The following is a 41236-nucleotide window of genomic DNA, read 5'->3' as shown; positions in this document are numbered from 1 at the left end:
TATACTCTTTATCTGTAACCCATTTTTCACGTTCAAAAAATGATCTGAATTCTTCGAGAGAAAGAAGGCAGGCTTGTGTTTCGTGCCAAGTTTCTGCGAGAGATGAATATTCGATCAGGGCCATTTGATACCCATGAAAATGAGATCATTTAATCGCAGTAGATTGTATTTTTGCTTTTCAGCAGCCGGAACGCAAGGTGCGTATGTGAATTTTCCGCGCCAGCCTCTGGCATGGCCTGCCGAGGCGGCTTACATTGTAGTTAAGCGGGGCTGCGGGGTTCGTTAGGAGACTTTTCCCCGGGGCCTTATCGATCCTAAGGGAGCTGTACCTGACCTTGCCCGTGGGCTTGGACAAACGGCGCCCACCTACGCTGTAGGTTTCCCGGGATCGACCTCCGACGGCTTTTGCGGCTCCGCCCATGATTTTTTCGCCTTCCCGTCCCGGTTCCCAGGTCCCTGGGGGATCTGTTCCAGCCTCAGGGCCGGACGAGTCGTCCAGACGGGAGGCGAAGGCGGCCCTGCGTAGCGCGGCGCTCGCCCGGCGCGCCGAAATGGGCGAGGACGCCCGCTCGCACGCTTCCCAGCGCGCCGCGCTCACTGCCATGTCCCTGCTGCAGGATGTGCGCGGCCGCGTGGTCTCCCTGTTCGCCCCCTTCCGCGATGAAATCGACACCGCCCCGCTCGCGGCCTTGCTGTGGGATGCGGGGGCGGTTGTTACCCTTCCGGTGGTGCTGGGCCGGGACGCGCCCCTGCTGTTCCGTCGCTGGCGGGCCGGCGACGTGCTCGATCTTGTCGGCGCCTACCGCATCCCCACCCCTTCGCCCGATGCCCCCGAGCTGGTGCCGCGCGATCTCATCGTGCCGCTTGCCGCCTTCGATGCGCGTGGATTCCGCATCGGCTATGGCGCCGGCCATTACGACCGCACCCTTTCCGGATTGCGCGCGCGGGGGCCGGTGCGGGCCTTCGGCTATGCGTTTTCGTGCCAGGAAGTGCCCCTGGTGCCCGAAGAGCCCCATGACGAGAGGGTGGAGGGGATGATAACGGAGGCAGGAGCGTTTCTCTGCGGCGGTTGATATGCGTATTTTGTTTCTGGGCGATGTGGTGGGCCGGCCCGGCCGCGATGCCGTGACCTCCCGCCTGCCGGGCTTGATCGCCCAATGGCAGTTGGACCTGGTGGTGGTGAACGGCGAGAACGCCGCCGGCGGCTTCGGCATCACCGAATCCATTTATGAGGACTTCCGGGCCGCCGGGGCCGATGCGGTGACGCTGGGCAACCACGCCTTCGACCAGCGCGAGGCGATGGTGTTCATCGAGCGCGTCGATGGTTTGGTGCGGCCCGCCAATTATCCCGCCGGCACCCCCGGGCGCGGGGCCATCCTCGTGGAAGCCAAGAATGGCGCGCGGGTGCTGGTGGCCAACATCATGGGCCGCACCTTCATGGATCCTCTCGACGATCCATTCGCCGCGCTCGACCATGTGCTGGAGGGGGCCGAGCTTGGCCATATGGTGGACGCGGTGGTGGTCGACTTCCATGCCGAGACCACCAGCGAGAAGCAGGCGTTCGGCCATTATTGCGACGGACGCGCGAGCCTCGTGGTGGGGACGCATACCCACGTCCCGACTGCCGATCACCGCATCCTCTCCGGAGGTACCGCCTTTTGCACCGATATCGGCATGTGCGGCGCCTATGATGGCGTGATTGGCATGGACAAGGAGGAGCCGCTGCGGCGCTTCACCCGCAAGATCGGCTCCGGCCGGTTTGAGCCTGCCAGCGGGACCGCGAGCCTTTCCGGGCTTGCCGTCGAGACCGACGACCGCACCGGACTTGCCGTGAAGGTCGCCGGGGTGCGCCTCGGCGGGGTGCTTGAGGAGGCGCGTCCCGCCTTCTGGGAAAGCTGACCGGGTGGAATCCTCGTGGGGCTTCCTTGCCCTTCGGCCACCCGCCGACCTATAAGGCCGGCTTCATACAAAAAGGCCCGGCTCGAGCGGCGCCGCCAGATGGATGCGCGGAGTCGAGGCCAAACAGATATCGGAGGCGGTCATGGCCGGACATTCACAGTTCAAGAACATCATGCACCGCAAGGGCAAGCAGGATGCGGTGCGCTCCAAGCTGTTCTCCAAGCTGGCGCGCGAAATCACCGTGTCCGCCAAGATGGGCCTGCCTGATCCCAGCATGAACGCTCGCCTGCGTGCCGCGATCCTGGCCGCCCGCGCGGAAAACATGCCGAAGGACAATATCGAGCGCGCCATCAAGAAGGCCGGCGGCGCCGATAGCGAGAATTACGAGGAGATCCGCTACGAGGGCTACGGCCCTGGCGGCGTCGCCGTGATCGTCGAGACGCTGACCGATAACCGTAACCGCACGGCGGGCGAAGTTCGCTCCTATTTCACCAAGTCCGGCGGCAACCTTGCAGAGACCGGCGCGGTTTCCTTCATGTTCGACCGGGTGGGCCTCATCGAGTTCGATGTCGCCAGGGCCAGTGCTGATGCCATGTTGGAAGCGGCCATCGATGCGGGCGCGGACGATGTCGCGTCCTCCGAGGACGGGCACGAGGTGATCTGCGCGGTGGAAAACCTCAACGAGGTCCAGCGCCAGCTCGAGCTGAAGTTCGGCGAGCCGCGCAAGGCCGGCCTGGTTTGGCGGCCGCAGAACAACATTGCGGTGGACGACGAGACGGCCGAGAAGCTGCTGCGCTTGGTCGAGTCGCTGGAAGACAATGACGACGTCCAGAGCGTCACGGCCAATTTCGAGCTGTCCGACGCCATGGTCGCTAAAATGACCGCCTAGGATGGGCTTGGGCGGTGGTATCTTCCCTCGGAGGAAGCTAAAAGATACCTCCGTTTATGTTATCCTGGCGTCACAGAAGCCTGGGTAGTTACCCTCTATCGCGTCGAGTCCGCGCGCGTGTAAGATCAGGTGACAACGGCTTGTGTGCGTATCCGGCTGAGGTCGGATACACTCCAAAGGAGCGAGCGTGTCGGGGCGACGGCGAGTTTTGTGCCTGATGGAAACGCTGGGGGCTCACCAGCCGAATGCGTGCGCATATTTGCGCATCCTTCTGCCGCTCACGAAATCAATCGTGAAGGACGAATTCGACATCGTTTTCAGCGATATAGACAATTATCAGAGCTTCGAGGCCGATGTCGTCGTCACGCAGCGCGTCGTGCTGAAGACGCTCAAGCGCGCCGAGAGGCTGGTTTCCTTTTGCGAGCGCAAGGGTGCGCGCCTGATCTACGATCTCGACGACGATCTCCTGTCGCTGGCCGCGGACCATAGCGAGCATGCCTATTACCAGCAGCTTCGCCCCATGGTGATGTTCCTGCTGCAGCAGGCGGACGAGGTCTGGGTCTCCACGGCCGCCCTCGCAGCACGGCTTGCGCCGATTTCCGACCGAATCACGGTGATCCAGAACCATCTGGACCCACGCATCTGGCGTGCGCGTCAACCTGTCGCCGCCCCGGGGCCGATCCGGTTGCTGTTCATGGGGACGATGACCCATCAGTCTGACTTCGGCACGCTCCTGCGGCCCGCCCTGGATCAGGTCCGCGCGCGCACCGACCGGGAGATTTCGCTGACCCTGGTCGGGGTCTTGCCCTGCGATGCTGTGCGCGAGGGCTGGCGAGCGATCAAGCCTCCCGACCAGATTAGCCTGTCCTATCCCGCCTTCGCCCATTGGCTGCAACAGCAGGGACCGTTCGATATCGGCCTTGCCCCTTTGACCGAAAGCGTCTTCAACGGCTCGAAGAGCTGGCTGAAGTTCCTCGAATACTCGGGACTGGGCCTCGCCACCCTCGCCAGCTCGGTCGGAGAATATCCGCAGGCCATTGTCGATGGCGTCAACGGGCGGATCGCGGCTCCTTCGGTCGAGGCGTTCGGGGAGGCGCTGTATTCTCTGGTCTCAGACGAGGCGTTTCGTTTGGAGCTTGCGGGCAATGCGGCGCGGTCGGTCGCCGACAGCCTCGCCGTGGCGACTCATTGCGAACCCCGTCTCGACCGGCTGCGCGACTCGCGCTTCCGCGGCCTCGCGGTGGCGGCGCAATAGGAAGTTGTATTGACGTATGCGGCAACGAATGTCCGGTGGTTCGCCCAACCTTCACCTTCCTTCGGTAAGGGCGTAACCGGGGCTTGCCAGGTGGGGCGGCGGAGCGATGCGGGCCCCAATCGCATAAGGAAAAGTGTCTGTGCTTGACTTCGGAAATTCATGGAGCGCAGGCGGATCGGAGACTGGGATGAAGGGCGCTTCGTTGACGTTGGGGATCTCCCTCACGGCCCCAGCCTTTTTCGAGCCCACTCGCGTTGCTGCACCAGCCGACTTCGTCGAGCATTTCCCCTTCTGTTCCTGGCTCATCGACATCCTGCGCCCCCGGCTGATCGTCGCGGTGGGAAGCCGCACCTCCAATCCGCACCTCTCGTTCCTGGATATTGTCGCGCAACTGGGCGCGCCGGTGCGGTGCGTTGCCGTTTCGGGCTGGGACGCGAAGGCCCCCGGAGAAGCACGACCGCCGTTCGGCACCAGCTTTAATCGCGCCGATGTGCGCGTCTCCGAACTGGTGGTCGAATCGGCGGCCAAGGCATATGCCGGCTTCACCGCAGGATCCGTCGATCTGCTGTGTTTCGACGCGGTGCCGCGCGGGGAGATTGACGATACCGTCCTCGATCATTGGTTGAGCCGCCTTTCCCCATCGGCGATTCTCCTGCTGCACGGTCTGGAAGCGCCGGGCGCGGCGCCTCTTTGGCGCACCCTGCGCGTCCGCTACCCCAGCTTCGTCTTCCCCCAGGGCCAGGGCCTGGCTGTACTGGCTATGGGCGAGCGCCTTCCGGCGCCGCTTCAGCCGCTGTTCGACCCCCTCGCTGCTCCGGGCTTTGAGGCCGATGTTCAGCATGCCTTTGCCCGGCTCGGCAAAACTCTGAAGGCCGTGCTGCCTCCGCACATACAGCGAGCGTCGCGGGAAGGGGGCGATGGGCAGCAGTTGGAGCGGTTGAGCCAACAGCTGGATTCCGAACGGGAGCGCGCCGATTTCCTGGCGCTGGAAGCCTCCAGGCTGCGCAGGCAGGTGCAGGACCAGACCGCCGAACTGCATCATGTCGAGCTTCAGCTGTTCCAGAAAGAAGGCCAGCTCGTGCACCTGGCACAGCGGCACCACTCTCTGACCTGGCTTTCGCAACGCATGGGGCGGGCGATCCGGCTCGTGATGCGCCGGCAATCCGGCCGCCTGGCGAAGCTGTTTGGCATTACGACCGCCTCCTACGTCATCGCGAAGAACCGCAAGAAGATCGCCCGCTCCAACCTGTTCGACGCGGTCTATTACCTGCGCCGCTATCCCGACGTGGCCGCCGAGGGCACCGATCCGCTCACCCATTACATGCTTCACGGCGCAGCCGACGGGCGCGATCCCAACCCGGTCTTCCGCACCCGTTGGTATGAAGGGCGCTACCCCGACGTGGTCGCACTGGGTGAAAATCCGCTGCTGCATTATGTCCAACACGGCAGCAGCGAAGGACGGATGCCAAGCCCGGACTTCGATCCACGCTGGTATCTGACGACCTATCCCGATGTCGCAGCCCTCGGAATGGACCCCTTGCTGCATTTCCTGACCCACGGCCGGGGGGAAGGGCGGACCGGGGTTCCACAGGTGGAAGGCGAGGGCTTGGGGTTCCTCAAGCCGCATCGGCGGAACAAGCTGGAAATCGGCGATTTTATCGCCTCCCCCGTTCCCCGCTTCGATCCGGCCCTGCAGATCATCGACGACGTGGCGGTGATTCTCCCGGTCTATTCCGGATATGCCGAAACCCGCGCCTGCATCGAAAGCGTGCTCGCCTCGCGGCGCCAGAACCAGACCTTCGACAGGCTCATCATCGTGGACGATTGCGGTCCGGAGCCGGAACTGCGGGCCTATGTCCGCGACGTGGCGGAGTCCACGCCCGGCGTCGTGCTGCTGGTGAACGACGAGAACCAGGGCTTCGTCGTCAGCGTCAACCGGGGCATGATCGAGGCCGGCGCACGTGACGTGATTCTGCTGAACAGCGACACGCTGGTGCATGGCGACTGGGTGGACCGGATGGCCGCGCACGCCGCCGCCGATCCGCACCTTGCGACAGTGACGCCCTTCTCCAACAATGCCACCATCTGCAGCTATCCCGAGATCGGAGAGGGCCGTGGCTTGCCGGAAGGGGTCACGCTGGCCCAGATCGACGACGTTTGCGTGCGTGTCAATGCCGGACGCGCGGTGGAGGTGCCGACGGGCGTCGGTTACTGCATGTTAATCAAGCGCGCCTGTCTCGAGGACGTGGGGCTGTTCGACGAACGGGCGTTCGGCAAAGGCTACGGCGAGGAGACCGATTTCTGCTGCCGGGCGAGCATGGGTCCGTGGCGCCACGTCATCGCCGGCGATGTGTTCGTCTATCACGCCGGAAACGTGAGCTTCGGAAGCTCAAGCCAGATCCGGAAAGAGGAATCGGCGCACCTGATCCGCGCGCGCCATCCCTCCTATGAGCCGGCGGTTTCCCGCTGGGTGCGCGATGATCCGGCATTCCCGCTGCGGCTTGCGGTCGAAGCCTGCCTGATCCGCGATACCGGTCTTCCGGTGATCCTGCACGTGCTGCATCCCTGGGGCGGCGGCACCGAAAAGCAGGTGGTGGACCTGATGGTCGCGACCGCCGGGCGGGCCATTTCCCTCGCGTTGATCGTCACCCCGCCAAATGCTGGTTCAGTGGTGCCGGGAATTGCATTATTCGTCCCGAATCAGGAAGGTGGCCGGCGCATCGAAATGCGCGTCAACCGACTCGGCGATATTGCGCGGGTTCTGCGCGCCTTCGGTGTGCAACGGGTGCACGTGCACCATGCCTTGACCGCCATGGACGAACTGGCGCCCTTCCTCGCAGTCATGAACCTGCCGTACGACGTTTCGGTCCACGATTACGCCCTGATTTGCCCGCGGATCAATCTTGCACAGCGCGGGAATTATTGTGGCGAGCCGGACGAGCAGGGGTGCCTCGCCTGCCTGGCCGCCGACCCGAAGCCGTTTTCCAGTGAGATCATTTGGTGGCGCGAACGTGGTCTCGGCCTGATCAATGGAGCGGAACGGGTGATCTGCCCGTCGCGTGATGTGGCCGATCGTATCCGCCGCTATGCACCGCATGCCCATCTGATGGTGGTGCCGCACGAGCCGGCCCTGTACCGGCGCCCGGCCCCGGTGATGATGCCCCCCCTTGACGCGGACGAGCCCTTGCGGGTCGCTACGCTGGGCATTCTCGCGGAGCATAAAGGCGGTGTCTTCCTGCTCGATTGCGTCGAATATAGCCAAAAGATTGGCGCGCCGCTGGAATGGACGGTGATCGGCGAATTCCCGAACAAGCTCGACATCCGCGCCGCCGGCTTGCGCACCACGCTCGTCGCGACCGGGCGCTACACACCGGACGCTCTTCCGGCGCTGCTGGCGAAGAGCGATCCGCATCTGATCTTCTTCCCCCAGCATTGGCCGGAGACCTACAGTTTCACGCTCAGCGAGGCGTTCGCGGCAGAGCGCGCGGTGCTGGTGCCACCCCTCGGCGCCTTTACCGAACGGGTCGAGGGAACAGACGGGGCGATTGAATATCCGCTGTCCGCGACGCCGAAGGATATTGTTGAGATCCTGCTTGACCTTCGGGCGCGCCTTCTCGATCCCGCGCGAGGCCCGGCGAGTCTCGTTCCGGCAGTGCCGGGACTTGGCGAAACTTGGGAAAACAGGGACTTTTACCAGTCCGCTTATCTCACGCCCTGAATTTAGGCGGAGACTTGCCAGGGAGCCCGTCGCGGCCTAGTGCGCACACCCTGCGGGGCGACCCTGTCATGAAGGCGCCCGCGCGGGGGACGCGCGGGCTCGCTTCCTTTTCCGACCGGAACTGAATTCCGACCTTAACGGTGCGCCGACTCAGGCGACGTACCCTCTCGACCCGGAGGCGGGCCCCATCAGGCGGCGAGGCGGTCGGCGGTTTCGCGCAGTTCGAGGATGGCGGCTTCGATTTCCGTGCGCTGGCGTTCAAGCTGGGACAGCTGAGACAGGCAGCGGTCGCGCGTCAAAGCGAGATCCTGCACGTTCTGCCCTTCATGGGCGGCAACCAGGGAGCGGATCTCCGCCAGAGTGAAGCCGAGGCGCTTACCCTTCAGGATGACGGAAAGGCGCTCGCGGTCCGCCGCCGAATAAAGCCGCGCGAGGCCCTCGCGACGGGGGCTCAAAAGGCCCTTGTCCTCGTAGAAACGCAGCGCACGCAAGGTGACACCGAACTCGCGGGACAGATCGCCGATGGTGAAGACATTGGCGATGGCGAAAGTCCGTTCGGTCTGCGGAAGGCTCTCGCGAAATTCAAAACCGTTCGCGTCCATGCACACTCTCCTGAAGGTGGTCGCGATCGAGGATGGCAATTGCGCCACTCAACGACCAAGGCCTGCAAGTGATTTGGGAACCGGGGAAGGCACGACGCACTACCAAGCGGCGCTTGGTGAGCCGGCTCCCTCGCTTCATTTGCGAACATAGGCAAAGCCGGCTGTCGCAGGGAGAAGGTTGCAGGCTCCGTTAGGGAAAGTAACCGTTACGCGGCTCGGCCAATCCCTGCAAAATCGGACTTTAACGCGCTGTTTACCAAAACACGTCAAAGATTCGGGCTGTCTTCTCCCGGCGTTGCTTTTTTGCTTCGCCCCATCCCAGCCGCAGGAGGCGGGCATGGACCATCAGGAAAACGCCGCTCGGAAAATCTGGATTCGCCCGGATCTCGATAGCGATCCACAGGCGGGCCGCGCGCCTGTTTTCGACCCGGCACGCGAGATATTCGCGCCCTCGGCGATCGAGAGCTTGCGCTCCGAGGTGGAGCGGCTGCGCGAGGATCTTCGGCAGACGGCGCCCCGCGCCGCGGTACGGGAGATAGGACGGGTGCTCACGCACCTGCATGGCCAGATGGTCGAGGTCCAGGCGGTGGAGCCCGCTCGGATCGCCGCCGACCTCAATGACATCAAGCTGTGCCTCGGCATCCTTTCCGCTGGGGAGCAGCAGAAGGATGGCCTCGCGGCGGCCATCGACGGGCTCAGCCACAAGGTCGACCTGCTGAAGGCGGAAGCGGTCGAGCCGGAGGCCTTGGCCCGGCTCCAGGTCCAGACGGCGGAACTTAAGGATCTTGTGGGGCGCGCTCTGGACGAGGGCAGCGCTCTTTCGAAGATCGACGCCAACTCCCGGGCGGACCTCCTCCGCGTTGGGGAAGACGTGGTGCAGCGCATCGAGGTCACGGGGGCGGCGATGGAGCGCTCGACCCGCGATCTGATCGCAAGGCTTGACGGCGCCTCGGGCCCGGATTCGGCGAGCGAGGCGATCCAGCAGCAGCTGACCGAAGTGAAAGTCCGCCTGGCAGATTTGTCGGAACAGATGGGCGCCGCCGTCGGCTCAAGCCCGCTGGCGGAAAAAGTTTCGCTGTTGCTAGAGCGGCTTGAGCAGGGGGGCCCGCAGGCCGACGCGCTGCAGCCCCTCGCCGATGCCCTGGAGCGCCATGTTGCCGTGCTTGCGGAGCGGGTTCAGATCAGTGCCGAGCATCAGGCGCGGCTTGATGGCATCGAAGCCAATCTGCACGCGCTGACCGAGGAATTGGAGCGGTTCCGGCATGCCTCGGCAGACGTTTCGGCCGAAGCGGTGCAAGCGGTGGCCATGCGCCTGTCCGCCCGAGACGACGCCCCGGCAGTGATCGGACTGAAGCGCGGTCTTGCGGCACTGGAAGCGCGCCAACAAGAATTCGAGCGTCGCACCCAGGATTTCTTTGCCGCCGAGGCAGAGCTGGGGCTGCACGACCTCGCGGAACAAGAGATGGTGCGCCCGCCCCGCCGCGCGTCCGAGCCGACGCAGGAGCGCGAGACGCAGGAACGCAGCCCGCAGGGTGCGGGACCGCAGGATTTACGGGCGGACCCCGGCCCGCGCTTCGATCCTACCCGCCCCGTGTTCGACGGAACGCCGGACGAAGCCGACTTCGAGATGTTCGAACCGCAGGCCGTCCCCGCCACTGCGGCCGAGGGTGGCCAAGCAGAATCCCCGGCCGGTCCGTCGATGCATACGGCCCCGGTGGTGGAGCCGGTGACCCGGCCGATCCTCGCCAAGCGGTCCGCGTGCGTGGCACGTGAGGATCGCGCCATCAGCAAAGCCCGGAGCACATCACGGAAGCGGGCAGTCGTAAACGACAAGAAGCGTGGCATTCCCGCTGCCGGGCGTGCAGCCCTGATTGCCGCGGCCCTCGGTGTCGCGATTGTCGGCGCGGTGCAGGTGTCTGGACCTGCCTCGACTTTCGCACATGCGTTCGGACATGCGGTGGCGACCACTGCCGCCCAGGTTGCGGCGAGCCTTGAAGCACGGGCGGCGATGTCCGCACCGCGCGTTGCTGTTGGCCCGGCCGGCGCAGCCGTCGCCGCCGCCGCGAAGCTGGACACGCCGCCGCCGGTGAATGCGCCGCCCCTCAGCGCCCTTCCCCCGCCGATCGGCGCGCCCGCACTGCGCGCGGCAGCGCTCGGGGGCAATGCATCGGCCGCCTATGAGGTCGGCATGCGCTATACCGATGGCAAAGGCACGGACATGAACCCCGTGGCCGGCGTCAAATGGCTGTCCTATGCGGTGTCCAAGGGTTCGGTTCCGGCCGCGTTCCAGCTCGGCAGTCTCTACGAATACAACAACCGCGATTACGAGCAGGCACGCGCGCTCTACACTTGGGCGGCGGAGCGCGGGAATTTGCGCGCCATGCACAATCTCGGCGTCCTGGCCTCGGAAGGTGCCGACGGCAAGTCCGACTGGCCCGGCGCGATCCATTGGTTCCGCATGGCCGCCGACCGTGGCCTGCGCGACAGCCAGCACAATCTCGGCGTGATCTATTCCCGCGGCCTCGGCGGCGCGCCGGATCTGGGCGAGGCCTGGAAATGGTTCGCCCTTGCGGCGAACCAGGGGGATTCCGAGAGCGCACGCAAGCGGGACGACGTCGTCGGCCGCACGGATGCGGAAACCTTGCGCCGTGCCCAGGCCGCCGTTGTCGCCTTCACGCCGATCGCGGCAGATGTGGCGGCAAACGCATCCCAGAGCCCGCCGGAATGGAACCAGCCGAGCGCGGACGATGCCGCACCGCGCACCGTCTCGGCAAAATCCAGCAGCTGACGACCCCTCGGCGGCGCGCGCTGCGGGTGCGCCGCGCGATCCCCCTCGCAGTGCGCGCTTGCCTCGCGCATGCTGGCACCATGAGACAACATGCGATTCGGATCATCGGGCTCGATCCCGGCCTGCGCCGCACCGGCTGGGGGGTGATCGAGGCCGAGGGCTCGCGTCTGACCTTCATCGCCTGCGGCACCATCCTGCCGCCCGAGAGCGCGGCGATGGCGGTGCGGCTGGCGACCCTGCACCGCGAATTGTGCGCCGTCGTCGCGGCCCACGCCCCCGACGAGGCGGCAGTGGAAGAAACCTTCGTCAATATGAATCCGTCCTCTACTCTCAAGCTCGGCCAGGCGCGCGGCGTGGTGATGCTCGCGCCGGCGCAGGCGGGGCTGGAGGTGGCGGAATACGCCCCGCTGCTGGTGAAGAAGACCGTGGTGGGCGCCGGCCGCGCGGAAAAGGGGCAGATTCGCATGATGATCGGCGTGCTGCTGCCCAAGGCGACGCCACAGACCGAGGATGCGGCCGATGCGCTCGCTGTCGCGATCACCCATGCCCATCATCGCGGCGCCGCTGCGCTGCGGCGCGCGGCGCTGTAGAATGCGCATCGACCGCGGCAGATGCGGGTGCGATGCGGGGGACGATCATGGTGTGGGGGCAGCTTGCTCTGGTGGACGCGGCCCTGTTCGCCGGCGCCGCCTTCTATATCAACGTGGCGGAGCAGCCGGCGCGGGCGACACTCGATCCGGCCGCCCAATTGCGCCAGTGGAAGCCGGCGTACAAGCGGGGCTTCGCCATGCAGGCGACCTTGGCGCTTCTCGGGTTCATCCTCGGCAGCGTCGCCTTCGCCCTGTCGGGGCAATGGCGCTGGATGGCCGGCGGGGTGCTGATGCTGGCCAATTGGCCGTTCACGCTGATCGCCATCATGCCCACCAATCGGCGGCTGCTGGCGACCGAGGAGGCCCTTGCCGGCGCGGAAAGCGCGCGCCTGATCGCCAGCTGGGGGCAATTGCACATGGTGAGAACCGGGCTCGGCCTCGTCGCGACTTTCGTTTTTCTCTGGGCCTCGCTGAGCAGCCCGGGCGTTTGAAGGCCTCATCATGATCGGCAAGCTCAAGGGCGTCATCGACAGCTATGGCGAGGATCACCTGATCCTCGACGTTCATGGCGTCGGTTATCTCGTCCATGCCTCCACCCGCACCCTCCAGGGCCTGCCGCAGGCGGGGGAGGCGGCGGTGCTGTTCATCGAGACCTTCGTGCGCGAGGATATGATCCGCCTGTTCGGCTTCCAATCGGAAGCGGAACGCGAATGGTTCCGCCTGCTGCAGGCGGTGCAGGGGATCGGCAGCAAGACCGCACTCGCCATCCTTTCCACGCTGAAGCCGGCGGAACTCGCCCAGGCGATTGCGCTCGGCGACAAGGCGACGGTTGCGCGGGCGCCCGGCGTCGGCCCGCGCGTGGCGACCCGCATCGTCACGGAATTGAAGGACAAGACACCGGCCCTGTCGGGCTTCGATCCCGCCTTGGCCCAACTCGCCGGGGAGATGGCGGGCGAGCGGGTGTCGGCGCCGGTTGCGGATGCGATTTCCGCCCTCACCAACCTCGGCTACGGCCAGCCCCAGGCCGCCGCCGCCATCGCTGCGGCAGTGCGCGGGGGCGGGGAGGGCGCAAGCGCGGAAACCCTGATCCGCCTGGGCTTGCGGGAGCTGGCGAAATGATCCCCGCCCGGTGTCGTGACCTGCTAGATTTCGCCACTTCGCGATGGCACAAGGCCCCATGAACCCACGCCTCCTGACGCCGGAACAACGCACCGACGATACCGCCGACACGACGCTGCGGCCGCAGCGGCTGGCGGATTTCGTCGGCCAGGCGCAGGCGCGGGCGAACCTCGAAATCTTCATCAAGGCGGCGCGCGCCCGGCAGGAGGCGCTGGACCACGTGCTGTTCGTCGGCCCGCCCGGCCTCGGCAAGACCACGCTCGCCCAGATCATGGCGCGGGAGATGGGTGTGGGTTTCCGCTCCACCTCCGGCCCGGTGATCGCCAAGGCCGGCGACCTTGCTGCGATCCTCACCAATCTGGAAGAACGCGACGTTCTTTTCATTGACGAAATTCATCGTCTGTCCCCGGCGGTGGAGGAAATCCTCTATCCCGCCATGGAGGATTACGAACTGGATCTGGTCATCGGCGAGGGGCCGGCGGCGCGTTCGGTGAAGATCTCCCTGCCCAAATTCACCCTGGTCGGCGCGACCACCCGCTCGGGGCTCTTGACCACCCCGTTGCGCGACAGGTTCGGCATTCCCGTGCGGCTCGGCTTCTATACGGTCGAGGAACTGGAGTTCATCGTCACACGCGGCGCGCGGGTGTTCGGCATCGGCATCGCCCCCGACGGCGCGCGGGAGATCGCCCTGCGCGCCCGCGGCACGCCGCGCATCGCCGGCCGGCTGCTGCGGCGGGTGCGCGATTTCGCCCTTGTCGCCGAGGTAGAGCGCATCGATCGCGCCATCGCCGACCGTGCCCTCTCCGCCCTGGAAGTGGACGGCGCCGGCCTCGATGCCATGGACCGGCGGTATCTCAATGTGATCGCGGAATTCTATGCCGGCGGTCCGGTGGGCGTCGATACGCTGGCGGCGGCGCTCTCCGAGCCGCGCGACGCCATCGAGGAGATCGTCGAGCCGTTCCTTGTGCAGAAGGGCTTCATCCAGCGCACGCCGCGCGGCCGCATGCTGACCGCAGGTGCCTATCGTCACCTCGGGTTGCCGGAGCCGCAGCGTCCATCCTCCGCCTTGCCTCTCTTCGACGAGGAAGAGTAGGTCTTGGGCCCATTCCCGCTTGTGGCTGCGGGGGAGGGGCGGCGGGGGCTGACCGGCGCTAACCCGAGAGAGGTGGCATGAAGAACGACATCAGCGGCGAGCGCGCGACGGCACCGGGCGAACTGGAGGCCTATCCCCATCTGGCGGGGCGGCTCATTCCCGGTGGCCACGCGCTGGGCCTGCGGGTCTATTATGAGGACACCGATTTCTCCGGCATCGTCTACCACGCCAATTATCTGAGATTCATGGAACGCGGCCGCTCTGACTATATTCGCCTATTGGGCGTGGCCCAGGGCGAATTGTTCGCCGAGGCGGCTGCGGAGGCACCGGGCTTTCACTTCGTCGTGCGCTCCATGCAACTCGATTTCCTTAAACCCGCGCGCATCGACGATGTGCTGGAGGTGGTGACGCTGTCCAAGGAAGTGGCCGGCGCATCCATCATGCTCGGCCAGAGCGTGCGGCGGCACGGCGAATTGCTGGTCAGCGCCAATGTGCGGGTGGCCTTTGTCTCGCAAGGGCGCGCGCGGCGCATTCCTGATGCCCTGCGCAAGGCCACGCTGGCTGATGCCGACGTTGCGGCAGGGGGCGCTGCAGCGCAGCGCTAACGCTTCCTTAAGCATGATCGTGTGTTCTCTGTGCGTGCGTCGCGGTGTCTGCCGCGGCGCGGCGAAAATCCAGCGCGGTCAAAGTTTGGACAGAGTCCGCCGGTCAAAGGACCCGGACCCTGGGAAATGGAAGCTGCAGGCGCCCGGGTTGCAACTTATGCTGCGACGCGGTGCCAAGCCGAGGATATGAGATGATGTCTGGCGTGATAGCGCGGTGCGGCCGATGAAGCGGCTCCTCCTTGCGACGGCGGCGCTGCTGGCTCTGTCCTGCGCCACCGCTTTGGCCCAGGGGACGGGCAATGCGCCGCCCCTGGCCGCCCCGGTCGCCAGCGGCGCGCTTGATGCGCCGAGCGTGAACATCTCCCTGATCAGCCTGTTCATGCAGGCCCACATCGTGGTCAAGCTGGTGATGCTGGGCTTGGTGGCGGCCTCGGTCTGGGTGTGGGCGATCGTCGTCGACAAGACGCTGCTGTTCGGCCGCACCCGGCGCGCCATGGACACGTTCGAGCAGGCCTTCTGGTCCGGCCAGAGCCTGGAGGATCTTTACCGCTCGCTTGCTGGGCGCCCCAACCACGCCATGGCGGCGATTTTCGTCGCCGCCATGCGGGAGTGGAAGCGTACCTATGAGGGCGGCGCGCGCTCCTTCGCAGGTCTCAACCAGCGCATCGAGAAGGTGATGGACGTGACCATCGCCCGCGAGATGGAACGGCTGGAAAGCAAGCTCCTGGTACTGGCGACGGTCGGCTCTGCCGGCCCGTTCATCGGCCTGTTCGGCACGGTATGGGGCATCATGACCTCGTTCCAGTCCATCGCCGCCTCGAAGAACACGAGCCTTGCAGTTGTGGCACCGGGCATTGCCGAAGCCTTGTTCGCGACAGCGATGGGCCTCGTTGCGGCCATTCCCGCGACCATTTTTTATAACAAGTTCATCTCCCAGGCGGGCCGGCAGGCGCAGCGTCTCGAAGGCTTCGCCGACGAGTTCTCGGCGATCCTGTCGCGCCAGATCGACGAACGGGGCTGACGCGCCATGGGGATGTCGGCAGGTGGCGCGGGCGGATGGCAAGGACGGCGCTCGCGCCGACGGCGCCATGCGTCGGTGATGGCGGAAATCAACGTGACGCCCATGGTGGACGTCATGCTGGTGCTGCTGATCGTGTTCATGGTGGCGGCGCCGCTGATGACCGTCGGCGTGCCGGTGGACCTGCCGCAGACCCAGGCCAAGTCCGTGGACCAGGACAAGGACCCGCTGACCATATCGGTCAACGACAAGGGCCAGATCTTCATCCAGGACACCGAGATCAAGATCGACGACCTGGTGGCGAAGCTCCAGGCGATCGCCAAGAACGGATTTGACGAGCGCATCTTCGTGCGCGGCGACAAGAAGGTTGACTACGGCACCGTCATGCGGGTGATGGGCCGCCTTTCCGGCGCCGGCTTCAAGCGGGTCGCCCTGGTGACCGAGGTCGAACAAGGGGGTTGAGAAGGATCAGGATGCGCGTCGGATTAACCGCATCGTCCATAGCGCACGGGGCTGTCCTCGTGTTCGCCTTGGTGTCCTTCTCGGGCCCGAGACCCTTTGACACGCCTCCCACCGAGACCGTAGCGGTGGACGTGATCTCCGCCTCCGACCTGTCGCAACTCACCAAGGGCAACCAGAAGGGCCAGAAGACCGAGCCGCCCAAGGTGGTGGCCGAGAAGGTCGATACGCCCAAGCCCGCCGATAATCCCGAGTTGAAAGTCACCGAAAAGGCCGAGGTGCAGCCGAGCGCGGCGGTGCCGCCGCCGCCTCCGCCCAAGGTTGAGGAACAGAAGCCGACCCCGACGCCGCCCAAGGCCGAGAAGCCGCCCGAGCCCAAGCCCGAGCAGCCGAAGGCCGACGAGGCGCTGAAGGCCGAGCCGAAGAAGGAAGAGCAGAAGCAGGAGGCCAAGGCCCCGCCGATGCCGCCGAAGAAGCCCGATCCGCCGAAGGAAGTTCCCAAGCAGGTGGCGGACGCCAAGACGCCGACCGACCAGAAGTTCGATGTCGACAAGATCGCCGCATTGCTGGACAAGCGCACGCCCCAGCGCAACGCGGCCTCGGCAGAGCAGGTGTCCCATACCGCATCGCTCGGCGCGCCGGCCGGTGTCGCCGCGACGCTGACGCAGAACGAGTTGGATGCATTGCGCGCGCGCTTGAAGGAATGCTGGAACCCGCCGGTGGGTGCGGCCGAGGCGCAGGATATCCAGGTGCTGATTCGCGTGAACTTCAACCAGGACGGCTCGGTCATCGGTGCGCCGGCCCTGATTTCCGGGTCCGCCTCCCCCTATGGCCCGGCGTTCGCGGAAAGCGCCATCCGTGCCATCCGCCGCTGCTCGCCTTATTCCTTCCTGCCGCCCTCGAAATATGAGGCGTGGCGCACCATCGACATGACCTTCACGCCGCGCGACATGTTCCGCGGCTGAGGCGTTCCGCACCCGATCTGCCGAAACGAGAAAAGAATGACCCTGCTGAAGCGACCCGCACCGTACGAGGCCTCCGGTACCCTGCTGTCCCGCCGCGCTCTCATGACGGCGGGCGGCGGTGCCGCGGCCGCCCTGGCTCTCGGCGGCCTCGCCGCTCCGGCGCAGGCCGCGCTGAAGCTGGACATCACCTCTGGCACGCCCCAGCCGATCCCGATCGCCATCACCGATTTCATCGGCGAAGGCGAGGTGGGGCGTGGCGTCAGCCAGGTGGTGAGTGCCGATCTCAAACGCTCCGGTCTGTTCGCACCCATCGAGCCCAAGGCGTTCGTGGAGAACATCACCAATCCGGACCAGGCGCCGCGCTTCCAGGATTGGCGGGTGATCAATGCCCAAGGCCTGGTCACCGGCCGCGTCACGCGCCAGAGCGATGGACGCCTGAAGGCCGAGTTCCGCCTGTGGGACGTGTTCGCCGGCCAGCAATTGCTCGGCCAGCAGTATTTCACCCAGCCCGAGAACTGGCGCCGGGTCGCGCATATCATCGCTGATGCGATCTATGAGCGGCTCACCGGCGAGAAGGGCTATTTCGATACCCGCATCGTGTTCATCGACGAGAGCGGCTCGAAGGAGCGGCGCATCAAGCGGCTCGCAATCATGGACCAGGACGGCGCTAACGTGACCTATCTCACGCGCGGCGACGATCTGGTGCTCACGCCCCGCTTCTCGCCGACCAGCCAGGAAATCACCTACATGTCCTACGGGCGGGCGGACCCGCGGGTCTATTTGCTGAACATCGAGACCGGGCAGCGCGAGATCGTCGGCAATTTCCCCGGCATGAGCTTTTCGCCGCGCTTTTCGCCGGACGGGCAGCGGGTCATCATGAGCCTGCAGCAGGGCGGCAATTCCAACATCTTCGTCATGGACCTGCGTTCGAAGACGACCACCCGCCTCACCGATGTGGCGGCGATCGACACGGCGCCCTGCTATTCCCCGGACGGCCGCCAGATCTGCTTCGAGAGCGATCGCGGCGGCACCTCGCAGATCTACATCATGGGCGCCGACGGTTCGGGCGCACGCCGAATCTCGTTCGGCAATGCGCGCTATTCGACGCCCGTCTGGTCGCCGCGCGGCGACGTCATCGCCTTCACCCGGCAGGCGGAGGGGCGGTTCGGCATCGGCGTCATGAAGACCGATGGCTCAGGTGAGCGCGTGCTGACGGAAGGCTATCATAACGAGGGACCGACCTTCGCTCCGAACGGGCGGGTGCTGATGTTCTTCCGCGATCCCGCCGGCGCCGCCGGGCCGCAGCTCTTCACCATCGACGTCACCGGCTATAACGAGCAGCGCGTTCCCACACCGAGCTATGCCTCCGATCCGGCCTGGTCGCCGCTGCGCTCCTGAGCCGCCCTATGGCGGCCCTCGGGCCTCCAGCTGTGTTGCCATTGCGCAACACACTCAGGGAAACACATTCCATGCTTTCCTGCCGCGTTAAGGATAATGCCCTGATTTCAGGAGCTTGAGTGCGCCCGCCGAGGTGGCGGGGGTAAGCATTGGCGACTGCCTTTTGCGGCGCATATCTTCGCCTTGATGATGCCACGGGCCGGCACCACTGCTGCATCCGTCGCACGTGGGATATGGCCTGCGCGCGGTTTCGACGACCGGCTGTCGGCCGCCGCTGGACGCCAGGCAAGATTTCCCGGTGTCTCGCTGCGTCCGAAGTCGCTCATCAAACGTTAACCACGAGCGACGGTATCGGCCTTTGAACGGGTCCGCGCCGCGCTCGGAGAACGCCGGACCGGGCCTGCGGAACCTTCGCTTAATAAAGCGGCTGTTACACGAGGTCTCCGGTTCGCGTTGAGAAGGGAGTCACCGGAATGCGTTTCTTTGGTTTTGCTCGCGGCTTCCGGTTCGCCGCTCTGTTTGGGTTCGCATTGGCGCTCGCCGCCTGCGCCAACACGCCTGATCCCAATGCCGCAGGTGCGGGCGGGGCAGGTGGGCCTCCCGGTTCGCCGCAGGAATTCGTCGTGGCGGTGGGTGATCGCGTGTTCTTCGACACCGACCAGACCGACCTTTCGCCCCAGGCCCGCGCGACGCTCGATCGCCAGGCCCAGTGGCTGCAGCAGTACAGTCGCTACAGCTTCATCATCGAGGGTCATGCGGACGAGCGCGGCACCCGCGAGTACAATATCGCCCTTGGCGCCCGTCGCGCCCAGAACGTGCGCGACTATCTCGCCTCGCGCGGCATCGATCCGGCGCGGATGCGGACCATCTCCTACGGCAAGGAACGGCCGGTGGCGGTTTGCAACGACATTTCCTGCTGGTCGCAGAACCGCCGCGCGGTGACGGTGCTGAATACCGGCGGCTCCTGATCCGTCATGCGACGCTGACGCCTCCCTTCGGTGGAGCCGGTGCCTTCGGGTGCCGGCTCTTTCGTTTAACAGTCCAGGATGCGAAACCCGCTCCGGTCCATTGTCCGGGGTCACACTTTGGTCGCGATCCCTCGGCAAAGCTGCATCAGATGCGGGGCTTTATCAGATGTCCCTGACTTCAACCTCTTTCGCGATTCGGACCATGATGCGCCCGCTTTCCGGTGTCCGAGTACTTCTGTTCGTTGCCTCGATGGGCCTGGCGGCGGGTGGCGCGCAGGCGCAGAACAACCCCTTCGGCGATCTTTTCAAGCCGCCCGGCGCGGTGCAGAGCGAGCAGGCTGCCGCGAACGCACAGTCCGAAAGCGTGCTGCGCATCGACCGGCTGGAAAACCAGCTGCGCACGATGACAGGCCAGATCGAGGAACTGCAATTCCGCAACCAGCAGCTCGAGCAGCAGGTGCGCAAGTTCCAGGAAGATATCGAATATCGCCTGTCCGATGGCAAAGGGCCGAAGCCGGGCGCCGCGGGCCCGGTCCCGGCCCGTCCGGCGGCGGCGCCGATTGGCGCCCCGGCGGTGATCGCCCCGGGGGCGGCGTCTCCCGGCAAGCGTTCCGATGCCTTCGATCCCAATGAGGATCCGGTCGCGCCCGGCGCGCCGCAGCCGCTGGGCTCGCCGGCGAGTGCATCGGCGGGCCTCTCGCGGCCGAATATCCCGCTGGACATCGGGCCTGCCGGCGCTCCGGCGGTCGCGCGCTCCGGTGCCGGCCCGTCCGGCCCGCAGACTGCGTCGCTCGCCCCCACGGGAAGCGCCCGCGAGATGTTCGACCTCGGTTATGGCCAGATCCAGCGCCAGGATTATGCGGCGGCGGAGCAGACCTTCCGCCAGTTCCTGCAGGTTTATCCCTCCGACCGGCTGACGCCGGACGCGGTCTATCTGCTGGGCGAAAGCCAGTTCCAGCGCCAGTCGTACAAGGACTCGGCCGAGCTGTTCCTGCAGGTGTCGACCAAATATCCCAACGCCACGCGCGCGCCCGAGGCGTTGCTGCGCCTGGGCCAGTCGCTCGCTGCGCTGAACGAGCGCGAAGCCGCCTGTGCCACGTTCGGTGAGATCGACCGCAAATATCCTCGCGCCGCCTCCTCGGTGCGCCAGGCGGTGGAACGCGAGCAGAAGCGTGCCGGCTGCTGAGGCTGCGCCAGTAGCGCCGCGCCCCATCGAAGACAGCGAACTCCCCGCCCTTTTTTCCCTCTTTGCCGGTCATTCCTCGGTCCTGATCGCCTGTTCGGGCGGGCCTGACTCCACCGCGTTGATGCTGCTGGCCGCGCGCTGGGCCGCTCTTTGCGCCGGTGCGCCAATGCTGCACGTCGCGACCGTCGATCACGGTTTGCGTCCCGAGGCGGCACAGGAGGCGCAGGGGGTGGCTGGGCACGCGCGGGCCCTCGGCCTTCCCCACGCCATCCTCTCCTGGCACGGGCCGCACCCGAAGAGCGGTATCCAGGAAGCGGCGCGCGATGCGCGCTACGCCCTCCTGGCTGCCCGGGCGCGCGAGATCGGTGGTACGGCCATTGTTACCGCCCACACGCAGGACGATCAGGCCGAAACGATCGTGATGCGCCTGGCCCGCGGCTCCGGGCTTGCCGGACTTGCCGGCATGGCGCCGCGCAGCCGTCGCCATGGGCTCGCCGTGCTTCGGCCTTTTCTCACCGTTCCCAAGGCCCGGCTGGTGGCGACGCTTGAGGCGGGCGGCATCGGATTCGTGCGCGATCCCTCCAATTCGGACGCAAAATTCACCCGCGTGCGCCTGCGCGCGCTGATGCCGGTGCTCGCGGGCGAGGGACTTGACGCCGAGGGATTGGCGCGCCTTGCCAGACGTCTCGCCCGGGCCGAGGCGGCGCTGGAGCAGGCGGCGGACGCCGCCTTCGCCGTACTTGCGCCGCCCGGCGCTCCGCGCGCGCCGGTCCGCGTCGCGCGGGCCACCTTTTTCGCCTTACCGGAGGAAATCGCCCTGCGGGTGCTGCACCGCGCGATCGATGTGGTGGGCGACGAAGGGCCGGTGGAACTGGCAAAGCTGGAGCGTCTGCTCGGCCGCCTGCTCGGCGCGGAGGCCGAAGGGCACAGCATTTGCGGGACCTTGGCGGGGGCCCGCGTCCATTTGGCCGGGGGGCACTTGGAAGTGGCGCGCGCCTTGCCGCGCCGTCCCCGCAAGCCGGGCAATAGCGCATAATTGAGTCTTCCGGCCGCTGTTCTCCTTGGCAAGACAGAGGGCGCGACCTATTTTAGCTTCGGACGCAAGGTGAGCGATGACGCAGAATGGCCATTCCGGGAGATCGGGCGCCTGATGCGGGAGCGCCGTCGCTGCGCTCCCCGTGAGGAATTTATGAACGCCAATCTACGCAATTTCGCCCTTTGGGTGATCATCGTTCTGCTGCTTCTGGCTTTGTTCTCGCTCTTCCAGAGCCCCGGACAGCGCACCAGCGCGAACGACATCTCCTTCTCGCAGCTTTTGTCCGACGTGGATCAGGGCCGGGTGCGCGACGTCGTGATCGAGGGGCCGACCATCACCGGCTCGTTCACCGATGGCCGCGCCTTCCAGACCTATGCCCCCAACGATCCGACCCTGGTGCAGCGGCTGTACGGCAAGGGCGTTGCCATCACGGCGCGGCCGATCACGGACAATGTGCCCTGGTTCGTCAGCCTGCTGGTGTCCTGGCTGCCCTTCATCGCCTTGATCGGCGTGTGGATCTTCCTTTCGCGCCAGATGCAGGGCGCGGGCGGCAAGGCCATGGGCTTCGGCAAGAGCCGCGCCAAGCTGCTCACCGAAGCGCACGGCCGCGTCACCTTCGAGGACGTGGCGGGCATCGACGAGGCCAAGAGCGAACTGACCGAGATCGTGGAATTCCTGCGTGACCCGCAGAAGTTCCAGCGCCTCGGTGGCCGCATCCCGCGCGGCGTGCTGCTGGTCGGCCCGCCCGGCACCGGCAAGACGCTGCTCGCCCGCTCCATCGCGGGTGAGGCGAACGTGCCGTTCTTCACCATCTCTGGCTCGGACTTCGTGGAAATGTTCGTGGGCGTCGGCGCGAGCCGCGTGCGCGACATGTTCGAGCAGGCCAAGAAAAACGCGCCCTGCATCATCTTCATCGACGAAATCGATGCGGTGGGTCGTCATCGCGGCGCCGGTCTCGGCGGCGGCAATGACGAGCGCGAGCAGACCCTCAACCAGTTGCTGGTGGAGATGGACGGCTTCGAGGCGAACGAGGGAATCATCCTGATTGCCGCCACCAACCGCCCGGACGTGCTCGACCCGGCCCTGCTGCGTCCCGGCCGCTTCGACCGTCAGGTCGTGGTGCCGAACCCGGACGTGGTCGGCCGCGAGCAGATCCTGAAGGTGCATGCCCGCAAGATCCCGATCGCCCCGGACGTCAATCTGAAGGTGATCGCCCGCGGCACCCCCGGCTTCTCGGGCGCCGACCTTGCGAACCTGTGCAACGAAGCGGCCCTCATGGCGGCCCGCCGCAACAAGCGCATGGTCACCATGAGCGAGTTCGAGGACGCCAAGGACAAGGTGATGATGGGGGCGGAGCGCCGCTCGCTGGTCATGACCGAGGAAGAGAAGATGCTGACCGCCTATCACGAGGGCGGTCACGCCATCGTGGCGCTCAAGGTTCCGGCGACGGACCCGGTGCACAAGGCGACCATCATTCCCCGCGGTCGCGCCCTCGGCATGGTCATGCAGCTGCCGGAGCGCGACAAGCTCTCCATGTCCTATGAGCAGATGACCTCGCGGCTCGCCATCATGATGGGCGGACGCGTGGCGGAAGAGCTGATCTTCGGCCACGACAAGGTCACCTCGGGCGCGGCCTCCGACATCGAGCAGGCGACTCGCCTCGCCAAGATGATGGTGACCCGCTGGGGCTTCTCCGACCTGCTCGGCCAAGTGGCCTATGGCGAGAACCAGGACGAGGTGTTCCTGGGCATGTCCATGCAGCGGCACCAGAATATTTCCGAGGCGACGGCCCAAACCATCGACAAGGAAGTGCGCCGCCTGGTGGACGAGGGATATCAGGAAGCAACCCGCATCCTCACGGAAAATCGCGAAGGCCTGGAAGCCTTGGCGCGCGGGCTGTTGGAATATGAGACGCTCTCCGGCGATGAGATCATCGACCTGCTCGGCGGCAAGCCGCCGGTGCGCGATACGGTGATCGAGCCCGCCAATCCCCGTGGGTCGGTGGTGCCGACCGCCGGCAAGAACCGGCCCCGCCCCGAAGGTCCGGCCGGCAGCATCGAGCCGCAGCCCCAGGCCTGAGGTGGGCGGCTCCGGGGATGATCGAGTGTTTGGCGACGAGAGTGCCCGCTTTGGCGGGCATTTTCATTTCAGGGACCCTGTGTGCTTACAGGAACCCGTTGCTTCCAGGGTGCCGGCCGTGCGGGCCCGCTTGCGGGCGGGGCGGGGAAGCGAGGGCGGCTCCGGAAAGACGGTCTGTTTTCATCGCATTGAATCGCACGCGACTTATTGGGAGGCCAGCTTGCTCAAAAGGGGCAACGGCTTCGACCCACCACGCGAGTCCTGAGGGGTTCAGGGGCTTAGCCGCCCGCCGCGGCCGGAGCTTGCACGCAATTCATCGGACAATTGCGTGAGATGAGATTGCGACAGCGCACTGCCGCGCAATCCCTGCCGTAGCAGATCTCTTCGGATTGTGTCGGCTTTTGGACGCTATCCCGTCGTTTTTCTTGCGGTGCAAGAAAGGCTGGGTATTGTCAGGACTGCAACCGACGTTATGCCCGATACTGCAAGCTTCCGGGTCTGTTGCGAAGCGGTAAGTGCGATATAAGCGTGTATGCTGGTAGACCTCCAGCGAGAATAAAGATGAGATTCGTCGCCGTTAAACGGTATCGGGATCTGTGTGCGGCGCTGATCTTGGTGCTTTCAGGAATTGCAAAGCCGGCTCGTAGAAAAGCGGGCCGCCGGGGGCAGACGTGCTGATGGAATCGGAAAGGGGCCTCGTTTCGGAAGTGGCTACGCTACGCGCGGCTCTGGAAGCGGAGCGTGCGCGCCATGCACAGACCGTGACCGAAAAATCGCAACTCGAGCAGGTGCACGAGGTGCAGATCGAGGACTATGGGCGCCTTCTGGATGTCGCACAGAATGATCTGCTCCTTGAGCGCGGACGGTTGAAGGCGCTGCTCGACCGAGAGATCGCACGCGCCGAGGAGCGGGTGCGTCAGCACGAGGGGGAAATCGGCACGCTCAGCCAGCGGCTCGATGCCGCCTATCTGCGCGTCGAGGTGGAGCGCAACCGCCGTCATAACCTTGCAAAATTGTTCCGGAGCCGGCCGGTGGCGGCGCGCCGAGGCGCGCGCGGCCTGCTCGGGCGCATGATGCGCCGTTTCGGCGCCGGAGACCTGGAAGTCAATTGTCGCCTGCTGATGGATTCCGGTCTGTTCGACCGGGACTTCTATACCAATCAATACCCTCTGGCGGATTCGCTGCAGGTCGAGCCGGTGGTCGATTATCTCCTGCGCGGCGGCTTCGAAGGCTGCCGGCCGAATCCAGTCTTCGATTCGGAGTTTTACTTCGCCACCTATCCCGACGTGCGCAACGCCGGCATGAATCCGCTCTGGCATTATGTTCTCTATGGGGAAGCGGAAGGCGGGATCCCCAGCGCCTCGTTCAGCCCGCTCGCCTATCGCGAAGAACATCCGGACCTGGCGCCCTGGCAGTCGCCGCTCGCCGATTATCTCGCGAAAAATGCGCCCGACCGGCCGAAGCGTTCGGGCGTCAAGCGGTTTCCCGGTTGGATCTGGTCGGTCTGGATGGGCTGGCTGCAGGCTTATCGCTACGCGCGCCTCGCCAAGACCGCCATTCCCGCGGCACGCGCGGGCTTGGCCGCGCTTGATGGGCGTTATCTCGCCTTCCAGCCGGATCTCCACCGGGCCGGTAATGAGACGCGGCCGGCGGCACGCACCGGCACCTACGAATGGCGCGGCCAGCCGGCCTACACCTATATCGCGCCGCGGTGCCCGACCGATATCGAGGCGCGGATCGCCGCATTTCGTTCCCGGCCGCGCTTTTCCATCGTCGTGCCGCTCTATAACACGCCGGCAAACGTGCTTCGGCGCATGGTCGCCTCGGTGGAAGCCCAATGGTATCCCCATTGGGAACTGATCCTGGTGGACGACCGAAGCCCCCGCGAGGAAGTGCGGCAGACACTCGCCGTTCTCAAGGATCCGCGCTTCGTCATTCGCTCGCTCGAGGAAAACCGGGGCATTTCCGGCGCCACGAACGAGGCCATCGGCATGGCCGGCGGCGAGTTCCTCGTCTTTCTCGACCATGACGACGAGCTGACCGAGGACTGCCTCTATGAGCTGGCCGCCTGCATCGACCGCGAGGACCCGGATTTCATCTATAGCGACGAGGACAAGATCGCTACCGATGGCAGCTTCGTCGAGCCGTTCTTCAAGCCGGACTGGTCGCCCGATACACTGATGAGCCTCATGTACACCTGCCATGTCTCCTGCGTCCGACGCAGCCTGGCACAGAAGGTGGGGCCGTTGCGCTCCGAATATGACGGCTCGCAAGACTGGGACTTCGTGCTGCGCGTCACCGAGGCCACCCACAAGATCGCTCACGTCCAGAAGGTTCTGTATCACTGGCGGATCATTCCGGGTTCAGCCGCCGCCGAGTTCAACGCCAAGCCCGAGGCCTTGTCTGCGGCGGTGCGGCTGCGCCTCGACGCTATGGCACGCCGGGGCGTGCAGGGCGCCTGCGAGCCTGTCGAGGGTCTGCCAGCCTATATGCGGGTGCGCTACGACGTGGTCGGCACTCCTCGCGTCTCCATCATCATTCCCTCGAAGAATAATTGGTCGGTGCTGCGGCAGTGCCTTCGCTCCATCCAGGAGAAGAGCAGCTACAAGAACGTGGAGATCGTAGTCGTCGACAACGGATCGAGCGATGCCGACGCGCTGGCCTATCTCTCCGAGTTGGAGCAGGAGAGCGGCGTGCGGGTGGTGCGTCACGACTTTCCGTTCAATTTCTCCGAACTGTGCAATGTCGGGGCGCGGGCCGCGTCCGGCGAGATCCTGCTGTTCCTGAACGACGATACGGAAGTCATCGTGGCCGATTGGCTGGATCGCATGATCGGCTACGCCCAGCAGTCCCACATCGGCGCCGTCGGCGCCAAGCTGCTCTATCCCAAGTCACAGCGGGTGCAGCATGCCGGCGTGGTCTATATCGCGGACGGTCCGAGCCACGCCTTTCTCGGCGCGAACGCGAAGGACCCCTGCTATTACGCGCGCAACATGCTGGATGCGAACTGGCTTGCGGTCACCGGCGCCTGCCTGATGGTGGAGCGCGGCAAGTACGAGGCGGTCGGCGGTTTCGACGAGGCCTTTCCCGTCGCCTATAACGATGTGGATCTGTGCTTCCGCCTGGTGGAAGCCGGCCTGTTCAACGTGGTGTGTCCCGCAGCGGAATTGCTCCATTACGAATCCATGAGCCGGGGCATCGACCACATGAATGCGGAAAAAATGGCGCGCCTGCGCGCCGACAAGAGGCGGCTTGATGCGGCGCATCCGCAATTCTTCATGCGGGACCCCTTCTTCTCCCCTAACTTGCATCCGAACGACTTGACGTTCCGCGTTCCGTGCTGAGCCGAGATGCGGAAAGCCTGGAATATGCGTCCGGTGACATATGTTTGTGCTCGATCCCGCCGCACCATGCCGATGCGACCGGTCCGTCAGGGGATGCGGCCTTGTCCGGCGATGCCGAGGGGACGGGTGAAGGGGGTCAGGTGTTGGCAATGAGCGCGGCTTGGGAGGCAACTGAAATCGTCTTGTTCGACGTGAGCGAGACCTTGTTCATCCGCCCGTTGGTGGAGCCTGAGCATCTGTTCGACCTTGTCGGCGCCACTGTTGGCATTGCCGAATTCAGGGCGCGCCGGCTCGCTGCCGAGGCGCTTGCCCGTCGCCAGGTGGCAGAAGGTGGCGACCAGCCGGTAACCTTGGACCGCATCTACGAGCGCCTGGAGGCGACGCCCGCCCAACGCGACCTTGCCAAGCGAACGGAATATCGATTCGAGCTGGCGCTGTGGCGTCCTGATCTGGAGCCGGCGCAGTCGTTTCGCGAGATGGCCGCCGCCGGCCGCGCGGTGCTGACCGGCAGGACGCATCTTCCCGCTGCCTTTTTCGAGGAATTGCTGGTGCTGCACGGCCTGCCCGTCGCACCGGTGTTCTTCTACGGTGATGAGCATGCGGCGCCCTTGTCGCAGCTTATCGCGGACGATCTCAATGTACCGCCCCACCGGATCCTGCCTTTTTCGAAGGCGGAGACGGCACAGGAGGTGCCTTTGGCCGATCCCGCCGCGCAGAAGGCGGAGGGCATCGCGTCCCTTGCCTTCGGCTTGCGGCGTTTTGCCGAAGCCTTGCCGCAGGAGTCCTGCGAGGCGCTGGGCTTCCGCATCGTCGGGCCGGCTCTGGCCGGTTTCACCCATTGGCTGAGCGAACAGGCACGGCGCGACCGGATCGACCTGCTGCTGTTCTGCCCGGGACCGGGCACAGCGCTTGAACAGATCGCCGCCGCTCCACACGCGCCGCTGCTGCCGCGCCATGCCTATTTCGCTGTGGGCGCCACCGCCATCATGCTGGCGGGAACCCACGACCGTAATTTCGATGCCCGCGTCGACCTGATGGTCGCCGGGGCACACGGCCTGCGCACGTTCGAGCTGCTGGAGCGCTTCGGCATTCCCGTGCCTGCCGCCTTCATGATGGCCGACCTCGGCCTTGGCGACGAGGTGGTGATCGATCCCTCAACCGAGCCGCTGCTGCGCCGCTTCCTTGGTGCGTATCGCTGGGAAATCTTGAAAATTGCGCGCCGTAATCGCCGCGGCCTGTTTCGGGATCTCCTGGCTCTCGGCCTCGGCCCGCAGATGCGGGTCGGGCTGGTCGATCTCGGCTGGGAGGGTCATCTGGTGGAATCCATGACCCTTGCGCTGGAGCATATTTTCGAGGTGGAGATCCACGGCTATTCCCTGTGCCTGCTGGACACGCCGGAGAGCCGCCGCCGCCAGGGCCGCTTCAACCTGAAGGGCATGCTTTCACGGGCGACGCTGCCAGCGGACACCCTTGGGGCTATCGGCGCCAACCGCGCGGCGATCGAGCTTCTGTTCACGGCCCCCCACCGCGAGGTCATCGGCCTTGAGGATTTGCCGGGTGCGATCGTGCGGATCGAGGGTCCCCTTGGTCCGTCGAGCCGGCGTCTCGCGGCGGTATCGTCAGAGGTGACGCGGGGCGCGGTGGCGTTCGCCACCTTGTTCAACGCCTTCTGCGACCGGGCCGGTTTCGAACCAAATCCCATCGAGGCGAGCCGGCCGTTCCTGGTGGTTGCCGCCGACGATGGCGTGGCCGGGCCGGTCGCCTCCGCCTTGGAGCAACCGGACGCCTGAGTTTTGCCGTGCGCCGGGTTGAAATGAAGGAAGCCGCCCTGGATCAGGGCGGCTTCCTTGTTAGGTGGCTCCCTCTGGTCGCATCAGGAGGCGTGCGAGGGCGCCGGCGGGGGCGCGGCGCCGTGCTCTTCGGCGCCGTGGCCGCCGGATGGGGCGTTGAGGTCCGCCAGCACCTCGCCGTGTTGGACCAGCGGACGGTTGCCGGCCAGCTTGCGTAGCAGCACGTAGAACACCGGCGTGAGGAAGATGCCGAACACGGTCACCCCGATCATGCCGGCGAACACCGCGACCCCCATGGCATGGCGCATCTCCGCGCCGGCACCGGTGGAGGTGACCAGGGGCACCACGCCCATGATGAAGGCGAGCGAGGTCATGAGGATCGGTCGCAGCCGCAGCCGGCTCGCTTCGATGGCGGCCTCGATCGGCTTTCGCCCCTGGAACTCCAGTTCGCGGGCGAATTCCACGATCAGGATCGCATTCTTCGCCGATAGCCCCACGAGCACGATCAGCCCGATCTGGGTGAACACATTGTTGTCCCCGGCGCTGAACCACACCCCGGCCATGGCTGCGAGCAGGCCCATGGGCACGATCATGATGATCGCCAGCGGCAAGGTGAGGCTCTCGTATTGGGCGGCGAGCACCAGGAACACCAGGAAGATCGAGAGCGGGAACACCCAGACCGCCGAATTACCGGCCAGAATGTCCTGATAGGTCAATTCGGTCCATTCGAAGCCGAAGCCCTTGGGCAGGGTTTCGGCCGCGACCCGCTCAATGGCCGCCTGCGCCTCGCCGGAGGAGAAGCCGGGTGCCGGCCCGCCGTTCACATCCGCCGAGAGGAAGCCGTTATAGCGCATGGCCCGTTCCGGCCCGGCCGCCGAGCGCACCTTCAGCAAAGCGGAAAGCGGCACCATTTCGCCGGTCTTCGAGCGCACCTTGAGCTGGCCCACATCCTCCGGGCGGGCGCGGAACGGCGCGTCAGCCTGGACGCGCACCGTGTAGGTGCGGCCGAACTTGTTGAAATCGTTCACATAGGACGAGCCCAGATAGATCTGCATGGTGTTGAACACGTCCGTCACCGCGACGCCGAGCTGGCGCGCCTTGGTGCGGTCGATGTCGGCGAACAATTGGGGCACGTTCACCTGGTAGGAGGAGAATAGGCCCACCAGCTCGGGCTGCTGCATGGCCTTGGCCATAAACGCCTTGGTGGCTTCATCCAGCGCCTCGTAGCCGAAGCCGGCGCGATCCTCCAATTGCAGCTTGAAGCCACCGATGGTGCCGAGCCCCTGCACCGGGGGCGGCGGGAACATGGCGATGATGGCTTCGCTGATGGAGGAGAACTTCTGGTTCAGCTGCATGGCGATGGCGCCCCCGTTCAGCTCCGGCGTCTTGCGCTCCTCGAATGCCTTGAGGCCGACGAAGACGATGCCGGAATTGGAGCTATTGGTGAATCCGTTGATCGACAGGCCGGGGAAGGCGATGGCAGATTCCACGCCCGGTTGCTGGAGCGCGATGTCACTCATGCGGCGGATGACCTCTTCCGTGCGGTCGAGGGTGGCGCCATCCGGCAATTGGGCGAAGCCGACCAGATATTGCTTGTCCTGCGCCGGCACGAAGCCGCCCGGCACCGCGCGAAACAGCACCACGGTGAGCGCCACCAGCACCAGATAAAGCCCGACCATGATGCCCTTGCGGGAGATCGCGCCTTTCACGCCATTCCCGTAGGCCCGCGAGCCCCGGGAGAACATCGTGTTGAACCCGCGGAACAGCCAGCCGAGCGAGCGGTCCATGATACGGGTCAGGCGATCCTTGGGCGCATCGTGGCCGCGCAGGAGGAGGGCGGCGAGGGCCGGTGACAAAGTGAGCGAGTTGATCGCCGAAATTACCGTTGAAATAGCGATGGTTAGGGCGAACTGCTTGTAGAACTGGCCCGACAGGCCGGTGATGAAGGCGAGCGGCACGAACACCGCGATCAGCACCAAAGCGATGGCGATGATCGGCCCCGAGACTTCCTTCATGGCGCGATAGGTGGCTTCGCGCGGGGCGAGGCCCTGCTCGATGTTGCGCTCCACATTCTCCACCACGACGATGGCGTCATCGACCACGATGCCGATCGCGAGCACTAGGCCGAACAAGGTCAAGGCATTGATGGAGAAGCCGAGAACATACATCACGCCGAATGTGCCGACGATCGAGACCGGCACCGCCAGGAGCGGGATGATGGAGGCGCGCCAAGTCTGGAGGAACAGGATCACCACAAGAACCACCAGCAGCACCGCTTCCAGCAAGGTATGGATCACCGCGTCGATGGAGGCGCGGACAAATTGAGTGGTGTCGTAGACGATGGAATAGTCCACGCCATCCGGCATGTTCTCCTTGATTTCCGCCATGACGCGACGAACTTCATCGGCGATGCGTATGGCGTTCGAGCCTGGGGCCTGGAACACCGGCACGGCGACGGCGGACTTGTTGTTCAGCAGCGAGCGCAGGGCGTAATCGGCGGCGCCGAGTTCGATGCGGGCGATGTCGCGCAGGCGGACCACTTCGCCGTTGTCGCCGCTCTTCACGACGATGTCGCCGAACTCCTCTTCCGTTTGCAAGCGGCCCTGAGCATTCACCGAGAGTTGCAGGTCGAGCCCATCAAGGCCGGGCGAGGCGCCCACGGTTCCGGCGGCGGCCTGCACGTTCTGGGCCTGGATCTCCGCCACCACGTCGCTGGCGGAGAGGCCGTGCTCGGCCACCTTCTGCGGATCCAGCCAGACCCGCATGGAATAATCGCCCGAGCCGAACAATTGCACGTCGCCGACGCCGGCGATCCGGGCGAGGCGGTCCTTCACGTTCAGCACCGCATAATTGCGCAGATACGTCATGTCGTACCGGCCATTGGGCGAGAGCAGATGCACCACCAGCATCAGATCGGGCGAACTCTTGATGGTGGTGATGCCCAGGCGCCGCACGTCTTCCGGCAGGCGCGGTTCGGCCTGGGAGACGCGGTTCTGCACCAATTGCTGGGCCTTGTCGGGATCGGTGCCGAGCTTGAAGGTGACGGTCAGCGTCATCAGGCCATCGGTGGTGGTCTGGCTGCTCATGTAGAGCATGCCTTCCACGCCGTTGATCTGTTCTTCGATGGGGGTCGAGACGGTCTCCGCGATCACCTTGGGATTGGCGCCGGGATAATTGGCGCGCACCACGATCTGGGGCGGCACCACCTCGGGATATTCGGAAATCGGCATCACCCGCAACGCCAGCAAACCGCCGAGGAAGATCAGGACCGAGAGCACGCCCGCGAAAATCGGGCGGTCGATGAAGAATTTCGAGAGGTTCATGACATCCTCCCCAGCAGGGGCATAAGAGGTCGCGCCCCGCGGGCGGGCGGCCCGGGAGCGGAGATAAAGCGGCGGGGTTCGAAGGCGGCCCGCCCTCAGAGGCGGGCCGGAGCCATCAGCGTTGGGCGACGTCGCCGGCGGCGGCGGCCTGGGCTGTCTTCGAGGTTTCCATGGGCACGGTCTGCGGCGCCACCAGCGCGCCGGGGCGGATGCGCTGGAGGCCGTTCACCACGACGCGCTCGCCGGCCGAGAGGCCGCTGGTGACGATGCGCAGGCCGCCGACCGGTTCGCCGAGGGTGATTTCGCGGTAATTGGCCTTGCCCTCGCCATCCACCACCAGAACGAATTTCTTGTTCTGGTCGGTGCCGACCGCACGCTCGCTCACCAGGAGAGCATCGGCATTGGTGGTGCGACCCATGCGCAGGCGGGCGAACTGGCCCGGGATGAGCCGGCCGTCGGCATTGTCGAACACCGCACGCACGCGAACGGTGCCAGTTTTCGCGTCCACCTGATTGTCGATCAATTGCATATGGCCGCGGATCGGCGTGCCATTGCTGGTCACGGTGAGCATTTCCACCGGGATGCGCTCAAGCGGCAGCTTGTCGCTGCCGTTTTCCGGCGCGAGGCCGGCAAGTGCCCGCAGCACCACCTCTTCATCGGCGTGGAAGCTGGCATAGATGGGGTCGGTGGACACCAGCGTGGTCAGGACGATGGCGCCGGGACCGGCGGAAATCAGATTGCCGGGCGTGACCTCCAGCTTGCCGACCCGGCCGGAGACCGGGGCGCGAATCTCGGTGTAGCTGAGGTTCAGCTCGGCGGTCTGCAGGCTCGCCTGGGCGGCGCGCAGATTGGCCTGGGCCTCGCGATGGGCATTCAGCCGCTCGTCCAGGTCGCGCTGGGCGACCGTGCGGGATTCGAACAGGCGCTGGCCGCGCTCCAGGTCCGCCTTGGTGAGGGCAACCCGCGCTTCCGCGGCGGTGACCTGGGCCTGGGCGCGGTCCACCTCGGCCTGATAGGGCGCGGGGTCGATGGAGATCAGCAGCGCACCTTCCTTCACCAGTGCACCTTCACGGAAGTGCACGGCCTGGATGGCGCCGGCCACCCGCGAGCGCAGCTCGACGCGGTCGATGGCCTCAAGCCGGCCGGAAAATTCGTCCCATACCGGAGCGTTGCGGGATTCGATGACGGCGACGGAGACCGGCACGCCCGCCGGGGCCTTGGCCGGGTCGCTCGCCTGCGCGGCATCGATCGACAGGGTATAGGGAATGACAAGGCCGGTCGCGATAGCCGTCGCTGCGAGGCCGGCGAAGAGGATGCGGCGCTTGGTGAGGATCTGGTTCATGGCAATGGTCCTGGATCAGATGAAAACGGGTGCGGGCAGGCCGGGGCGGATGGCGGCGCGTAGCTCCGCGAAGAAAGTGGCAAACAGGATGCGCAGCCGATCGGCCCATGCGGCTTGGCGCGCCTCGGCTTCGGAGAGCGAGGCGGGCCAGCCCGTCGGGGCGTCGAATACCTCCAGATGCACGCCCACCTGCGCCTGGCGCAGCTTCTCGGCGTAGCGAACACTCTCGTCCCGCATGGGATCGTCGGCGGCTGTCACCACCAGGGCCGGGGCAAGTCCGGCGAGGCGGGTGGCGGAGGCGGGAGCGGCGTAGGGATGGGCGGCCTTGTCGGCGGAGCCGAGATATTTCTGCCAGCCGTCGGCCCATTTGCAGCCCACCGGGCCAGCTTCCGCATCGCGGATGGAACAGGTGGCAAGGGCCGGGTCGAGCATCGGGGAAATGAGGATTTGCCCGGCCAGCGGCGGCGCCTTCTGGTCGCGCGCCATCAGGGCGACGCCAGCGGCGAGATTACCGCCCGCTTCTTCCCCGGCCACCAGCAGCAGCGCCCGCTTGCCGCTCCATTTGGCGCGCTGGCGGTGTACGGCTTCCAGGGCGGCGTAGGCGATCTCCAGCGGATAGGGAAATGGCTTCTCGCTGGCGAGGGGATAATCCACCGATACCACCGTGGCGCCGGCATGCGCTAGCAGGCCCGCCACATTGCGGCCGGCGTCCAGCGTTCCGGTGATGAACGTCCCGCCGTGAAGATGGAGCACCAGCGGCGCGGTGCGCGCGGCGCCGGGCCGGCGCAGGACGCGCACCGGCACGGCTTCGCCGCACGACATCACGATCTCATCTTCGCTCCAGGATAGGGACATGGCGGGCGCCTCGAATGACGGCAAATCCAACCGACCAGCCATCGGCGTTTTGCGATGCGTCATCGATATGCCTCCATTTCGCTTGAATAAAGATCGAATTTTGCACTACATTGTTCCTCTAGGTGAATAATAAGCGCTAAATCCCGCTAAGGAGCTGTTGATATGGATCAATTTGCTGCAATGCGGGCCTTCGTGAGCGTGGTCGAGGCCGGCACTTTCACCCGCGCCGCGGATCTGCTGCGGGTCCCCAAGCCGACCCTGACCAAGCAGATTCAGCAGCTCGAGGCGCATCTGCGGACGCGGCTGCTGAACCGGACGACACGGCGGGTGACCGTGACACCGGACGGCGCGGCCTATTACGAGCGGGCCGTGACGCTTCTGGCCGATCTCGATGAGCTGGACGGCTCGATGACCCAGCAGCAAGGCACCCCGCAGGGGCGGCTGCGGGTCGATATCAGCCCGAGCCTTGCTCTCCTGGTGCTCATTCCTTCATTGCCGGGGTTCCACGATCGCTATCCTGACATTCAAGTCGATCTCGGCGTCACCGACCGCCCCGTCGATCTGCTGGGCGAGAATGTGGACTGCGTGATCCGCGCCGGGGACATCACCGATCCCTCCCTGGTGGCACGCCGCATCGGCGAACTTGCAGTCGTCACCTGCGCCGCGCCGGCCTATCTCGCGCGGTACGGCACGCCGACCCATCCCAGCCAATTGGACACTGCGTTTCCCGTCGTGCGCTATTTTAGCGCCCGCACCGGGCGGTTCTTTCCGATGGAGTTCCTGCGCGAGGGCGAAACGCTGGAGATCGAAGGGCGCTATACCCTCTCCGTCAACGAGGGCAATTCCTACCTCGCTGCCGGCGTCGCCGGCCTCGGCATCATTCAGCCGCCGAGCTTTCTCGCCCATGCCGCGCTCGGACGCGGCGATCTGGTGCCGGTGCTCACGGGCTGGTGCACGGAGCTGTTCCCGCTGCACGTGGTCTATCCGCCTAATCGGCACCGGAGCGCGCGGCTGCGGGTGTTCGTGGACTGGGTGGCGGAGTTGTTTGCCGCCCACGATCTGATCCAGCGCCGCTCGACCTTGAAGTGAGCTTGAGAGCGTTTTCGAGCGAAGTGGAGACCGGCTCGCGTGAAGAAAACGTGCCGACACAATGAGAGTGAGCGTTTTACCGATTCCATGAATCGGGGAAACGCTCTAGGCGGGCGTGCGGATGACCCAGTGCTTGCGCATGGTTTCCAGCACCTCCCAGGTGCCGACGAAACCCGGCTCCAGCACGAAGGCGTCGCCCGGCCCGGCCACGATGCGCGTGCCGTCGTCTCCCTCCACCACGCAGAGGCCCGAAACCATGAGGCAATATTCCCATTCCTCGTAAGTCACGCGCCACTTGCCGGGTGTCGCCTCCCACTCGCCGGCACACAGGCGCTCGGCGGGGGCATCATAGGTGATCCACACGCGGGTCTGCGGCGTGCCGGAAACCAGCACATTGGCGGCGACCGGCGTTGCCTCGGCTGCTTCGGCGTCGCGCTTCAAGATATGCAGGCGCATGGCGCTTCCTCGCTTTAAATCCGCAGTACACAGGCGCCGCCGGTCAGGCCCGCCCCTGCGGCCGTGAGCGCCAGCACATCGCCCCGGCGGAAGGCGCGGGCGCGATGGGCGAGCGAGAGGGACAGCGGAATCGTGGCGGCGGAAGAATTGCCATAAAGGGCGATGCTGCGCACCACCTTCTCCGGTGCGATGCCGAGTTGGTGGGCCACCATATCCAGCATGCGGGCATTGGCCTGGTGCGGCGCGAGCCAATCCACCGCGCTTGTTTCCAGCTTCGCCGCATCCAGCGCGGCGCGGGCGGACTCGGTCATCATGCGCACCGCCTGAACGTAAAGCTCACGCCCGTCGCTGATGGTCATGCGGGTGTCCTCGAACGGCAGATCCGGCCCGAACGGCCGGCTGCTGCCGCCGCCGGGGATGGCGACGAGATCGTAGCCCGCGCCGTCGGAAGCGAGCGAGACGCCGAGGATGCCGGTATCCGGCTCGGTCGAGGGTGCCAGCACCAGGGCGCCCGCCGCATCGGCGAACAGGACCGAGCTTCCCCGCTCGGCGGGATTGATCCGGCGGCTGAGGATATTGGCCGCCACCACCAGGGCCGGCTTGCGATGCACGCGCACGAAGCCTTCCGCGAGCACCAGCGCATAGAGAAAGCCGGCGCACGCGCCCGCAAGATCCGCAGCGCCGGAGCGGGTAAGCCCCAGCCGATGCGCCAGCAGCGGCGCGGTCGGCGGCAGCAATTGGTCTGGCGTCGAGGTGGCCAGCAAGGTCAGGCCAATGTCTTCGCGCGGCAGGTCCGCCTCAACCAGCGCCATTTCGGCCGCGCCCTGGGCGAGGCCTGAGAGGGTATCGCCGGGCAATGCCCAGCGGCGGGCCTCGATGCCGGTGCGCCGGGAGATCCAGCCGGCCTCCAGCCCCAATTGCGCTTCCAGTTCCGCATTCAGCACTTCGCGCGCCGGCACGGCGTGGCCGAAGCCGACGACGCGGCTGGTGGAAAAGGCGCTCATGCCGCGTTCCCGAACTGGCTCGCCGCAGCATCAATGGCCTCATAGAGGGCATCAAGCTCGGCGGGCGTGATGCAATAAGGCGGCATCAGATAAAGCACATTGCCGAGCGGGCGCACCAGGAAGCCGCGATCCAGGAAGAAGGCGCGCAGCTTCGGCCCGACTTCAGCGAGATAGCCGCCGCGCGGCACCTTGAGGTTGAATGCCGTGATGGTGCCGCAGCGCCGGGGCTCTTCGAACCGCGGATCGCCCGCGAACCGCGCGATGCGCTCGTCTTGCAGCGCGCAGAGCGTGGCCACCCTCTCGCGCACCGGCTCGTCTTGCCACACCCGCACATTGGCGAGGCCGGCGGCGCAGGCGATGGGGTTGGCGGTATAGGAACTGGAATGAAAGAAGGTCTTGGTGCGGTCGGTGGAATAATGCGCCGCGAACACCTCTGCGGTGGCAAGGGTCGCGGCGAGCGGGATCGCCCCGCCGGTCAGGCCCTTGGAGGTGCACAATATGTCGGGGGAGATGCCGGCCTGCTCGCAGGCGAACAGGGTGCCGGTGCGGCCCCAGCCGGTCATCACCTCGTCGGCGATGAACAAGGTGCCGCTCTGCTCGGCGATCCGTTTCAGCTCCGCCAGCACCTGCGGCCCATACATGCGCATGCCGCCGGAGCCGAGGATTAGCGGCTCGACGATGATGGCGGCGGCCTTTCCGGTACGGGCGAAGTTTTCGAAGGCGTCGAGCGTCTCCTGTTCGCGGCCCGGAGCGGGGAAGGGGATGGTATCCACCTCGAACAGGAGCGGCTCATAGGCGGCGTTGAACACGCCGCGCGCGCCCACGCTCATGGTTCCGATGGTATCGCCGTGATAGCTGTCCTCCATCACCACGATGCGGCTGCGCGTGTCCCCGCGATTGCGGAAGGTGCCGAGCGCCATCTTCAGCGCCACTTCCACGGCAGTGGAGCCGGAATCCGAATAGAACACATGCTCCAGCCCGGCCGGGGCGAGCTTTACCAGTTCGCGCGCCAGCGCCTCGGCCGGCGCATGGGTGAAGCCGGCGAAGATGATCTGGTCCAGCTCCAGCGCCGCGGCGCGGATCGCCTCCATGATGGCGGGATGGCGATGGCCATGGGTGATGACCCACCAGGAGGAGATGGCATCGAGAATGTGCTTTCCCTCCGCCGTTTCCAGATAGGCGCCCTGCGTGCGCGCGATCAGCGGCGGCGTGGGTTCGGTCGCATGCTGGAAGAAGGGGTGCCAGATGGGGGAAGCGGTCATCAGGGGTGTCCCGCGCGCTCAGGCGCAAAATTCGCGATGTCGAACGCGGACGAGAAGGCGGCGGCGAGTGCATCGGGGGTCAAGGGATCAAGGCGCGGCAGGCGGCCGAGGATCTTCACGCCGGAGAAGGCGGCGATGGTCTCCTGGCTGTCCCGCATCTCTTCACCCACGAAGGCGATGCCCAGCAGCGGGATGCCGCGCTGCCTCAAGGCTTCCACTGACAGCAAGGTGTGGTTGATGGTGCCAAGCTCGGTGCGCGCGCACAGCACCACCGGAAAGCCCCAATGGGCGAATTGATCGATGGTCAGCAGTGCACGGGTCAGCGGCACCATGAGCCCGCCCGCGCCTTCGATCACCAGTGGGCCTTCGACAACGGGCGGCATCAGGGCGTTAGGATCAATGGCGACGCCGTCCAGCTCCGCCGCCAGATGGGGCGAGGCGGGGGTGTTCAGGCGATAGGCCTCGGGCAGGATGCGCTGGGCCGGCAGGCGGGCGAGCCGCCGCACCAGGTCGCTGTCGGTTTCCTCTTCTAGCCCCGATTGCACCGGCTTCCAATAATGCGCGCCGAGCGCGCCCGCGAGGGCGGCGGAAAAGACGGTTTTGCCGATACCGGTATCGGTGCCCGTCACGACCAGAGGAAGGCTCATGCCGCAACTTGCTCCAGCGCCTCGGCAATGGCGCCCATCAAGCCATCGATGATGGTCTCGTCGACATTCAGGGTAAGCGAAATGCGCAGCCGTGCCGTGCCTTCCGGCACCGTGGGCGGGCGGATGGCGCGGCAATCGAAGCCCGCCGCCCGCACATGCGCCGCCACCGCCGCCGCCCGTGCATTAGAGCCGAGAATGACCGGCACGATCTGCGAGCCGCTGGCCGGCCAGCCCATGGCGCCGAGCCGTTCGCCCGCACGCCCCACCAGAGCGGACAGGCGGGCGCGGCGGTCCGGCTCGTCTTTCAGAATGCGCAACCCCTCGCGCACGGCGGCCGCCATCAGGGGGGAGGGCGCGGTGGCATAGATGAAGGGGCGGGCGCGGTTGACCAAAAAGTCGATCAGCGTGGCGTGTCCCGCCACCAGGGCGCCCGAGGCGCCGAGCCCCTTGCCGCAGGTGTGCAAGGTGATGAGCGCCTCGCGCCCTTCCAGATGGGCCGCCCGTCCGTGCCCGTCGGGCCCGAACACGCCGGTGGCATGGGCCTCATCGGCGATCAGGAAGCCGTCGTGGCGCTCGGCGATGGCGATGAGGTCGTCCAGCGGGGCGGCGTCTCCATCCATGGAATAGATGGTCTCCACCACGATCCAGGGCGTGCCGCGTCCGCCGCGTTGACGCCAGGCGCGGATCCCATCCTCAGCCGCCTGGGCATCGTTATGGCGGAAGGCGATGACCTCGGCCTTGCCGCACTTCATTCCCTCATGGACGCTGGCGTGAATGAGCGCGTCATAGGCGACCAGATCGCCCCGCTGCGGCAAGGTGGAGAGCAAAGCCACGTTGGCGGAATAGCCGCCGCCGAAAAACAGCGCACGGCCCGCGCCGAAGAATTCGGCAGCCTCCGCCTCCAGCGCCTCATGCTCGGGATGATTACCGCGCAGCAAGCGCGAGCCGGCCGCACCCACGGGCACGCCGCGGGCGATCGCCGCCTCCACCGCCGCCGCGAGGCGGGGGGAAGCGGCAAGGCCGAGATAATCATTGGAGGCGAAATCGTGCCCGGCCCGGCCTTCCAAGGCCCGCCGCCGGCTCTTCGCCTTGAGGCCGGCGAGGGTGGTTTCGAACCGCGCGAGCCGTCCACTCATTGGGCGACGTCCGCCTCCTCGGGCGAAATCCCCAAGCGGCGGAACAGTGTGGCGTCGTGATCCTCGCCGGGATTGTCGGCTGTGAGCAGGCAGTCGCCCACGAAGATGGAATTGGCGCCGGCGAAGAAGCACATGGCCTGCAATTCGTCGCTCATCTCGGTGCGGCCGGCGGACAGGCGCACATGGGAGGTGGGCATGAGGATGCGGGCGAGCGCGATGGTGCGCACGAAATCGATGGGGTCCACGGGCGCCGCATTCTCCAGCTTGGAGCCGGGAATGGGGATCAGCATGTTGATCGGCACGCTCTCGGGCGGCACGTCCATGTTGGCGAGGGTCAAGAGCATGTCGATGCGGTCGTCCTTGGTCTCGCCAAGTCCGAGGATGCCGCCCGCGCACACCTTGATGCCCGCGTCCCGCACGTTGGAGAGAGTTTCCAGGCGGTCGGCGAAGGTGCGGGTGGTGATGATCTCTTTATAGAAGCGCTCGGACGTATCGATATTGTGGTTGTAATAATCGAGCCCGGCATCGGCGAGCTTCGCCGCCTGGGGCGGGGAGAGCATGCCCAGCGTCATGCAGGTTTCCATGCCGAGGGCTTTCACGCCCTCCACCATGGCGATCACCATGTCCATGTCGCGCTCTTTCGGGCTGCGCCAGGCGGCCCCCATGCAATAGCGCGTGGCGCCGCCTTCCTTGGCCTTGCGAGCCTCGGCCAGCACACGCTCCACTTCCATGAGCTTGGACGCCTTGAGGCCCGTGGGCGCGTGGGCGGATTGGCTGCAATAGCCGCAATCCTCGGGACAGCCGCCAGTCTTGATGGAGAGCAGCCGGCTCATTTGGACCTTATTGGGGTCGAAATGGCGGCGATGCACGCCTTGCGCTTCGAACAGAAGGTCGTTGAGGGGAAGGTTATAGAGCCGCTGCGCTTCCGCGCGAGACCAGCCATTGCCCACCTGGGCGGAATTGGTATCCGAAATCTTGCCCGCGCGGGGCTCCTGAGGAACGGCCATCGCCACTGACATCGTCTCGCCCTGTCATGAACTGTCACATCAGGGATTATACCCGATCCCCCGCACGACCAAGCCGAAAGAGGGTGGGGCGGGCGGCGCGCGGACATCCCGGCGCGCGCTCTCTTCCTTTAGGAGCGCCATATGGGGGAAGTAGGGGCGCCGCGGTGGGGCTGAGGGGCGGGAACAAAGGCCAGAACTGCGCGTTTTATCACCGAACGCAGGATGCTTTGCAGGCAGCCGGCGCGCTTGGGCGTCTCCGGCGTTGAAACCGTCCCCATGGTCTCTAATTGATTAACTTGTTGAATTTCCTATCA

General features: G+C 65.8%; 32 protein-coding genes and 1 other RNA gene. 23 read left to right on the top strand and 10 right to left on the bottom strand.

The window, feature by feature from the left end; translation table 11 throughout:
• The first annotated feature begins 264 nt into the window (after positions 1–264).
• The 6 genes from ssrS to V5F77_RS23095 all read left to right on the top strand — a co-directional run bounded on the left by ssrS (position 265) and on the right by V5F77_RS23095 (position 7761).
• A non-coding RNA gene (gene ssrS / locus V5F77_RS23120) (6S RNA) lies at positions 265–418 on the top strand.
• 100 nt (positions 419–518) lie between these two features.
• Positions 519–1073 (top strand): 5-formyltetrahydrofolate cyclo-ligase, encoded by a 555-nt coding sequence (locus V5F77_RS23115; protein ID WP_429007706.1) that lies wholly within the window; start codon positions 519–521, stop codon positions 1071–1073.
• 1 nt (position 1074) lies between these two features.
• Positions 1075–1899, top strand: a complete 825-nt coding sequence (locus V5F77_RS23110) for a TIGR00282 family metallophosphoesterase (protein WP_429007705.1) — start codon at positions 1075–1077, stop codon at positions 1897–1899.
• Between the two features lie 142 nt (positions 1900–2041).
• On the top strand, positions 2042–2788 hold the full coding sequence (locus V5F77_RS23105) for a YebC/PmpR family DNA-binding transcriptional regulator (protein WP_429007704.1): 747 nt from the start codon (positions 2042–2044) through the stop codon (positions 2786–2788).
• A 292-nt stretch (positions 2789–3080) separates the two neighbouring features.
• A complete protein-coding gene (locus tag V5F77_RS23100) occupies positions 3081–4043 on the top strand; it encodes a glycosyltransferase (protein ID WP_429007703.1) in 963 nt (320 codons plus the stop codon).
• A 187-nt stretch (positions 4044–4230) separates the two neighbouring features.
• Positions 4231–7761, top strand: coding sequence for a glycosyltransferase (locus V5F77_RS23095; RefSeq protein ID WP_429007702.1), 3531 nt, complete (start codon positions 4231–4233; stop codon positions 7759–7761).
• Between the two features lie 188 nt (positions 7762–7949).
• Here V5F77_RS23095 and V5F77_RS23090 read toward each other — a convergent pair whose 3' ends face one another.
• Complete coding sequence (locus V5F77_RS23090) at positions 7950–8363, bottom strand: MerR family transcriptional regulator (protein WP_429007701.1); 414 nt, start codon at positions 8361–8363, stop codon at positions 7950–7952.
• A gap of 337 nt (positions 8364–8700) precedes the next feature.
• On the opposite strand from V5F77_RS23090, the gene V5F77_RS23085 reads away from it, so the two are divergent.
• The 16 genes from V5F77_RS23085 to V5F77_RS23010 all read left to right on the top strand — a co-directional run bounded on the left by V5F77_RS23085 (position 8701) and on the right by V5F77_RS23010 (position 28801).
• Positions 8701–11151, top strand: a complete 2451-nt coding sequence (locus V5F77_RS23085) for a tetratricopeptide repeat protein (RefSeq protein ID WP_429007700.1) — start codon at positions 8701–8703, stop codon at positions 11149–11151.
• Positions 11152–11231: 80 nt separating this feature from the next.
• Entirely contained in the window at positions 11232–11741 is a 510-nt protein-coding gene (ruvC, locus tag V5F77_RS23080; RefSeq protein ID WP_429007699.1) for a crossover junction endodeoxyribonuclease RuvC, read from the top strand.
• 47 nt (positions 11742–11788) lie between these two features.
• Positions 11789–12232, top strand: a complete 444-nt coding sequence (locus tag V5F77_RS23075) for a DUF1772 domain-containing protein (protein ID WP_429007698.1) — start codon at positions 11789–11791, stop codon at positions 12230–12232.
• A gap of 10 nt (positions 12233–12242) precedes the next feature.
• Positions 12243–12860, top strand: coding sequence for a Holliday junction branch migration protein RuvA (gene ruvA, locus V5F77_RS23070; protein ID WP_429007697.1), 618 nt, complete (start codon positions 12243–12245; stop codon positions 12858–12860).
• 58 nt (positions 12861–12918) lie between these two features.
• Positions 12919–13953: a Holliday junction branch migration DNA helicase RuvB gene (gene ruvB / locus V5F77_RS23065; RefSeq protein ID WP_429007696.1), complete on the top strand. Its 1035-nt coding sequence runs from the start codon at positions 12919–12921 to the stop codon at positions 13951–13953.
• Between the two features lie 77 nt (positions 13954–14030).
• Entirely contained in the window at positions 14031–14558 is a 528-nt protein-coding gene (gene ybgC / locus V5F77_RS23060) for a tol-pal system-associated acyl-CoA thioesterase (protein WP_429007695.1), read from the top strand.
• Between the two features lie 223 nt (positions 14559–14781).
• Complete coding sequence (tolQ, locus tag V5F77_RS23055; RefSeq protein ID WP_429007694.1) at positions 14782–15579, top strand: protein TolQ; 798 nt, start codon at positions 14782–14784, stop codon at positions 15577–15579.
• 6 nt (positions 15580–15585) lie between these two features.
• Positions 15586–16038 carry a protein TolR gene (tolR, locus tag V5F77_RS23050; RefSeq protein WP_429007693.1) on the top strand — a complete coding sequence of 151 codons (453 nt, stop codon included), beginning with the start codon at positions 15586–15588 and terminating at the stop codon, positions 16036–16038.
• Between the two features lie 11 nt (positions 16039–16049).
• On the top strand, positions 16050–17000 hold the full coding sequence (locus V5F77_RS23045; RefSeq protein WP_429007692.1) for a cell envelope biogenesis protein TolA: 951 nt from the start codon (positions 16050–16052) through the stop codon (positions 16998–17000).
• A gap of 36 nt (positions 17001–17036) precedes the next feature.
• Positions 17037–18398, top strand: coding sequence for a Tol-Pal system beta propeller repeat protein TolB (gene tolB, locus V5F77_RS23040; RefSeq protein ID WP_429007691.1), 1362 nt, complete (start codon positions 17037–17039; stop codon positions 18396–18398).
• Positions 18399–18871: 473 nt separating this feature from the next.
• Positions 18872–19366, top strand: coding sequence for a peptidoglycan-associated lipoprotein Pal (gene pal / locus V5F77_RS23035; protein WP_429007690.1), 495 nt, complete (start codon positions 18872–18874; stop codon positions 19364–19366).
• Positions 19367–19568: 202 nt separating this feature from the next.
• Entirely contained in the window at positions 19569–20552 is a 984-nt protein-coding gene (gene ybgF / locus V5F77_RS23030; protein WP_429007689.1) for a tol-pal system protein YbgF, read from the top strand.
• Positions 20539–21588, top strand: a complete 1050-nt coding sequence (gene tilS / locus V5F77_RS23025; RefSeq protein ID WP_429007688.1) for a tRNA lysidine(34) synthetase TilS — start codon at positions 20539–20541, stop codon at positions 21586–21588. The genes ybgF and tilS overlap by 14 nt, the downstream gene beginning before the upstream one ends.
• Before the next feature lie 153 nt (positions 21589–21741).
• Positions 21742–23667: an ATP-dependent zinc metalloprotease FtsH gene (gene ftsH / locus V5F77_RS23020; RefSeq protein WP_429007687.1), complete on the top strand. Its 1926-nt coding sequence runs from the start codon at positions 21742–21744 to the stop codon at positions 23665–23667.
• A gap of 677 nt (positions 23668–24344) precedes the next feature.
• A complete protein-coding gene (locus V5F77_RS23015; RefSeq protein ID WP_429007686.1) occupies positions 24345–27011 on the top strand; it encodes a glycosyltransferase family 2 protein in 2667 nt (888 codons plus the stop codon).
• A 149-nt stretch (positions 27012–27160) separates the two neighbouring features.
• Positions 27161–28801 carry a hypothetical protein gene (locus V5F77_RS23010; protein WP_429007685.1) on the top strand — a complete coding sequence of 547 codons (1641 nt, stop codon included), beginning with the start codon at positions 27161–27163 and terminating at the stop codon, positions 28799–28801.
• A gap of 83 nt (positions 28802–28884) precedes the next feature.
• Here V5F77_RS23010 and V5F77_RS23005 read toward each other — a convergent pair whose 3' ends face one another.
• The 3 genes from V5F77_RS23005 to V5F77_RS22995 all read right to left on the bottom strand — a co-directional run bounded on the left by V5F77_RS23005 (position 28885) and on the right by V5F77_RS22995 (position 34384).
• Positions 28885–32124 carry an efflux RND transporter permease subunit gene (locus V5F77_RS23005; RefSeq protein ID WP_429007684.1) on the bottom strand — a complete coding sequence of 1080 codons (3240 nt, stop codon included), beginning with the start codon at positions 32122–32124 and terminating at the stop codon, positions 28885–28887.
• 115 nt (positions 32125–32239) lie between these two features.
• Complete coding sequence (locus tag V5F77_RS23000) at positions 32240–33466, bottom strand: efflux RND transporter periplasmic adaptor subunit (protein WP_429007683.1); 1227 nt, start codon at positions 33464–33466, stop codon at positions 32240–32242.
• A 15-nt stretch (positions 33467–33481) separates the two neighbouring features.
• Complete coding sequence (locus V5F77_RS22995) at positions 33482–34384, bottom strand: alpha/beta hydrolase (protein ID WP_429007682.1); 903 nt, start codon at positions 34382–34384, stop codon at positions 33482–33484.
• A 99-nt stretch (positions 34385–34483) separates the two neighbouring features.
• Here V5F77_RS22995 and V5F77_RS22990 point away from each other — a divergent pair, with 99 nt between their 5' ends.
• Positions 34484–35410, top strand: coding sequence for a LysR family transcriptional regulator (locus V5F77_RS22990; protein ID WP_429007681.1), 927 nt, complete (start codon positions 34484–34486; stop codon positions 35408–35410).
• Between the two features lie 105 nt (positions 35411–35515).
• Here the strand turns inward: V5F77_RS22990 and V5F77_RS22985 are convergent, their stop codons facing one another.
• The 6 genes from V5F77_RS22985 to bioB are packed head-to-tail and all read right to left on the bottom strand — an operon-like array spanning position 35516 to position 40922.
• A complete protein-coding gene (locus V5F77_RS22985) occupies positions 35516–35866 on the bottom strand; it encodes a cupin domain-containing protein (RefSeq protein WP_429007680.1) in 351 nt (116 codons plus the stop codon).
• 14 nt (positions 35867–35880) lie between these two features.
• Entirely contained in the window at positions 35881–36870 is a 990-nt protein-coding gene (locus V5F77_RS22980; protein ID WP_429007679.1) for a beta-ketoacyl-ACP synthase III, read from the bottom strand.
• On the bottom strand, positions 36867–38132 hold the full coding sequence (locus tag V5F77_RS22975) for an adenosylmethionine--8-amino-7-oxononanoate transaminase (protein WP_429007678.1): 1266 nt from the start codon (positions 38130–38132) through the stop codon (positions 36867–36869). Before V5F77_RS22975 ends, V5F77_RS22980 begins: the two co-directional genes overlap by 4 nt.
• Positions 38132–38779 carry a dethiobiotin synthase gene (bioD, locus tag V5F77_RS22970; RefSeq protein WP_429007677.1) on the bottom strand — a complete coding sequence of 216 codons (648 nt, stop codon included), beginning with the start codon at positions 38777–38779 and terminating at the stop codon, positions 38132–38134. Before bioD ends, V5F77_RS22975 begins: the two co-directional genes overlap by 1 nt.
• Positions 38776–39915, bottom strand: a complete 1140-nt coding sequence (locus V5F77_RS22965) for an 8-amino-7-oxononanoate synthase (protein ID WP_429007676.1) — start codon at positions 39913–39915, stop codon at positions 38776–38778. The genes bioD and V5F77_RS22965 overlap by 4 nt, the downstream gene beginning before the upstream one ends.
• A complete protein-coding gene (bioB, locus tag V5F77_RS22960; protein WP_429007675.1) occupies positions 39912–40922 on the bottom strand; it encodes a biotin synthase BioB in 1011 nt (336 codons plus the stop codon). Before bioB ends, V5F77_RS22965 begins: the two co-directional genes overlap by 4 nt.
• Positions 40923–41236: the final 314 nt, after the last annotated feature.

This window comes from Roseixanthobacter psychrophilus, assembly GCF_043195195.1.
Classification (GTDB): domain Bacteria; phylum Pseudomonadota; class Alphaproteobacteria; order Rhizobiales; family Xanthobacteraceae; genus NCEH01.
The sequence above is the reverse complement of the archived record's forward strand: the minus strand, read 5'-3'. Positions and strand labels throughout refer to the sequence as shown.

Coding starts and splice junctions, on each gene's coding strand:
- V5F77_RS23110 (WP_429007705.1), top strand. CDS start 1,075: ATGCGTATTTTGTTTCTGGGCGATGTGGTGGGCCGGCCCGGCCGCGAT.
- V5F77_RS23105 (WP_429007704.1), top strand. CDS start 2,042: ATGGCCGGACATTCACAGTTCAAGAACATCATGCACCGCAAGGGCAAG.
- V5F77_RS23095 (WP_429007702.1), top strand. CDS start 4,231: ATGAAGGGCGCTTCGTTGACGTTGGGGATCTCCCTCACGGCCCCAGCC.
- V5F77_RS23090 (WP_429007701.1), bottom strand. CDS start 8,363: ATGGACGCGAACGGTTTTGAATTTCGCGAGAGCCTTCCGCAGACCGAA.
- V5F77_RS23085 (WP_429007700.1), top strand. CDS start 8,701: ATGGACCATCAGGAAAACGCCGCTCGGAAAATCTGGATTCGCCCGGAT.
- ruvC (WP_429007699.1), top strand. CDS start 11,232: ATGAGACAACATGCGATTCGGATCATCGGGCTCGATCCCGGCCTGCGC.
- V5F77_RS23075 (WP_429007698.1), top strand. CDS start 11,789: ATGGTGTGGGGGCAGCTTGCTCTGGTGGACGCGGCCCTGTTCGCCGGC.
- ruvA (WP_429007697.1), top strand. CDS start 12,243: ATGATCGGCAAGCTCAAGGGCGTCATCGACAGCTATGGCGAGGATCAC.
- ruvB (WP_429007696.1), top strand. CDS start 12,919: ATGAACCCACGCCTCCTGACGCCGGAACAACGCACCGACGATACCGCC.
- ybgC (WP_429007695.1), top strand. CDS start 14,031: ATGAAGAACGACATCAGCGGCGAGCGCGCGACGGCACCGGGCGAACTG.
- tolQ (WP_429007694.1), top strand. CDS start 14,782: ATGAAGCGGCTCCTCCTTGCGACGGCGGCGCTGCTGGCTCTGTCCTGC.
- tolR (WP_429007693.1), top strand. CDS start 15,586: ATGGGGATGTCGGCAGGTGGCGCGGGCGGATGGCAAGGACGGCGCTCG.
- V5F77_RS23045 (WP_429007692.1), top strand. CDS start 16,050: ATGCGCGTCGGATTAACCGCATCGTCCATAGCGCACGGGGCTGTCCTC.
- tolB (WP_429007691.1), top strand. CDS start 17,037: ATGACCCTGCTGAAGCGACCCGCACCGTACGAGGCCTCCGGTACCCTG.
- pal (WP_429007690.1), top strand. CDS start 18,872: ATGCGTTTCTTTGGTTTTGCTCGCGGCTTCCGGTTCGCCGCTCTGTTT.
- ybgF (WP_429007689.1), top strand. CDS start 19,569: ATGATGCGCCCGCTTTCCGGTGTCCGAGTACTTCTGTTCGTTGCCTCG.
- ftsH (WP_429007687.1), top strand. CDS start 21,742: ATGAACGCCAATCTACGCAATTTCGCCCTTTGGGTGATCATCGTTCTG.
- V5F77_RS23015 (WP_429007686.1), top strand. CDS start 24,345: ATGGAATCGGAAAGGGGCCTCGTTTCGGAAGTGGCTACGCTACGCGCG.
- V5F77_RS23010 (WP_429007685.1), top strand. CDS start 27,161: ATGAGCGCGGCTTGGGAGGCAACTGAAATCGTCTTGTTCGACGTGAGC.
- V5F77_RS23005 (WP_429007684.1), bottom strand. CDS start 32,124: ATGAACCTCTCGAAATTCTTCATCGACCGCCCGATTTTCGCGGGCGTG.
- V5F77_RS23000 (WP_429007683.1), bottom strand. CDS start 33,466: ATGAACCAGATCCTCACCAAGCGCCGCATCCTCTTCGCCGGCCTCGCA.
- V5F77_RS22995 (WP_429007682.1), bottom strand. CDS start 34,384: ATGACGCATCGCAAAACGCCGATGGCTGGTCGGTTGGATTTGCCGTCA.
- V5F77_RS22990 (WP_429007681.1), top strand. CDS start 34,484: ATGGATCAATTTGCTGCAATGCGGGCCTTCGTGAGCGTGGTCGAGGCC.
- V5F77_RS22985 (WP_429007680.1), bottom strand. CDS start 35,866: ATGCGCCTGCATATCTTGAAGCGCGACGCCGAAGCAGCCGAGGCAACG.
- V5F77_RS22980 (WP_429007679.1), bottom strand. CDS start 36,870: ATGAGCGCCTTTTCCACCAGCCGCGTCGTCGGCTTCGGCCACGCCGTG.
- V5F77_RS22975 (WP_429007678.1), bottom strand. CDS start 38,132: ATGACCGCTTCCCCCATCTGGCACCCCTTCTTCCAGCATGCGACCGAA.
- bioD (WP_429007677.1), bottom strand. CDS start 38,779: ATGAGCCTTCCTCTGGTCGTGACGGGCACCGATACCGGTATCGGCAAA.
- V5F77_RS22965 (WP_429007676.1), bottom strand. CDS start 39,915: ATGAGTGGACGGCTCGCGCGGTTCGAAACCACCCTCGCCGGCCTCAAG.
- bioB (WP_429007675.1), bottom strand. CDS start 40,922: ATGGCCGTTCCTCAGGAGCCCCGCGCGGGCAAGATTTCGGATACCAAT.